The organism is Gilliamella sp. B3172 (genome assembly GCF_026536465.1).
GTDB lineage: Bacteria > Pseudomonadota > Gammaproteobacteria > Enterobacterales > Orbaceae > Gilliamella.
The window spans coordinates 57,672-115,342 of sequence record NZ_JAFNOA010000005.1 but is presented as its reverse complement, the minus strand read 5'-3'; the positions used below and the strand labels follow the sequence as shown (position 1 = coordinate 115,342).

The following is a 57,671-nucleotide window of genomic DNA, read 5'->3' as shown; positions in this document are numbered from 1 at the left end:
TCTAAAGAGAGTTCCTCCAATGCTTTTTGCTTAGCTATTGCACCAACAACAGCCTCGCCAACAATGTGGTGTGCTTCTCTAAATGGAATCCCTTTAGCCACAAGATAATCAGCTAATTCAGTTGCATTCGAGTAGCCCTGTTTTGCAGCTTCTAAATAGGCTTCATAGTTTATTTTGATATCTTCAAGAACTAAACAAGCCATATCTAAGCATTCATGCCAGGTATCAATTGCATCAAAGAGGTGTTCTTTGTCTTCTTGCATATCTTTATTATAAGCAAGTGGCAATCCCTTTAAAGTGACCATTAAACCGGTTAACGCGCCAACTACTCGACCGACTTTTCCACGAATTAATTCTAATGCATCGGGATTCTTTTTTTGTGGCATTAATGAAGAGCCGGATGTAACGCGATCTGATAGTTCAACAAAATTGGCTTCGCCACTATTGAAAATAATTAAATCTTCGGCAAAACGAGATAAGTGGATCATGCTAATTGAAGCCGTGTTTAATAATTCAAGCACATGGTCACGATCTGAAACCGAGTCCAAACTATTATTCGTTGCTTTAGCAAACCCTAACCATTGCGCTAGCTCTTCACGATCCATAGGATATGCTGTTCCGGCTAAAGCACCTGAACCTAACGGGCTTATATCTAAGCGTTTAAGTGTATCTTGCAGACGATCTTTATCACGAGTCAGCATTTCATAGTAAGCTAAACACCAATGTGCAAAAGTAATGGGCTGAGCTCGTTGTAAATGAGTGTAACCCGGCATAATAGCTTGCTGATGTTGTTCAGCTGTAATGACTAAAGACTTTCTTAAATGATCTACAGATTCAATCAAATGATTAATCTCTTTTTTACACCATAGTTTTAGATCAGTTGTTGATTGATCATTTCGGCTACGACCAGTATGTAATTTTTTACCTAAATCACCGACTTTCTCAATTAATTGTTGTTCGACCCAACTATGAATATCTTCAGCATCACTTCGTAAAATCTGTTCAGGGTCTTGATTAACCGATATGCGTAATTCGTTTAAAGCTTTTTCCAATTTCTTTTGTTCATCATAAGATAGAACGTTAACGGTAACCAATGCTTTAGACCAAGCTATGGATCCTATAATATCTTGCTCTGCAAGACGATAGTCAAAGCGCAACGAATCATTAAAATGTTTAAATCTTTGATCTGCTGCTTGGCTAAAACGCCCACCCCATAATGCCATAAATACCTCAAATATAATCTTTAAAATAATGCAAAACGATTGTAATTATCGACTTTTATTCATTTTGATTTTGATGCTAAATTGTTTCGATACGTTAAAAGAAATATATACAGGACTATTCCTGTATATATCATTTAAAGTTGCATACTAAAAAGTTCTAATATTACTTTTTAGTTTTACTTACAGACTTAGATTTAGCAGACGTTTTTGTCGTTGTCTTCGTTTTAGAATCGGTTTTCACGCTTTTGCTTACCGCTTTTTTTGCCGGTTGTTTTTTCTTTTCTTCATTTAAGGCACGAATTCGTGATGATAAAGAGAATAGACGAATAAAACCACCTGCGTGACTATGATCATAAACCTCATCTTCACCAAAAGTCGCAAATTCTTCATTATATAAACTATTTGGCGATTTTTTCTGAACAGCAGTTGCATTACCTTTATAAAGTTTGATGACGACTTCACCGGTCATATCTTCTGCAAGAACGTCGGCTGCAGCTTGAATTGAACGGCGATATGGCGCAAACCAACGACCATCATAAACCACATAAGCCATTTCAATACCTAATTGTTCACGCCATTTAAAGCTGTCACGATCTAAAATTAACTGCTCTAAACCACGTAATGCGTTCATCATAATAGTACCACCCGGAGTTTCATAACAACCACGAGATTTAATACCGACTAAACGATTTTCAATGATATCAACCCGACCTACACCATGTTTTGCACCAATTTTGTTGAGTGTTGCAACACAGTTATATGGCGAAAGTTTTTTACCATTAACTGAAACAACTTCCCCTTTTTCGATTCCAATAGTGACAAACTCCGGTTTATTTGGTGCATCTTCCGGCGATACAGTCCACGCCCAGCAATCAGCATTAGCTTGATTCCATGTACTTTCAAGCACTCCACCTTCAGTTGAGATATGCCATGCATTTTCATCACGACTATAGATTTTTTCAACGGTTGCAGTAGTTGGAATTTTACGGACTTTTAGATAATCAATTAAAGCCTCTCGTGAACGCAAATCCCATTCACGCCAAGGGGCAATAACTTTAAGTTGTGGAGCAAGTGCCGTATAAGTTGTTTCAAAACGAACTTGATCATTACCTTTTCCGGTTGCGCCATGGCAAAGTGTGTCAGCCCCAACCTCTAAAGCATATTCAACTTGAGCCTTAGCAATAATTGGGCGAGCCATTGATGTTCCGAGATAATAAGTTCCTTCGTATAAAGCGCCGGTTTTTAATACAGGGTAAACATAATCTTTAACAAACTCTTCTCGTAGATCAACAACTTTACAAGCAACCGCGCCCGATGCTTTAGCTTTCTTTTCTACATCTTTGAGCTCTTTGGGATCTTGCCCAACATTTGCCACTAAAGCATACACTTCACAACCACCGTAATTTTCTTTCAACCAAGGAATGATTGCTGATGTATCCAAACCACCTGAATAGGCTAATACAACCTTTTTAGTTCCACTTTTTTTCATGATATACCCTTTCTTAATTAACTTTCGATAGTTAAATGCGTTAAAGATTTTTTGTGTCAATTTATAAATATAAATTATCAGTTTAATATACTGGTTGATTTATATTTAAGCAATAATTCTTGTACCGGTTATTCCTGATTTACCATTAAATAATTCTTCAAGCTTATCAGCTTCTTTCCAACTTGCTATATCAATTGATCTTCCTAATGATTTAGCGGCTTCAAATGCAGAATTTACCTTAACTATCATGCCGTCTGTAATCACGCCGCTAGCGATTAACTGATCCGCTTGTGACTGGGTTAATGATTCGATAAGTTTTTTATTCTGATCTAATACACCTACAACATCTGACAGAAGAATCAAATCTGCATCTAATGTTTTTGCTAAAGCAACAGCTGCATGGTCGGCATTAACATTCATCATTTTTCCTTCTTCGGTAATGCCGATAGAACTCATAATTGGTAAATAGCCATGATCAATAAGCAGATTGACTAAAGTCGCATCCCCCGCATCAGCTTGACCAACATAACCTAACTCTTCTGAAATCTGTTTAACTTTCACGCTATTACCGTCAGCTAAACAGAGTCCAACACTTGGAATTTGTTGTTTTTTAGCTTCTGAAAGAAGCTTTGTATTGGCACTTCCTGCAAGGCTTCCAACTATCACATCGATTTGATCTGCTGGTGTCACACGCAACCCATTTCGCCGAACAACTGGCATCGATAAACGATCCATTAAAGAATCAACCAGGCTACCACCACCATGAACAATAATCAGTGGGCGTGCAAAACTCTTTTTATATTCACCAATAACAACAAATAACTTACTTAAAGCATCTTGATTATCGAGCAACACGCCACCAAGTTTGATAATTAATGGTTTCATTTCAATTTCCTATTAGTTTGGGTTATCGTTAATCACATTTTGTTTGAATTTAACATTTACTATCAGCTACCTTTATAACAGCGATGTTGTTTCATCAAACCCGAATCGAATATTCATACATTGCACTGCCTGTGCAGCAGCCCCTTTTAACAAATTATCCTCAACAGAAATTAAAATTAAATGGCGCCCTTTTAAAACAAATCCAATATCGCAATATGGCAAATCGACAACGGCTTTTAAAGCTGGCCAATCTTTTTGATAAACCCGAATAAGGGGTTTATTGTCATAATATTTATTTAATGCCCCAAGAACATCGTCAGATGTCACCCCTTCATTTACTTTACAATTGATTGTTGCATGGATACCTTGTTTAAAACTACCAAGATGCGGGGTAAAGATAACGTCTTGCCCTAAATGGGTAGCAATTTCAGGTTGATGACGATGAGTAAATAATCCATAAGCATGCAAACTCACTTCGCAAAACAAATTATTATGTGAAGGTTTGCGCCCGGCACCACTTACCCCACTTATGGCATTAATGATTGGCCATTGCGTTTTATCGAGTAAATCTTCTTCAAGTAAAGGCTTTAAAGGTAATTGTGAGGCGGTAGGATAACAGCCCGGAACGGCTATCAATTGCGCTTGTTTAATTGCTTCGAAATTCCACTCCGCTAATCCATATACTGCTTTTTCTAACCACTCTTGATGTTTATGTGTAAAGCCATAAAATTCAGTATAAAAAGAGGAAGAATTGACCCGAAAAGCGCCCGACAAGTCAAAAACAGTGCAACCATGCGATAAGAAAAAAGGCGCGATATCATGACTAACTGAATGTTCAGTTGCTAAAAAAACAATATCGATATCTTTAATGAGCGAAGTGTAGTCTTTAGTGGCAATTAAAGGTAAATCAACGACACCTTTTAATTGTGGGTATAAGTCATAATTAGAAAGTAGCTTACCGCCATCTTGACTATTTTCTGATACCGTCAATGCGACCAGTTCGACATTTGGGTGCTTATTTAAATAATAAGCTAATTTAGCACCTGCATAACCACTCGCTCCAACAATTATTGCTTTTAACATACTATTCCTTATCTTTCTTTAATAATTATTAAGATATAGTAGGTCATTTAGAAAATAAATACAAGCACAAATTGAATTTTTATTCACTTTTAATGAATTTATTTTCACTTTGGTGTGTTATGGCTGATAAACGATTTTTATCATAAGCAACATTATTATGAGCAACTCAGATAACGTTGATATTAATTATGGGAATCTTTTTATGAGTTTAAAAAGATATCAACCTGCTGAAAATTCAGCAGGTTGGAAGTACAAGGTTATTTTCTCAAAAGACTGGCTGATTTTAATATCGCAATAAGTAGCTCCCAATAACGATAAACACTTTGAATATTCACTTTCTCATCCGGAGAATGAGGCGATACAATTGTTGGTCCAATCGAAATCATATCCATATCCGGATAAGATTTTTTAAATAAACCACACTCTAAACCTGCATGAATAACCATTATTTTCGCTTTTTGAGAGAAAATTTCTTGATATTTATCTTTAGCCAATTGTAAAAGGCTCGAATTCAAATTTGGTTCCCAACCGGAATAACCACCACTAATTTCATAATTAGCATTGACCAATTGACTAAGCGAAACCAATGTAGAAACAACGGCATCTTTACTACTATCAACCTGAGATCGAATCAAGAAATGAACATTAAGTTGATTATCTAAAATATTTAAAATACCTAAATTCAATGAAGTTTCAACAACACCATGAATTTGATTACTCATGCGAATCACGCCATTAGGCGCTGCATTCAACCAATTAATGATTTTATTTTGATGTTCAGTAGTTAAAATACGTTTAATTTTGTCCGATTCAACATCAGATAACGTAATTGATAATGATGGTTCTACCTGCCCAAACTCATTTTGTAACACTTGCTGATACTGTTCAATGATTGACTTAAGTTTAGGTAAATCTTCTTTACTTAGTGTGATTTCGACAAATGCTTCTCTTGGAATCGCATTGCGTAATGAGCCACCTTGAATATCAGCTAACCTAAACGAAATATCTTGAGCATATTCAGCTAAAAATCTTGCCATTAATTTAATTGCATTTCCGCGTCCTAGATGAATATCACAGCCTGAGTGACCACCTTTAAGGCCTTTAAGAGAAATGCGCATATAACAATCATGTTTTTCCGGCATTACGGCATAAGTCACAGCAAAAGTGGTCGTAAAATCAACACCACCAGCACAACCGGTAAATATTTCGCCTTCATCTTCAGAATCAGTATTAATTAAAAACTGACTTTTTAACCAATTAGGTTGCAAACCAAATGCACCATGCATACCTGTCTCTTCTGATGTGGTGACTAACACTTCAATTGGCCCATGTTCAACAGCAGGATCGATTAATACAGCCAATGCAGAGGCTAGCCCGACACCATTATCTGCGCCTAACGTTGTACCTTTTGCTTTAACCCATTCACCGTCAACGTAAGCATTAATAGGATCGGTAAAAAAGTCATGGTTAGTTCCTTCATTTTTTTGCGGTACCATATCCATATGAGCTTGTAAGGCAATTGAAGGACAATTTTCCATACCTTTGGTGGCAGATTTAGTTAATAAAATATTACCTGCTTTATCGATCTTATGTTCAATATGATGAGAAATGGCAAAATCAACAATATATTTAGTTATCATTTGCTCATAATGAGAAGGGTGTGGAATTTTACAAATATCGTTAAAGATCTGCCAAACAAATTTTGGATTTAAGTGTGAAAGCATATTTTATCCTCAATATTAGATAGCTAATAAATTAATGAGTGGTTTTTTTTGTCTAATCACTCTATAATAAGGTGCAATTTTACATCTATTTCTAGTCCATTAATATTAATTTATTAAAATCGTAAATTCGATTAAAATTGCAGGTTACTCATGTCAATAGAACAAACATTAACAGAAGACGAAATTCAAGCAAAAAAACAGCACAAAGCAGAGCTTATTGCTGAAAAAGAAAAATTCACTGTCACTTGGGAAATGCTACAAGCCTACGGTCGCCAACTCTCTAAACGTCTATTACCCGCTAATCAATGGAAAGGCATTATTGCCGTTAGCCGCGGTGGTTTAGTTCCAGCAGCAATTTTAGCTCGTGAATTAAGTATCCGTTATGTTGATACTGTGTGTATTTCAAGTTATGACCATGATCATCAACGTGAAAAATTAATTCTTAAACAAGCTAATGGCGACGGTGAAGGCTTTATTGTTGTTGATGATTTAGTCGACACAGGTAGCACCGCACATACAATTCGTGATATGTACCCTAAAGCACGTTTTGTTACAATTTTTGCCAAACCAGCCGGCAAACCATTAGTCGATGATTATATTGTTGATATTGATCAAGATACATGGATTGAACAACCTTGGGACACAGGTGTTATGTTTGTAAAACCAATTAGCGATCATAAATAGTCAACAAGGAATCAATCATTATTATGGCTACTACCGAAAACTTATCTGAAAAAATATTTAAACCACAGTATGATTATCCTGAAACATCATCACTGATCAATCGGTTAGATAGTAGTAACGGTAGTAGCATAAGTCCGCTTGATGGGGATGTTGATTCCAGATGGTACCGAATCATCAACCCTATTTTATGGTTCTGGCGTGGTTTACCCAAATTAGAAATTGAAGCCGTGTTATCAAAGATCGCTGCTTCAACCAAACGTCACACCAATGATAAATGGCTTGATTCAGTCATTGGGTATCAACCCGGTAATTGGATTTATGAATTTTTAAACCAAGCAGCCGAATGGCAAGCTAAAGCAGATGGTTTCGATCTGGCAACGCTGACTGATGAAGATAGAAAAAAATTACATGATTATTTTTTAATAGCCAGTGAATATTCAAGTATTGCGAGCTATCCGCATTTTAAAAATGACGAACTGGCCATGTATGCCCAAACTTGTGCATATCAATCTTATCTAAAGGCACTTGAGTTTTCGCCTTACACAACAAAACAGATTGAATTTAAAGTTGAAAATCGCAGTGTTAAAACATTTTTACATTTACCCGAAAACTGTGATGGCGTATGCCCTGTCGTGTTAGTCTGTAATGCATTAGGTAATTTACAAATCGACTATTATCGCTACTTTAGTGAATACTTAGCTCCACAAGGTTTTGCAATGCTAACAGTAGATTTGCCAACAGTAGGCTTTAGTCGAAATTTTGTATTAACTCAAAATAGTAGCCAAATTCATCAAGCTATAATTGAACAACTAGCGACAGTACCTTGGGTCGATAGCAATCGTGTAATTGTTGCAGGATTCCGTTTTGGTTCACACATTGCAACACGTCTTGCTTATTTGATACCAAATAAAATAAAGGGACTTTTCAACTTCACACCTTTTGTGCATCAAATATTTGTTGATAAAGCCTTACAACAAAATCTACCAAATTGTTACAAAGATATGTTAGCTTGTCGTTTAGGTTTAACATCAGTATCAAATCAGCAGTTAGCAGCTGAATTAAATTACTTTTCTTTAAAAAATCAGGGATTATTAACTCATTCTTGTCCTGTGCCAATCATGAATGTCATCTTTGAAGAGGACAAGTTGAGTAATTTAACTGAAGCAAAACTAATCCAATCTTCAAAGCAAAGCAAAATTGTGACTATTCCTAAAACACCGTTACAAAAAGGCTTACAAAACGCTTTAACTCAATCAGTTAAATGGATGGAATCTATTTTGTAATAGATGATTTAAATAAGATTATTGCTATGACTAATAAAAAAAAGCAAACTGTCGTTATTAAGTTAGGTACCAGTGTTTTAACTGGTGGAACTAAACAGTTAGATCGCGCTCGAATAGTTGAACTGATTCGGCAATGCTCTTATTTACATCAAATTGGTCACAAAATTATTATAGTTACATCGGGAGCAATTGCTGCTGGTCGAGAGTATCTAAACTTCCCTAGCCTTCCAAATACTGTAGCATCAAAACAATTACTTGCTTCTGTTGGGCAAAGTAAACTTATCCAGCTTTGGGAACAGTTGTTTTCAATATATAAAATTTTTATTGGACAAATGTTACTGACACGAGCTGACTTAGAAGATCGTGAACGCTTTTTAAATGCACAAGATGTACTAAAAGCGATGCTAGATAATCATATTGTACCTGTTATCAATGAAAATGACGCTGTAGCTACAGCCGAAATTAAAGTGGGTGATAATGATAACCTATCAGCACTAGCGGCAATTTTAGCGGAAGCCGATAAACTCATATTACTGACAGATATTGAAGGATTATATACTGCCGATCCAAGATCAAATAGCAATGCTCAATTAATAAAAGAAGTTTCTCATATTGATGAGAGTTTACGAAACATAGCTGGTGATAGTGTTTCAGGGCTGGGAACCGGCGGTATGAGCACAAAAATTCAAGCAGCTGAAGTAGCAGGTAGTGCAGGAATAGAAGTAATTATTGCAGCTGGGAATAAAGAAAATGTGATTATTGATGCAGTCAATAATCAATCGGTGGGCACGCGTTTTTTACCACAGAAAACCCCATTAGAGCATCGAAAACATTGGCTATATGGTGCACCTAATGTAGGGAAGGTGTTGCTTGATGACGGTGCTATAAATGCTATTTTGAATAATGGTAGTTCGCTATTACCAAAAGGAATTATAGCGGTTGAAAAAGATTTTTCGCGGGGAGAAGTAATAAACATCTGTGATAAATCAGGAAAACAAATCGCACGAGGTGTAAGCCGTTATAATAGTGATGCGCTAAAACAAATAGCAGGACATCACTCACAAGAAATTAGTCAAATTATTGGCTATGAATATGGCTCTGTAGCCGTACATCGGAATGATATGATTATCAAATAATAAGGAGGTTAAAATGGGACTAGCTATAGGTGGTATAATAGCCAACTGGTTTGGTGTATTAATTGTTTACTTGAATTCACTAAATGAATTAGGTTATCAAATATTATTACCGTACACAATAATATCTGCATTAATAAGTACTCTAGGTATTTTATTTGCAGGAAATAATAAAAAATTAGCAGGTATTTTAATTATTATTGGCAGTATACTCTTTGTCCCTTTAGGTTTAGTAGGGATTTTTGGTGGAAGAAAAATAATTAACAAAGCTAATGAAAAATCATTAGAAGAAAGACGTGATTTTTAGAAAAATAGGATATTAATTTTAAGGTTATGAATGGACTCCAAAACATAAAATGTTTTCATGCTCGACGACATGTCATACCGTTTATTCTATTAAGTATAATTATTTTGTTCGTTTCTTTGTCTTTACCAAATAACCTAAATATAAGTTCAGGTCAGAAAAACAAATCTAACGAGGTGTAAGCCGTTATAATAGTGATGTTCTAAACAAATATCAGGACATCACTCACAAGAAATTAGTCAAATTATTAGCTATGAATATGGCTCTGTAGCCGTACATTGGAATGATATGATTATCAAATAATAAGGAGGTTAAAATGGAACTGGCTATAGGTGGCGTAATAGCCAACTGGTTTGGTGTATTAATTATTTACTCGAATTCACTATACAACTCAAGTTATCGAATAATATTACCGTATGTAATAATATCTGCGTTAATTAGTACATTAGGTATTTTATTTGCAAGATATCATCAAAAAATAGCGAGTATTTTTATTATTATTGGCAGTATACCCTTTATCCCTTTAGGTTTAATAGGGGTTTTTGGTGGAAGAAAAATAATTAACAAAGTTGATGAAAAAATATGAGAAGAAAAACGTAATTTATAGAAAATTGGATATTAATTTTAAGGACATGAATGGACTCTCAAAATAGAAAATGTTTTCATGCCAGACGACACGTCATACTGTTAATTATATTAAGTATTGTTACTTTGTTTGTTGCTTTGTCTTTACCTGATGAGCTAAAGATAAGTTTAGGATTGCCCATAATCCTAGTTATTCGTGCTTTTTGGCAATACAAATTGGTTTATATTTCAATTGGGGAAGATTTTATTACTTATCGACCTGCTGCTCCAATAAGAAGTAGTATAAGTATACTTTTTAAGGAAATCACATCAGTTAGTTATAAAAATAATAAAGTGATAATCAATTACATAAATAAAATTAGTAACAAGCAATACACTGTAAAGATACCTTTATCAGTTATGGAACTCGCGGAAAAAGAGAAGCTTTTAAGCACTTTACATATCATCTTGAAAGATAAAGAAAAATAAACTATAAAATTATAATTTTATGCAAAAAAGGGATCTTTGCCATACCTTTTTTATTAATTTAAAAGTTTATTTTATAAATTTATAATATATTGCCAATGCTGTAATTGAAATTAATTATTATTGAATGATATAGATCATGAATTTAAATACTTAACTAATGGTTGCAGCTTATCAATAAAACATAATTAAAAAGTTACCTAATGAGTATTGAGAACTATTGTGTAAATTGGCGATAGATGATCAAATTTGAGTACTTTATTAACATATATCACAGCCTTTATAACAGATAAATTTTTTTACTTGCTATATTGGCTTTTTTTTTACATCAAATACCTTCTTCTCTCAGCTTGCTTTTAAGCTTCATAATTGACAATCACCTTTAAAATACATTATTGTTGGAATAAATTGATTCCTATTAGCAAAATTTGTTTAAAGTGACAGCGCTTACCTTTTTAAATCTATTAATTATTATATACGTTTTATAAATAAAGATTAGAGTGGGATAACCTGTATAATATCATTAGATAAATTATTTGTTAGAGAATCTGTATTCTGTCAAACACAGTTGAGAGTAAAATCTATTAAGGTTAAGTAATGATAAACCAAATTGGAAAGTTAGCAAAACAAGCCTCATATCAATTAGCACAGTGCCCAACTAAAATCAAAAATCAGGCTTTAATTAGTATTGCTGATTTATTGGAGCAAAGCTTTCAAAGTATTTTAGAGGCTAATCAAAAAGATATTGCTATAGCAAAAAATCAAGGATTAAGTGAGGCAATACTTGATCGTTTATTATTAACTCCAGAGCGACTATCCTCTATTGCCAATGATGTTCGCAAAGTTGTCGCCTTAACCGATCCTATTGGGCAAATTATTGATGGCTCAACGTTAGAAAGCGGTTTAAAGTTACAACGCCACAGAGTGCCGCTAGGGGTGATTGGTGTAATTTATGAAGCTCGCCCTAATGTTACTATAGATATTGCGGCTCTCTGTTTAAAAACAGGTAATGCAGCGATACTTCGTGGTGGAAAAGAAACGGTTAATACTAATGCGGCTATCATATCGATTATTCAACAAGCATTAAATCAAGCAGGCTTACCTGAATCTGCCATTCAATCAATCGATAATCCTGATCGTAAATATATCACTGAGTTACTCAAACTAGATAAATATGTCGATATGATTATTCCAAGAGGTGGAGCAGCATTACATCAATTATGTCGAGAGCAATCCACAATTCCGGTGATCACCGGTGGGATTGGTGTCTGCCATATTTTTGTTGATGAAAGTGCCGATATAGAAAAAGCACTACCGATAATTGTCAATGCTAAAACTCAGCGCCCAAGTACTTGTAATACCGTTGAAACACTGTTAGTTCATCAAAACATTGCGCCGGAATTTTTAGTTAAATTAAGTCAAACAATGGCTGATAATCAGGTAAATTTACATGCTGATAAAAAAGCTTATGAACAATTAAAATCGGGTGAAGCGACAGTCGAACTGGTCAGTGACGAACAATTACGCCAAGAATGGCTCTCAAAAGATCTCAATGTGGTGTTGGTAAACTCAATTGACTGTGCAATAAAACATATCAGAGAATATGGTAGTGGCCATTCAGAATCTATTTTGACCCGTAACTTAGCCAAAGTTGAGCAATTTGTTAACCAAGTTGATGCCGCAGCCGTCTATGTCAATGCCTCTACACGTTTTACTGACGGTGGACAATTTGGGTTAGGAGCCGAAGTTGCGGTTAGTACTCAAAAATTGCATGCCAGAGGTCCAATGGGACTTGAAGCATTAACAACCTATAAATGGATAGGTTTTGGTGATGATTTAATACGAGAATGAATCTAGCACACTGTTCGGCAAAGCCGAACAGCTATTTGGCTTGATCTAGTCAAAATTACGCATCAACAATGCATAATTTAAATCGATATCTTCAGGAATTGGGATGTAAACAATATGACCGTCACCTAATCCGGCAGGCACCGGTTGACCTTTTTTGTTCTCCATTCGTTCAATAACAAAGGTTATATTGCCTTTTGGCGTCATCATTTCAACACTATCACCCACTGAAAACTTATTTTTAACAATAATTTCAGCTAACCCATTTAAACGCTCACCGCTAAACTCACCAACAAACTGTTGTCGTTCTGAAACCGAATGGCTATGCACATAATTTTGCATATCTTCATGCTTATGACGACGCAAAAAGCCTTCGGTATATCCTCGATGAGCCAATGAATCAAGTTCAGCTAACAAATGCGGATCAAAAGGTTTGCCTTCGCTTGCCGCATCAATTGCTTGTCGATAAACTTGTGCTGTTCTGGCACAATAATAGTAAGATTTAGTCCTACCTTCAATTTTCAAAGAATGAACACCGATTTTTGTTAAATCTTCCACTAATTCAACAGCTCTTAAATCTTTAGAATTCATGATATAAGTACCATGCTCATCTTCAAAAGCTTGCATATATTCACCCGGTCGACCAGATTCTTCGAGCATAAATACTTTATCAGTTGTTGGACCAATGCCTAAAGTGGGTTCAACTTGTTGTACCGGTATAGGTTCACATTTATGGACAATCTGCCCTACTTCATCTTCTTTACCTTCAGCAACTTTATACTCCCAGCGACAAGCGTTAGTACATGTACCTTGGTTTGAATCACGTTTGTTAATATAACCCGATAATAAACAACGGCCAGAATAAGCCATGCAAAGCGCACCATGAATAAACACTTCTAATTCCATTTCCGGAACTTTTTCTCGTATCTCAGCAATCTCATCAAGCGATAACTCACGGGATAACACCACTCGGGTTAAACCCATTTTGTGCCAAAATTTAACTGTCGCCCAATTTACTGCATTGGATTGTACCGATAAATGAATTTCCATTTCAGGAAAATGTTCCCGAACTAGCATAATTAAACCAGGATCTGACATAATAAAAGCGTCCGGTTTCATATTGACAATCGGTTCTAAATCACGGATAAACGTTTTAAGCTTTGAGTTATGCGGCGCAATGTTTACTACAACATAAAACTTTTTACCTTGAGCATGCGCCTCATTAATCCCGATAGCGAGATTTTCATGATTAAATTCGTTATTGCGAACACGTAGACTATAACGTGGTTGCCCTGCATAAACAGCATCAGCGCCATATGCAAAAGCATAACGCATATTTTTAAGAGAACCAGCAGGAGAAAGTAACTCTGGTTTTGTATACAAGTTTGTCATTAAAAAATGCCTCTGATTTCAAGTCAGTATTACTTATTCGTAATAGGTTAAGCAAAATAAGTTGGGCATTTTACGCTTTAGCATTGTGCTTGGCAAATATATTTAAAAATGCCAAAAACATCACAAATGTTGGATGTAAAGAAAATGATTTTTACATTAAAGTATGACAATACTCACATCAATTCACAATATTCAGTTGTATCAAAAATTTTTTATGTATTTTAACTAAACGCATAAAGTTAATAACAAATCCAAGCATCAACTATTTTATACACAAAATTTATTGTAATTATATTGTTGAGGAGAAAACAAATGTCAGAACTGATTAACTGGTATGGTGCGCTGATTGGATTATTCCTGGCTATATTGTTAATTTTAAGGGGCATAAATCCAGTCTACTCATTATTCTTTGGCGCTATCATTGGAGCATTTATTGGCGGGGCGAATTTAATTCAAACTGTTGCAATTTTAACTAACGGAACACAAAGCATCATGGGCACAGTGATACGGGTACTAGCTGCCGGCATCCTTGCTGGCGTGATGATGGAATCCGGTGCCGCTGAAACAATAGCACAAGCTGTTGTAAAAAAATTAGGTGAAAAAAAAGCTCTGCTAGCTTTAGCCTTAGCCACTGGCATTATTACAGCTTCAGGGGTGTTTATACCGGTTGCCGTTTTAATTGTTGCACCAATTGCGCTATCTGTTGGCAATAAAATGAAGATATCTCGTTTAGCGCTGTTATTAGCCTTATCCGGTGGCGGAAAAGCAGGAAACATTATTTCACCCAATCCCAATACCATTGCTGTTGCTAATGGATTTAATTTAAGCTTAAGCGATGTCATGATTGCAGGCTTTTTACCGGCACTATTTGGACTATTAGCAACAGTACTGATCGCTTCTTTGATTAAAAATAAAAGTGACACAATTACAAATCAAGAAGTCATGGCATTAAAAAATCAAGAGCAAGATAAATTAGATACCCCATCATTAGCGAAAGCGATTGTGGCACCGGCCACGGCAATTTTATTATTAATGCTTAACCCTATCGGTAATATTTTACATATTCAATTCCTTGCCAATTTAAAAATAGACGCATTATTTATATTGCCACTCGCTGGAATGATTGGCATGCTAGCAATGGGACAACAGAGCAAAATTATTTTATTTACCAAATCTGGAATTGAAAAAATGACACCAACCGTACTAATTTTAATTGGTGCAGGTGCAATCGCTGGATTAATCGCATCATCAAATTTAGCCAGTCAAGTTATAGCAATGATCGAATCAATGGGTATTTCAGGTTACTATTTATCCCCCATTTCGGGAATTTTAATGGCAGCCGCAACAGCTTCGACATCAACAGGCGTCATTATTGCAACCGGCGCTTTTGGCACAACCATTATGGATATGGGCGTTCCAACAATTAGTGCTGCCGTGATGATGCACACAGGCGCTACAGTTATTGACTCCTTACCACAGGGCAACTATTTCCATGTCACAGCCAATAGCATGAACATGTCAATAAAACAACGGATGAAGCTGATTCCCTATGAGGCGCTTGTTGGTGGAACAATGACATTAGTTGCAACAATTTTCTACGCATTTATTTATTAATATCAGGAATAATATTATGAAACACAAAACATTTGTACTTGCACCCGATTCTTTTAAAGAGTGTTTGACCGCTAAAGCGGTTTGCCAGGCAATGGAGTCCGGATTAAAAAAAGTGTTCCCTGATGCAAAATTTATCCATGTTCCCATGGCTGATGGTGGTGAAGGAACCACTCAATCTTTAGTTGATGCCACAAATGGAACATTACACGCTTGCCAAGTCACCAGTCCCCTAGGTGATAAAATCACAGCTCATTATGGAATTTTAGGAGATAAAACTACCGCCGTCATTGAAATGGCAAGCGCTAGTGGGATTCATCTTGTACCAAAAACAAAACGCAATCCACTCATTACTACAACCTTCGGCACCGGAGAATTAATCATTGAATGCCTAAAACATGGTATTAAAAAAATTATACTGGGTATCGGTGGAAGTGCGACTAATGACGGTGGAGCAGGAATGGCTCAAGCATTGGGTATAAAATTTTATGATAATGAAGGTAAAGAACTGCCTAAAGGTGGTGGTGCATTGGGTAAATTAGCCAAAATAGACATAATGGAAGTTAACCCACTTTTACGCAATATCGAAATCATTGTTGCCAGCGATGTAAGCAACCCATTATGTGGCGAAAAAGGCGCATCTTGCGTATTTGGTCCACAAAAAGGGGCGACGGCTGAAATGGTTAAACAATTAGATCAGAATTTACAACATTATGCTTCAATCATTAAATCACAGCTAGGTAAAGATGTAGCAACCATTCCCGGTGCAGGTGCTGCCGGCGGGCTTGGTGCAGGTTTAATGGCATTTACAAACAGTAAAATGCAAAAAGGAATCGACATTGTTATCCATTACAGTGAACTACGCCAAAAATTAAAAGGTGCTGATTTTTGTTTTACAGGAGAAGGCGGCATTGATTATCAAACTAAATTTGGTAAAACACCTTATGGTGTTGCGCAAGTTGCTAAAGCGCAAAATGTGCCGGTAATTGCACTAGCGGGGACTATCGGGAAAAATATTGAAGAGCTCTATCCAAATGGAATTGATGCAATTTTCGGTATTATTCCTTCCGCATCACCAATTGAAGAACTCTTATTAAACGGCTTTAAAAATATTGAGCAAACAAGTGAAAATATTGCTCGTTTAATCAAAATTAGCCAAACATAAAACTAAAGCGATTAGTCTTCATGGGTAATAATACGCAACATCGTACTATTACCCATTAGATAAGGACAAACGAAAGATTTTTTATTTTTAAAATAATTAATAAAACTAAAAACATTATTTAATTGATGACAAATGATAGATTAAGCAAAAAAAGCAATAATCAATTAAAACACGTTTGATTATTAAACGCTATAACGAATCATCCTTATAAATTAATGGTAGATATTCATTCCAACGGTATTCTCGAATTGGCATAGGTTTAGCATTTTCGAAATACAACACTAAAGCTGGTTTAATACCATTCCAATTATCAACAAATTCATAGCGCACCAAAAAGCCTTCATTGATTAATTTTTTTGCTTTTGCATGATAGTTAAAATAGCTCATATTCGGGTTATATAATTAGTTTAAGTTAGCATTAGAATAATAGATTAATATTTGTACCACGCCTGAATTTGTTGATCAATGACATCTAGGAAATTAATTCTAACGATATATTCTAAATTAATTCTCTGTATTAATTGTGTTAAAAATTAATACTGTCTTTCTGCTCCCCAATAGCATTTGGGGTTTTTGGTGTTGGTGTTAATACATATGCAACAACAGCGGCGACTACAGCAACAATTATGCTAACAACGACCGACGCTTGCTGACGATTAACAATGACAACTTTATCAAAAATACTCGCATTTCTTGATAAATCATATTCTAGAGGATTTATTTTCTCATTATTGACATATATGTCTGTTACAGTGTTGTCAAAACCGTTTGGAAATTTATTACGAATATTTTGAGAAGTGAAAGAGAGGTGTCGAGTTGATATATTTCTTTTTCGGTCAGTCCGTTAGGGTCTTTATGATATATCAGCATATTGGTAGTACTCCACTTTTGTATAGGCTTTTTCTATTGCTTCCAGCTTGTTATATTGAACTTGTCCGCCTTGAATTTCATTTCCTTTAGCGTGCAACATATGGTTATCTATCACAACACCCACATGAGACGGAAGATCACCAACATAAACAAGAAACACTGCATTGTTACTCTTTTCACATGGTTTCCAGTTTCTAAGTGATTCTGGGATGGCTTAATTTTGAATTGTCGTTTTCTATGATTGATAACCTGTAATTGTTTTTAGTTGGATTCTTAAAACATGTCGATAATAAAGAACCACCAGCCCCCCAACAATCCATTTCATTAAAAGTACATGCTCTATCTACCCATTTTGTACCAATCACCTTGTTAATAAATTCATTAACTGCCGTGTTTTTATGCATAAGCCAGTCCTCTGTATTCTTCAAGCGTATAAATTGGTTTGCTCTCTGTATGCGTAGGTTTTGCCAGCACCATTGAATTATCATCCGTTGCTGTAATTTCACCGGCGGTGCGGTTAAATCTTATGCCCTCTTCCGATATATAAAGTGAGTAGCGTTGTGTTGGCTTATTCATTGATAGCTCGTTATATTGTTCATAAATCATAGATATAGGCTCTTGCCAGCCAAAGGGGGATATCGAATTCACAATTTTTTTGATTTCATCACCAATATGAATGCGTGAAAAATGTAAATTTAATTTTGGAGTTAACTCAGAACCCTGATCTGGCAAATTGATTTTTGCTGCGACAAGTATAAATTCATTACCGGCAAACGTTAAAGGCTTAAATTGATTCAAGATCAATCTCAATGGTGCTTTAAACTCCGGGTGATGAAAAGTTATAGTGTCGTATTCTTCAGCAGGGTTCTTCTGTGTGAAAAATTCACGTTGTTCTTGTGATATAGTCATGTCTAACCTATATTTTTCATATTGACATTAATAATCTGATCAAACTGACTACGTGCTTTATTTGAGTAATAAGCTTGATGATTGATAATATCGAGAGGTATATAATCTGGTGGTGCGTAATTATTAATTAATATCTTTGCACTGTAGCTCCATTGAAGATGATTATTTCTTGTTGTGTTCAATAGTGAATCGGGTAAAAAACGACAATTTAATGTTTGTGACGAATCCCATTCCGTCGCCAATTTTATATCAAATGGTAAAAACCCTTTTTTTAAAACGTTATTAAACCAATGTAAAAAAATTTGTGCTTCATAATCCAATAAAACAAAACTAATATCTCTTAAAATCGGCTGTTCTTGCGCTATACGTTTAAAATAGAGTTTACCGCTTCGTGTTTCTATTGTTGAAAACTGAGCCTTTTGTTGTCTTGAATAAGTGCTTAGCTGCACTGTTTTTTGCTCTAATGGATAATCATTCATTATCACTCCTGTTTTTTAGATAATAAAAAACCCGCCGAAGCGGGTTGATATAAATTGTAATTAACTAATTATTTCTAATAACTTTTCTAACCCACCTACTCGGCGGTAAACTTTTTTTGGGCAGTCAATTATTCTATTCTATTGCAAGTTGCTACTGCATTTATCTTGTAATTTTTTTTATTATCTTGGTTCAATTCATTATCTTTATGGGTTGCTATATGTTCTTCTGTTTTAGTAAATTTATTTTGTGATTCTTTTTTGATTGTGTGTGTAAAGCTGTGATTAACATCTTCTTGTTCATGTGATTTAAGTTTCCCTGAATATTCATCAATTACATCACTTTCTATCCAGTTATTATTTTCCTCATCAAATATATATAATTTCTCATTTTCAATTTTATATTCTTCAGTAAGTGAAACATTAAGGCCGTCTTTTACATAGTCGACAAATTTTTCATTCTGAAATTTTATCCTATAACTTGTAAGATCACACTTCCATTTACCAACAAGATACTCTTTAGTAACCTTATCATCTCCACAGCCAGTTAAAACAAACCCGATTAATCCAAGCAATGAAATTTTTTTCATATCATCTCCTTAAATTTTAGGTAATGGTATGAAATTTATTATTTAATATCAATTATAATTTAGATTGGACATTTGTTGTGCTCGATATGGCTTGCCAAACTACGCCTGTATGCTCTTTAATATCATTAACGATCTCTCGTTTTGCTTGTGTTACTGCGGTTCTGATAATTTAATTTTCATAATCAATTGATGGCTTACTAACTTCAACACCACTTACATGATTTTCTACAATAAAATTCCATTGTATGTTTTGACCTTGATTGGAAATGATTTGTCGATTGCTTAATACTCGTCCGTTTTCGCCTGGTATTAAATACTGTTTGCCACCTTCACCAACTCGGTACATTGAATTTACATCTACTGGACCGCCGTTTTTACGCGCTCCAGCAATGGACATTGCACAGACATTATACCTAATGCTGTACCGTATACTGTTGCGCCTGTCGTTGCTGCCGAGCCATATGATGCAATTGACGCAAGCATGACTGCAGATTTGTACGCTGCTACTAATGCAATTGCCTCTGCTGTTTGTGTAGCTGTAGTTGCTGCTGATATTGTTTTAGCTACAATAGCGTTTTTAACGTATTGCATACCCATTTGAACAAGTGACCCGATAGCTTCGTTTAAAACCACGTTAGCAAATTTTTGCATTGCCTGTGTAGCGTTCATCGTGCCAGACATAAGACCAGATATCGTACTTGTTACACTGCTTGCCTGTCCTTCGAGTGAAAAAGCAAGAAACTCGTTAGCGTCACTTTGATTGCGCCATATTTCCCATTGGGCGTCAATACGATTTTGCTCGAACTGATGATTAGCTGCTTCACGTAATGCAATAGCATTTTCTTCAGTCAACAACTTCTGATTTTCAAACTCTTGAACAAGCGCCATTTTTAAGCGGTTTGTTTTTATTATTTACAGTTAATTGTCAATTAATAATTTATTTAATTCTCTTGTGATTAATTTTTTATATAATGGGATCATAACTGGAGAATCATTTACCGCTCGCAGAACATCTCTGATACAATTTATTGACAAATCACCTCTATAAAACTGATCAAAGTTGTTATCAAATTCACAATTAAAAAAAGATATGTCATATGCATTATGCGCATCTATACAATTTAAATATGAATCCCAATTTAAAAATGGATGACTTTTCTTATCTAATTCTACTTGGCATTTATTTAACTCTTCTTTCGAACGTATGAAATCAGGGATATTTGAATTTATCAATAAAACTAAAAGAGGTTCACAGCAACAGATAACATGATATTTGTTTTTAGGTGGCGTGGTAAAATGGCAATGAGTAAAAATCACAGCTCCTGCTTTAAATTGTTTTTTCCTAAACTCTTTGGGGAAATTGCTACCTAATAAAACCATTCTTATCCAGCCAAATACTCTCGTAATGTATCAGAATGAGTAGAATGATTAATTATCTCATCAATTGAAATCTCATTATTTTGATCGGCAGTATAATATAAATCATCATGACTAAAGCTTTCTAATTCATTAAAGCTCATCCCTTTGATTTTTTCTATTGCCTCATTTAAGCACTCAATATCACTCTCACTGAGGTAGTCCATATTAGCTGCTCTTTTTGGGACTAGCTTATGCAAGCTCTTTTTATTTGAAAAATAAGTCAGATGTTTCTTAACTTCAGGATAATTACGGTTATCACCTCTAGCACTCTTAATCATGTCATATATATTAGATAAAACTGGACCGTTTTTCATGGCAATAACACGATCATCAATAACAAAGCGACCATACTTTTCGAGATGATATCTGTTCGCAAAATAAATAATTTTACCTGTATGATACATATACTCAACCTTAGAAGACACATACAACAATACTTCTAACGCTTTAGAATAATTAAATCTATCAGTAATCATATAATTTCACCTCAGAATATGATTAATAACTCAAGTTATTAACCTAACAAAATTATATTCAACTTAAAGAATCAATACAACAATTTGTTTACCTTTTAGTAAACAAAGCGCAATAAACTAAATTAGCTTAATCTATTTTTCAGACTGCATAGTAACGAATTTATTATTATCCTGAATTTTTTCTATCAGTTTGTTGCGCTCACATTCCCAATTACTCGGCGGATACTTTTTATTCCATGCGGTCATCAGTTTGTGTTCTGAAACAAAGAAATTGATATTGTATTTTATCTGACATGTAGAAATATGTGCGAGCTATAACACCACAAATTTCGTCATGAGGCTGAAATTTTCGGGTTTGAAAATCTACGGCGCTTTTGCATTGTCCGCACTGCGTGAACTCACTAGTAAACTGTGAATATCTGAAATTAGAACGGACGCCATTCACTTTACCGATTGACGGTTGTAAGTTGTGCAAGTCGCCTTCCATTTCATTGAAGGTCACATCTTTTTTACAGTCGTTTTGCCAGCATCGTAGATGCCAGCCAGAATTTTCTGGCCGGCATTATGTGCTTCCCCTCGATACGAGATGCTCTATTGAAATTCTTCCTTGGCTCATATTCGCATTTAGTGAAATCGACGATACCTTTCTTGCCTGTCCATGAAAGCTCACAGCCGCAAAAAAAGTTGGTTGTTCTGGGTTTGATTTATATAACTGAATTAGTTTTGTTTTTGCTCTATTGAAATTTTGCGCAGAGTGAGAAAATAGAGGGATAAATAGCTGAGCAACAAGAAACTTTTTCATAAATCCATTTAAAGCAACAAAAAATAAAGCCCGCGTTAGCGAGCTTCACATACTAAAATACCATTCTGAAAACTTTATACCACTTCATTCAGCAGAAATCAAGTGTTTTTTATTCTTTTGATAATTTTTTATTATTGTTATCAAAAAGTGGGGGATTTTAGGTGTTAATATTTAATACGGCGTCTCCTAACTGATTGTATTCTTTTGGTAGAACCTAATTTTTATCAAAAGGTTTCAAGTTTTTAGCTAAAAGTTCAGCTTGAACAGATTCAATTAATCGAGAATAGAGTAAATTATTATTTTTTGCGCTTTCATATGTTCCTTTGTTTTGCATCATAGCCAATATCTCTTGACGATCTTCTTTAAGAAGATTTATCATTTCAATTACATCTTCAGGAATACTTCTTGTTCCCTGTTCCCACCTTTGCCAAGTACGAATATGGCAGTCTCCAATAAATTGAGCAGCCTCCGCCACATCTAAGAAAAAAAAACGCCGAAGCGCCTTTAACTCGGTATTAGTCATAAACTCTCTCCATTTCATTACTTAGAGAATCGGCATCCATCCCTTTGTAATCTTCGACTAAATAATTTTGTTTAATGTAGTCATCTTTCCAGAGATTGATTCGAACCAGTCCTAATCTAGGTATACACCATAGGTCGTAAATGCGACCGTGTCAACTATTATTTTCTCATTTTCCGCTATAAAATAATTCTATCTTTAACTATTTCTAGCTCAGTCCCAGAATTTATTTTTAGTGACGCAAAATAGCCTCTTAAAAAGTCTTCACCGCTTTTTATGCACTGATTTGCAAAATCCCAAGTTATTTCTAACTTTTTTGCAATCGCTGTTAGAGATAAAGGTTTTACAATATAAATATTATCAACTCTAATCCCTCTTGATACTCTTTTTATTGGCGCTCCGTGAGCACATTGTGCAAACCGCGCCATTTCCTTGCGCATGCTTCTATCAGTTACAACATAGTCTGTGATAATTTGTTTTTCACCGAAATAAAATAAAATTAAAACTTCATAAAAATCTTTTGAATAAGATATGTTTAATCATAATATTTCAAGTTTTGTCCATAACAGATACCTTAATTATTGTTATGAGCATAAGTATTACATTATGTAATTTATTATTTCAGTGATAATTACATTTTGTTGGTTGTTAATTTAATACATTCCGTAATAATTAAAGCTGGAGGAGCTTATGAATACTTGTAAAAATATAATTAAAAAAAGAATGCAAGATATTGGCGAAACACAAGAAAGCCTTGCCGAAAAATTGAGTGTATCTCAAGGAAGTATTGCGCATTGGCTATCCGGAACCTGAGGAAGAAAGCCGGACACTGATATTATCGCCTCAATGCTTAATGCAGTTGGAATCAGGGAATTAATCATAAATGCTGATGGCTCAGCATCAGAAAATAATATGCAAAACAAACTCAATAAAAATAATTTTCAAATTGAGGGTTTAGATATTAAAGCTAGCGTAGGAGCGGCCTACCTAAATTCGGATATAAAGGAAGTGATTAAATTAATATAATATGATTCAGAGCAAGCAAAAGACCTATTTAATGGAGTGAATACTGAAAATTTAAAAGTTATAAATATATCGGGCGATTCAATGCAAGGCACGTTTTAAGTGGCGACTCGATCTATATAGATGTTCCAAAAAAAGAATTTAACGAAGATGGAATATATGTATCTACATTTTGTAAAATTTTGTATGTTAAGCGATTACAAATAATAAAAAATACAAAGAATGGGATATAAGCGAAGATGAATTGACCAACTTTATATAAATGGTAAAGTAATGCTAAGTCAATCAATATTATTGAGAAAACACGGCTAACCACTTCGATTGTTTTTGTTTAACAAAACTATAATCATGATTAGATATATATTAAATAATAATTTAAGGAGAAAACAGTGAGTTATATTTATGAAACAGTTCAAATCCCACCAAATATTAATGTAGGAAAAAAGGATAAAGGCAATGAAGCTGGAGCTTATTTGCGTGAAATAATAAATAACAAAGCCAACGATAATTGGGAATTTGTAAGCGTTGAGAGCGTTGGAGTAAGAACATCTCCAGGGTGTCTTGCTGCTCTTTTAGGAAAGAAAGAAGAATATTCTATTTATTATGTGATTATCTTTAGACGTGAAGTGGCTTAGTTTTAAATTAATATATCTATATAGAGCGATAGCCCCCAATCGCATTCGCTCAGCATGTAGATTCGAACCGTCTTGCTCAGAATATGCCTTATTAGCAATTGAAAAATATGGCGTATTAAAAGGGTGGAAAATGACATTAGGTAGATTAATGAGATGTAAACCACCAAATGGCGGCAAAGATTATCCGTAACAACCGCTTCGGCGGTTTTTTTAAATAAAAAGAGCAGAAGGAATAGTTTAAAGGAAAAAAGAAATATAATCCATGAACGTGAAATTGTTTTGGGTGAAACAATAATACCATGTTATGTTTTAACGAATGGAACTAGGGTTTTGTCTGGTAACGCGATGCAAAATGTATTGAAGTTGCAAGAAGAGCATGAAACGAAATCAGGGACAAGGTTGGCCAGATATTTGAATCAAAAAACGCTCGAAACCTTTATTTATAAGGACAAAAGCCTTGACCACTACAACCCAATTGAGTGTTATAAAGGGAATCAAAAAATTAATGGTTATGAGGCAACAATACTCGCTGATATTTGTGAGGCATTTCTCGAGGCTAGAAATAATATCAATTTATCCACGAGACAGAAAATCATTGCTGATCAATGTGAAATATTGATTAGAGGTTTTGCTAGAGTTGGGATTGTAGCCTTAATAGACGAGGCTACCGGCTATCAATATGAAAGTGAAAGATTTGAATTACAAAAAATTCTAACTGCTTATGTCTCAGAAGAAATATTGAAATGGCAACTGACATTTAGGGATGATTTCTATAAAGAAATTTTTAGATTGTGGGATTTACCATTTATACCTAAATATATTAAAAATAAACCTTCATTTATCGGCAAATTGACCATTAAATACATATATGACCAAATGCCTAGAGGTGTAATTGAAAAAGTAAAAGAGAATATTGGAAAAACAAAAAATGGGAACTGGAAATATAGATGACATCAATCTTTAACTTCTGATGTTGGACGGGAGCACTTGAGAAAACAAATCGTTGAAGTTACACCGACGCTAAACTCACCCTAAAAAGAAGATTTTTTCTAACTTCATATTCTAAGTATATTCCAAGTGTTTTAATTTTCTGGTCGGTTACTTTTTTAATTTGTTGATTTATTTGATATTTTAATGGAGGCGCGTCCCGGAGTCGAACCGAGGTAGACGGATTTGCAATCCGCAGCATGGCCACTCTGCCAACGCGCCGTTAAGGTCTATCTGAATAGGTGGCAAATATTAGCATCGCCTTGTTTAGACGTCAAGTTTAAATAGCTTATAATTACAGCAGTCATCGTTTTTCGCAATAAATTTTACAATATAGGCTTTTTTGTCAAGAAGTTTCAGATTTTATATACGTTTTAGTATAAAAACACACATCGCATGGCATGCATATCATTTAAATTCATCTAAATAAATAATTTGCCCTGATTGTTTTAAGTGTTATTTTACTCCAACACAACTGTTAACTTAAGCATTGCCATATTGAGCAAAAGGGACTTAATTTAAATTTAGATATTACAGACAACTTTTTTATCTTATAATTTTTTACAATTTACTCGCTAATTTTGTATACTCCACATAGCCATATTTAAATTTGAGGTAAGCCATGATTGATTTAAAACTTAGAGAGGTGAAAAAAGATCTTTCAGAAAAAGAGCTTGCCGTCGCTCAATATATTCAAGCGAATACACAAGCGCTTAAAAATATGAGCATACAGTCATTAGCCAAATTAAATCATGTCAGCACCACAACAATTCTACGCCTTTGCAATAAATTGGGTTATAACGGGTTTAGTGATTTTAAAGTTGATCTGATCTCTTCAATTCCTCGAAAAATCAATGCTGAAATACTTCAAGACGACATCAATCTTAATGACTCCTTACAAGACGTTAATAGCAAAGTACAAGCTATGGAAAAATCCTCAATTGATGAAACCTACTCTATGGTGAATATCGAATCGCTAAATAAAGCAATCGATCTTATTATTAAAAGTAATAAGATTATTATTTATGGCACCAGTAGCAGTGGATTGGTTGGAAAAGAACTGGAATATCAATTAATTAAAATTAAAAAAGATGTTAGCTGTCATTTCGATTCGCATATTCAAAAAAGTATCGCGAATACATTAGACAAAAATGATCTGGTTATCATTATTTCACATTCGGGCGAAACACCGGAATGTATCGATTTATTGAAATTGGCCAGAAAAAATAGTGTTCCTTCGATTGCAATTACCAAAATGGGACAAAGTCAGGTCTCTTTATTAGCGGAAGTGATTTTACATACTACATCAACGGAACATGCTTCCCGTTTAATTCCGATTCGTTCAAAAATTTCTCAACTTTCAGTCATCAATATGCTGGTTACCAATCTATTTATCCGAAAATATGATGAACGCTTGTTGTTACAAACCCAAAATCGTGAAGAGCGTAAATATCCTCATCGCTAAATTTAAACGTGATAAGTGCCCTTCTGTCTTTGCTATAGAAATCACATTAACTCATCTTCTGCTTGCTCATCAAATTAGCTAATTTTTAGCGCTGATAAAATCGATTAAAAAATTTCAATAAACATGATCAACTTCACAAATTTCTAAAAATCTCACAAAAAAGAGATGACTTATATTTTGCTTAGATGTAATTTTATTACTAAATAAAATAATATTTAAAGTAACATTGTTACAACCATTTCAAATGTAGTTAAAAAAAGGAAATAAAAATGCAAACACAAATTCCCATTATTTTAGCTAGCCATGGACCATTTGCTCAAGGAGCGCTTGAATGTGCGCAGATGCTAATGGGGGAACAGCAAAATATCGACGTTATATCGGTTTTGATCGATAGTAATGTTGACAATTTAAGGCAACAAATGCATGACAGTTATCATCAGCTTAATAGCGGTAAAGGTGTAATTATCTTGGTCGACATCTTAGGAGGAACGCCGTGTAATTTGGCTGGCGAACTGTTGTTAAATCATGATGATGTCCTGTTATTTTGTGGTTTTAATATTCCGGTTTTGCTTGAAGTTTTAAATAATCGAGAAGGTACGCTTGATGATGTTAAATCAGCCATTGAAGAAGTCTTTCCACAAAGCTGTATTGACGTACGACAAGTACTAGATTCTCAGCGTGAAACATCTATAGATTTGTAAGGAGAACACCATGCCAATTAATGTAGCAAGAATTGATGATCGTTTGATTCATGGACAAGTTATCACAACTTGGGTAAAAAATTTTGATATTGAACAAGTATTGATTATTAATGATAAAGTTGCCGCTGATAAAGTTCAGCAATCGGTACTTACCATGTCTGCCCCACCAGATTTAAAAGTATTAGTCTTTGGCGTTTCACAATTTATCGACATATTGAAAAAAACCGAAATTAAAAAACGTACGATGTTACTTTTTACAAATAGTATTGATGTCAACAAATTGATCGAAGGTGGTCTGAAAATTGACAAGCTCAATGTCGGCGGCATGCGAATGCAAGATGGTCGACATCAATTATCAAGGGCGGTATCGGTGACAGCTGAGGAAGAACAAGCATTTAAAAATATTATAGCCAATAATGTCGAAGTTGAAGTTCAGATGGTACCCAAAGATCCTGTTGTCGATCTGAAAACCCTACTTAACTAATCTAATTATTTAAAGTTTTATCTAAAAATTTGGAGGTTAACTTATGTTAACACAGGCTATTCTTGTCGCCATTTGGGCGGGAATCTGTTCGATGGATGACGTCGGACCACAAATGTTACGTAGGCCATTGTTAACCGGTACCATAGCAGGCATCATAATGGGTGATATGGTTCAAGGCTTGGCAATTAGTGCAACGTTGGAATTGATGTGGATGGGTATCGGAAACGTAGGCGCCTACTCAGCACCCGATATTGTTGCTGGTGCAATCATTGGCGTGTCACTCGGTATCACCACCGGTGGAGGCATTGCAACCGGTATTGCGCTTGGCGTTCCTGTATCTTTATTATGTCAACAATTGTTAATTATATGGCGTTCTTTCGCTTGCTTTCTTAATCCTTGGGCTGAACGCTCTATTTTAAACGGTGACTATAAAGGATTAGCACGAGTTCACTTCTTTTCAACACCTCTTTGGTTTTTAATTCGAGCAGTACCTTGTTTTATTGCTATCTATTTCGGTAGCGATCTGGTTAAAACCATTCTTGATGCTATCCCACAAAGCATCATTGATGGCATGGGGGTAGCCTCGAAATTAATTCCTGCGGTAGGTATTTGTATTTTACTGTTAATGTTATTAAAAGGACGTATGTGGTTTTTCTTCCTGCTCGGTTTTATGTTAACCACTTATCTAAAACTGCCAATTATTCCAATTACCTTTATCGCTTTGGCGTTTGCCGTGCTTTATGACATGGCATCAAGTGGTAGTAAAAATCATCAAGAACAATCAGATAATAATCAAACATCAAATAATACCGAAGAGGAATATGATCTATGACCAATCAAAACAAAATCACCAAAAAAGATCTTAATCGCATCTTTTGGAATTTACAAACTATGTCTTTTTCTTACAACTATGAAAAAATGCAGATGATTGGCTTTGCGCATTGTATGACGCCTGTCTTAGAACGTCTTTATAAAGATGCAGACAAGCAAACCCGTGTTACTGCCATGCAACGCCATTTAGAATTTTTTAATACGCAAGTAAATGCAGGTGCACTAATTTTAGGTGTCACTGCCGCCATGGAAGAGAAAACGACCGAAGCTGAAAAAGAAGCCGTAGTCTCAGTAAAAGCGGGATTAATGGGACCATTTGCCGGACTTGGCGATAGCTTGCTCAAATTTACCTGGATGCCGATATGCGGCAGTATTGGCGCTGCCTTTGCGCTACAAGGAAATATCATAGGTCCAATTTTAATGTTTTTGATCTACAATCTGGTTAATGTGCTTTCTAAATACTTTTTTATTCATTATGGCTATAACAAAGGTGTCGATCTGATTGAACAGTCAAAAAATTCCAACATCATTCAAAGAATTAGTAATCTGGCTAATGTTGTTGGGGTAATGGTACTTGGATCACTCATTGCCACTACGGTAAAAGTGGTCACCCCGCTACAGATAAATGTTGGCGATCAATCGATTCAAGTTCAAGAGATGTTTGATAAAGTCATGCCAAATTTTCTGACCTTAATTTTTGCTCTAGGCACATTCTTTTTGGTTAAGAAGTTTCAAGGTAAATATACCGTTGCGTTAATACTGGCGGTAATGGTAATCGGTGTGATCTTTTCAATGTTAGGTATTTTAAAGTAGGAATGAAACATGACAACGACAATTCAAACAGCTTCAGTAATGCGTAATAAAGCCGGCCAATTAGAGGTCACTTTTGATAACATTGAAGGCAAAGCAGCTAGCTTATACTGGACAAGCTATGCTAATGCCAATACCAATGACAAAACACTTATAGGTAAGCAAATTCAAAGCCCTTTTATTTTTGATGATCCTTTAAATGGTAAACAACGAATTTATCTTATTTTAGAGATTGAAGGACAACCCAATTTTTTATTTGCCGAACGTACTTTACCGATCACCGGATTAAATAATTTTCGTGATTTCGGCGGCTATCTGGGGCATGAAGGTAAACGGGTCAAATGGGGACAGTTGTATCGTTCTAATCATCTGTATGGTTTAAAACCGGATGCACAAGAGTATATCAAAGCGTTAGGAATAAAAACAATTATCGATTACCGCAGTACTAATGAAATCAAAACCAGTCCCAATACGTTTGTCGGCGAAAAGCAAACTTTTCATTTAGATGCATCAGCCCAAACCGCAGAGTTAGCAGCACAATTTGCCGCTGATCCTAGTGATGAAGATCGTGCTTTGATTGAAAGTGTGCTACGTGATATACCGAAAGAGTTAGTTAATGGTGATGGCATTCAAGTGCTTGAGCAATATCGTAATTTTGTCTTAAGCGAAAAATCGAAAAATGCTTATCGACAAATGCTTAAAGTCTTATTAGATGCCAACAATAGCCCGAGTTTACAACACTGTCGAGGCGGAAAAGACAGAACGGGTTATGGCGTATTATTAATTATGATTATGCTCGGTGTATCTGAAAAAGATATTATTGCCGATTACATGCTAACTCACGATAATCGCTTAGAGCGCAATAAAATCAAAATGGCCGCTTATCGTAAGATTACGGATAACGAAGATGTATTAGGCTATTTACTTAGCTTAATCGATACCCGTGAAAGTTTTGTTGTTGAAATCCTCAATACCATGAAAGAAGTTTCCGGTACACCAAGTAATTATATTAAACAGGCTTTAGGATTTACTGATGAAGATTTCCGATTAATGCAATCTATCTATTTAGAATCTGATTAACCTACCATTATATTAAAGCGCAATGATATTGCGCTTTAAATTTTCGTTATATTTGATTTAGATTTTTATTCTGTCTTAAAACATTCAAACTGGCGATTGCTTTTTTTTATCTAAAAAACCAATCCTCGATTTTTAAAGTACTATTAATTTGCTAAATAGCGTCATTTCGATATTCTTAAGCCTTGACCGCCAAAACAGTGATAAGTAGTAGTCATATAATAATAAGCAGTGAAAAGCGCTGATACTGGCAGTTTAAAAGGTAATATGGCATATAAAAAAGGGCAAATATAATTTGCCCTATTACTCATTGATAGAATCAATTTTAAACTTAACCAATCGACTCTACTATTTCATCGAGATAAGCCATTTACCATTATCTTTGATTAACGTTAGCTTTTGATCAAGCTTAGTATTATCTTTGAAAACAACGGTAATATCTACGATGCCCTTAGTTTTGTCATCATTGGTATATTGGATAGGTGCACATTCCACTTTATCCAGTCCACCATGACTTTGAGTCTTTTCATAAGAAGTTTCCATTGATTTTGCTAATTTACTCTTAATCATAGCTTTCACGTCGACTCCTTCAGGTGCATCTTCTTTCGGAAGATAAATAAGATCAACCACCGTATCGACATCCTTATTGTAACCAGCTGTTATGAAGGTTTCGGCTACTTTTTCAGGGGAATCGCCTGATGAACAAGCACTGAGGAAAAACGCAAGTAGAAAGATACTGCAAAATTTCATTATTAATTTCATTTTTATTTCCATTTCCAGTTAATTTATATAAACGTTATTTAAACACATTCCTCAAAACAACCGCAAAAGGTCAAATGAGGAAAGGTATAAAAATAATACTATGCAATCGCTAAATTGCAAAGCAACTTTGATTTTTTTACCTTATCGATTACATTGTGCCAGGTGAAATGTCCTACCTTGTGCAAGTTTAAGAGCAATGCCGGGAGTCGATCACAATGCTTCTATAAGCGTTTCAAGCAATGACTTATTTGTATGAATGAATTTTATTACCACTTAGTAAAGACTAAGTTAATTCATTTTGTTCAGATAATCCAAAACCAATCTTTATCACAAAAATAATGATCAAATTTACCTTGATGAATCAGGATTATTGATACCTCTACTAATTCGGATATTTATAGATCCAGATCAAATCTTTATATTTAGCAAATGCGTTGGGATAAAGGTAATTCCCATAAAAAAGCGCAAAATCAGAGTGTTGCCACTCAACATTAAAATCAGGCATGACTTGAATAATGGCATCATAAAGCAACGTTGTACAATATAGATGAGGCTTTTCACGGGATGCTAATACAAATTTTTCACTTAATTTTGTCTGTAATATATCAGCTACTTGTTGCTTTTGTTCATCCGTCAAAAAAATAGGTCTTGCAATAGCATAGGTTTGGGCGAGATCTGGCGATATAAATTCATCTAATGTTGATATCAACACTTGGCTAGGCCGATTTTCAAAATCATCGGTTGTAGCATGGATAATTTTAACTTCAGGCGCTACTGATATTACCATGCCAATATGTGAAAATTCACCACCACCTAATTGTTTAACTAATAAACTATCGATGGCTGTCCCTTGTCTAAAAATCCAATCCCCAATTTTTAAAGTACTGCTAATTTGAGAAATCGAGTCATTTCTAGATTCTTGGGCATTGACCACCGAAACATTGACAAATAGTAGCCATATAATTAAAAAATAGCGAAAAGATCTCATAATAGTATTTTCAAAAGGTGAAATGTTACATAAATGAGGGTAAATATAATTTACCCTTTTACTCATTAATAAATTCAATATTAAATTTAATTAATCTAATATTAATCCATTTCGATAAACCATTTGCCATTATCTTTGATTAATATTAACTTTTTATTAAGCTTAGTTTTATCTTTGAAAACAACGGTAACATCTACGGTGCCCTTAGTTTTGTCATCATTGGTATATTGAATAGGCGCGGTTTCAATTTTATCAAGCCCACCATTGCGTTCTGCTGATTCTAATGAGGCTTCGAGTGCTGCACCCAATTTAGACTTAAGCATGGCCTTCATGTCGATTCCTTCAGGAACATCTTCTTTTGGAATATACATAAGATCGATGACTGTATCGATATCTTTATTGTAACCAGCTTTCATGAAGGTTTCGGCTACTTTTTCAGGGGAGTCGTCTGATGAACAAGCACTTAGGAAAACAGCAATTAGAAAAATACTACAAAATTTCATTATTAATTTCATTTTCATTTCCATTTCGATTAATTTATATAAACGTTATTTAAACACTTTCCTCAAAAAAACTCCGCAACGAGGAAAGGTACAAAAATAATACTATGCAATTGCTAAATTGCAAAGCAACATTGATTTTTATCTTTATATTTTTCCTTGTTATTCATTTAATTATCATAAGCAGTTATATTTAGGGCTTGTAGAGCTTGGAATTGAAACAGTGAATGGTAATAACAAAATTTTTACATACGGCGGTCATGTACGCTTAATGAGTTAGCTATTATTGAAAATAGCAACCCTAATCATTGGACTGAAAATGAGATAAGATTTCTAGCCAATGCTGATCTAATTTTGCTTCAATTTTAATTGGTTTCAAACTGGTTGGATGAACAATATTTAAGGTAGAGGCATGTAACATTAGTCGTTTAATACCAAAATACTGACTAAAAGCACGATTTTGATGAAGATCCCCATGTTTACTGTCACCTAAAATGGGATGAAAAATATGCTTCATATGCCTACGTAGTTGATGTTTGCGTCCTGTCTGCGGTTTTAATTCAACCAAACTATATCTGGCTGTTTCATGCTTGCCTACTTTGATCGGCACTTCGATATGACTTAAACCGCGATAAAAAGTGACTGCCTGTTGCGCTGGTTTATTTTTATCGGCAAATTTGTCAGCTATTTTATCAAGTTGTTCAATTAGCGGATAATCAATTATCGCTTCATCAAATAGATAGCCACGAACAATAGCATGATAAATTTTTTCAATCTGTTTTGTGGTAAATTGCTGTGACATCAAACGGGCAATTTCACTTGAAAGCGCAAACAATAATACGCCAGATGTTGGGCGATCGAGTCGATGCACCGGATACACATGCTGCCCGATCTGATCACGCAGTGTTTGCATCACAACGACAGTTTCATTTTTATCTAACCAGCTACGATGAACAAGCCAACCGGATGGCTTGTTTATCGCAATTAATTCATTATCTTGATAAAGGATTTCAAACACAGCTATTTTTTAAATCCATTATAAAAACAGTTTTTTAAGTTCAGTGGCAATGCTAGTGCTATTATTATCACCAATAGCATAACTCGCTTTCGCTTTCACCTCATCATCAGCATTGCCCATAGCAATACCCAAACCGGCAATGGTTAACATGCTAATATCATTATAACTGTCACCAAAAGCAACAATTTCACTTAGGTCAATGTTTTCATGTTCAGCCCAATGGGTTAAACCATTACCTTTAGTATTACCTTTAATTGCGATATCAGCACGATTCGACCAAGACCATTCACATGAAAATTCCCCCAACGCATCAACTGCATCTGAAAATTGCTGTAAAGCCGGAATGTTATGGCTACTGGTAGCAAATTTATAGATCGCTCCGGCTTGCTCAATAACTTTCTCAAAACTATCCACTTTTTTAATTTCGGGTTGTAAAAATTCCGGTAGTGAATCAACCCATTTAAAAAAGCCGGCTAAATGGTCGTCTAACACTTCGTAAGTCATCATTTTATCAGTATAAATTAAAGTATGAATACCAAACTGATTAACTAAGTCTAATAGCGTTTTGGCCTGCTGTTTGCTCATCGGTTTAGCGGCAAATGCTTGTTGTTTTTCAAAATCGTATAAATAAGATCCGTTACAACAAATAGCGGGAGTTGAGAGTTTAAGTTGATAATAATAAGGGTAAATTACTGAATGATGTCGACCGGATACCAAAATAACTTTTACGCCTTTAGCGCTGATCTTTTCAAGAATATTCACGGTTTCGGGCAAAATTAAACGATTACTATTAAGTAAAGTACCATCCATATCAAAGGCAACTGCTTTATATTTCATACCAATCCTCTTCCTTTTACTTTCATAAATTTTGCTAGCAACACAAAAGTTAATTGACTTAATTTTGCCGTTGCCAACATTAAAATCTCTAAAAATCTATTTTTTGCCGCCCAACAAATGAATGCGACAATGTTGTGCCGTCAACCATTTCAAGCTCTCCACCGACAGGTACACCATGCGCTATGCGAGTTGCGATAACATCAAACTCAGCACACATTTGAGCAATATAATTAGCGGTTGCATCGCCCTCAACGGTTGGATTGGTGGCTAAAATCACTTCGTTAATCGATTCGGTTGCCAATCTTGATTTCAATAAATCCAGACCAATATCACTCGGGCCTATTCCGTCAAGCGGTGATAAATGCCCAAGCAACACAAAGTAACGACCACTATACTGGCCGGTTTGTTCGATAGCAACAATATCAGCGGGTGTTTCAACAACACATAATTGTCCACTTTGTTGACGATGCCTATTGGCACAGATAGTGCAGATTTCTTGTTCAGTAAAGGTTCGGCACTCTTTGCAATGATCGATATTGATCATCGCTTCATGTAAAACATGAGCTAGCTTAATGCCACCTTGTCGATTGCGCTGTAATAGGTGAAAAGCCATACGTTGTGCAGATTTGGGACCAACACCGGGAAGACATCGCAATGCTTCCATAAGAGTTTCAAGTAATGGGCTTATTTGCATGAATTAATTTTGTTACCACATATTAAAGATTATGTTATTTATAATACCTTGTTTCAAAAATCGATAAAACAAGAATTACACGATTAAGTCAATACGATTAATTTTTGACAAAAACTTTCAGAAAGTATATACGTTTCAGTATAATTTATGTCGTTTTCGTATAAAACTCTTAGGCTCTTTCCCCTTAAATAAACGCATAATATTACTATTATAACGAATTACGATTAATTTTTGACAAGAACTTTCAGAAAATATATACGTTTCAGTATAATTTATGTCGTTTTCGTATAAAACTCTTAGGCTCTTCCCCCTTAAATAGACGCATAATATTACTATTATGACGAATAATGACAAGGCACGAAAGCATAGTTACCGGCAAGGTCAACTCAGGTTTAAATAGCCATACATAAAATGGCGCTAATAAAAAACCCACAATAGCCGCCACCGAAGAGTAGCCGGTAAGCAGTAGCGTGGTTAACCAAGTTAGGACAAAACAGCCGGTAAAGTCTAGACCGATTGGCATCATCATACCTAATGCAGTGGCGACACCTTTTCCGCCTCGAAAATGAAAAAAGCAGGGAAAGATGTGACCAAGGCACGCTGATATGCCAATAATGCCTAAAAAGAAAGGTGAAATACCCAGTCGATAAGCAATATAGACCGGTATTGCACCTTTTAACATATCGAAAAGTAATACCAGTAAAGCAGGTAATTTGCCGCTAATGCGTAGTACATTTGTGGCTCCGGGATTGTGAGAGCCATGTTGTACCGGGTCTTGTAATTTCATTAGCTGGCAAATAATGATTGCTCCGGAAAGCGAACCACAAAGATAAGCAATAATGATCATCAATATAATTTCAAATGCCAAATTGCTTCTCCTTTGGTTAACTTAAATTATCCGTACTAACTTATATTACTTCGCCTTGTCTTTTTCAAGTAACGGTTTTAAATATTGTCCGGTGTAAGAAATTTTTGATTTAGCTACATCTTCAGGTGTTCCTTCGGCAATGATTTCACCACCACCATTCCCCCCTTCCGGTCCTAAATCGACAATCCAATCTGCTGTTTTAACCACATCTAAATTATGCTCAATAACAACAATGGTATTGCCTTTGTCTCTTAATGAGTGTAGCTGCGCAAGCAACTGTTTTACATCAGCAAAGTGTAAACCCGTTGTTGGCTCATCTAAAATATACAATGTGCTACCAGTATCACGCTTTGATAACTCTTTTGCAAGTTTTACTCGTTGCGCTTCACCACCGGATAAGGTCGTTGCCGACTGCCCAATTGTAATATAAGAAAGCCCGACATCGATCAATGTTTGTAATTTACGAGCAATCATCGGGACAGCATCAAAAAATTCACGCCCCTCTTCAACCGTCATATTTAAGATTTCATTGATTGATTTGCCTTTATATTTAATTTCTAACGTTTCACGATTATAACGTGCCCCATGACACTGGTCGCATGGGACATAAATATCTGGTAAAAAGTGCATCTCGACTTTGATCAGTCCATCACCTTGACAAGCTTCACAGCGTCCACCTTTTACATTAAAACTAAATCGACCCGGAGTGTAGCCTCGCGCACGAGACTCTGGCACGCCAGCATATAGCTCACGAATTGAGGTGAAAAATCCGGTATACGTTGCCGGGTTTGAGCGTGGTGTTCGCCCGATAGGACTTTGATCTATCGCAATGACTTTATCAAAAAAGTTAAGTCCTTTAATTGATTTATAAGGCGCAATATCACTTTTTTCAGCACCATTTAACTCGTTTTGCGCTAAAGGATATAAAGTATCATTAATTAACGTTGATTTTCCTGATCCAGATACCCCTGTAATACAGGTAAATAGTCCAACCGGAATATTAAGAGTCACATCTTTTAAATTATTACCGGTGGCGCCAATTAACGATAACATCTTTTTCTTATCAACTTTCGTTCGTGTGGCTGGTATCGCTATTTTTTCTTTACCGGATAGATATTTTCCGGTTAACGATGAAGGATTTGCCATGATCTGTTTCGGCGTTCCTTGAGCAACCACTTCACCACCATGCACGCCTGCTCCCGGCCCAATATCAATCACATAATCAGCAGCCATAATGGCCTCTTCATCATGTTCTACCACAATAACGGTGTTACCCAAATCACGTAAATGCGTTAAGGTATCGATCAATCGAGTATTATCACGTTGATGTAAACCAATTGAAGGCTCATCAAGTACATACATCACCCCAACTAATCCGGCACCGATTTGACTGGCTAGTCGTATACGCTGTGCCTCCCCTCCCGATAGCGTTTCCGCTGATCGTGAAAGTGTTAAATAATTTAATCCAACATTAATCAAAAATTGTAAACGGTCGTTGATCTCTTTTAGAATTTTTTCAGCAATTTGCGCTCGTTGTCCGGTTAGGGATAACTTATCAAAGAATGCTTTTGCTTGCTGAGTGCTTAAATTACTGATCGTTGGTAAATTGGTATCGTTAATAAAGACATGTCTTGCCGTTCTACATAAACGAGATCCTTCACAGCACGGGCAAGGACGATGACTTATATATTTAGCCAACTCTTCACGAATTGTTGGTGAATCGGTTTCTTTATATCGTCGAGTTAAATTATTAATAATTCCCTCAAAGCTATGTTTACGTTTAACCACATCACCACGATCATTTGTATAAACGAAAGTAATTTCAGTATTACCAGAACCATTTAATAAGATATCTTTTACTTTTTCGGGTAATTTTTCATAAGGCGTATCAATATCGAATTTATAATGTTCAGCTAACGATTTGAGCATCTGAAAATAGTAAAAATTGCGACGATCCCAACCCTTTATTGCACCAGCAGCTAAAGAGACTTCAGGCATTTGTACTATGCGTTTTGGATCGAAATACTGTTGCACACCTAAACCATCACACTCAGGGCAAGCCCCGGCAGGGTTGTTAAATGAAAATAGTCTTGGTTCAAGTTCAGATATACTATAGCCACATATCGGGCAGGCAAAATTAGCCGAAAACAACTGCTCCGGCGCTTTGGGATCATCTAAGTTGGCAACTTTAACAATTCCGTTAGTAATTGACAGAACGGTTTCAATGGATTCAGCCAATCGCAATTTTAGATCATCACGAATACGAAAACGATCAACCACTACTTCAATGGTATGTTTCTTTTGAAGCTCAAGCTCAGGTGGATCAGAAAGATCGTAAACATCACCATCAACCCTTACCCGAATATATCCACTTGCAGCCAGTTGCTCAAAAAGTTTAACAAACTCACCTTTACGCTCAGTGACTACCGGTGCCAGTAACATATAGCGATTTTCAGCCGGTAACGCCATAATGCTGTCAACCATTTGCGAAACAGTTTGAGCAGCTAAAGGTAAATTATGATTAGGACAACGCGGCTCACCAATACGGGCAAACAATAGACGTAAATAATCGTAGATTTCAGTAATTGTTCCAACCGTTGAGCGCGGATTGTGCGAAGTCGACTTTTGTTCAATCGAAATAGCTGGCGACAGACCTTCGATATGATCCACATCCGGTTTTTCCATTAAAGATAAGAATTGACGAGCATAAGCCGATAACGACTCAACATAACGTCGTTGCCCTTCGGCATAAAGGGTATCAAATGCTAGCGAAGACTTCCCTGATCCGGATAGACCAGTAATGACAACAAGCTTATCTCGAGGTATTACAACATTAATATTTTTTAGATTGTGCGTTCTCGCACCACGAATATCGATATCTTTAATTGACATATATCTCTTCTTTTGTGTGTTTTTTAAGCAGATTAGATAAAAAATTAACTGTATATTATACCAGTGTTTTTGAAGTAAATATACTATTATATAACTGAATATGGTCGGTTAGGACAATTTCAATGATGCACGGATAATTTCCCATGAATATAGCACAATTTACTATTTTATACTAAAACGTATATAAAATCTGAAAGATTTTGACAAAAAATATCAATTATAATGAAGTTTTACCACTAATAGACAAGTACTCATTGTTACAAAATTCAATAAAAAAACGGTCAACAATGACCGTTTTTATAAGCTAATTAATCTTCAATTAATTTTGGTGTCACCTCTAAAGGAATAATAGCTCCACGGTATTGAATAATCGTACCTGCAACTAAATGTCCTTGTGCGGCAGATTGTGCCGGACTTCTTCCCGTTAAACGAGCACCGAGATACCCGGCACTGAATGAATCGCCAGCAGCAGTGGTATCGATAACTTTATCTTTGGCAATCTTGTTAGCAGGGACATCAAAACGTCCTTCGGCTGATTGAATAATGCAGCTATCACTACCCCGCTTGATGACAATTTCACTCACGCCAAAGTTTTGCGTTCTTTCGATGACCTTCTCATAAGGAAGCGCTCCCCATAACAAATCTTCATCATCCAGTGTTAAAAATGCGATATCAGTATAAGATAAGATATCTGCATACACGCTTCGGGCTAAATCTAAACTGCTCCATAAGCGCGGGCGGAAGTTATTATCAAAAATGACTTTTCCACCATTTGCTTTCACCTGTTTTAACAGGTCTAACAATTTAAGAATACTTTCAGCATCTAAAATTGCAATACTAATACCACTTAAATACACATAATCAAACTGGGCAATTTTTTTAATAATCTCTTCACTTTGCGAAGTTTTTAGCCAAAACTTAGCAGCGGCATCATTACGCCAATAATAGAAAGAACGTTCACCATGCTCATCGGTAACTATAGAGTAAAGCCCGGGCATTTTATCTGCCATTTTTTGCACTAAATCAGTCTGTATATGCTCTTTTTGCCAGCTTTCTAACATTTCTTGGCTAAAGGGATCAGTACCGAGCCCTGTAACATAATGAATGGAAAAATCTTTATCTTTTAAAAGGCGGGATAAATAAACTGAAGTGTTTAAAGTGTCTCCACCAAAACTGCGGGTCGTCGAATCTTGTTTAATCGACAATTCAATCATACATTCGCCAATAACAGCAATTTTTGTCGTCATAGTGTTACCTATTGTCCTTACTCTAATTATAAATAGTCCAAAGCAATTTTTATCACAATTTTGCGAACTGTCGTAATTTTATTGTCAATCGCACAAAGCGGCTTATGCACTTCGTTTGGGAAAAATACGATAAAATCGTTGGGTTGCAAAACCAGCATGGTTTCTTCTTTAGGGGTTTGAATAAACGCAATATCATTATCGGCTAATTTATCTTCCAGCATCTTGGTATGCGGTGGCAAAGTGCAAATCGCCATGCCCTCTTGTCCTTCTAACACGATTTGAACATCCATATACTTATGATGATATTCAGGATTAGCCTCATTAATTAAGCGTAAAGTATTATCAGACAGCATAAAAAAAAGATTATCTCCGTCGATATCATAACGCCCAACAGGTGTATTTTGATTAACATTGTCTTTAATATACTCAATCGATTGCTTTATTTTGGCGGGCAAATAAGGGACTAAATCCAAATGATGAATGTTACCTAAAATCATACTCAATGATCCTTAATTTCTTAAATGAGGCAATAACTTAAATTAGCTTTATCCGCTATCACTAAATAGCGAAGAAACCTTTGCTTAAAAAAGAAGTATATACTTAAGTCAGTCATTTTTGTAGATCAATTAATAATAAGTTTTTAAAGGTTTTTATGTTTTAAACAATATGCAAACATTGCTAAAAGGTTTGAAAATGAAAGAAAAATTGACAACTGGCTTTCTACTAAACTTGTCTCACAAACGGTCAAAATACCGTCGATAACGTATGATTACCAATATAATCAGCTAGCCTTACAACTTTTGGCACTACACTCCCTAATGTTACTTAACCACCAAACTAGTGTTCTTTAGCTTTAATTAAACATTGAACGACTACATTTAGCGCCCTATCCGTTCTTTCCCCTGTTGTCATACTGATTTTTTCTATTTTAATTCAATGAAATAAAAGCATCACACCATTGCTTTTAACTACGTAAATTCTTTTTCCTTCTATGCGTTTAAATGCATCGTTAATATCATTTGATACGTTTTAGCAAACAGGCTATTTATTGTCCCAGTTTACTATTATTAAAAAAGCTTCCTTAGGGTAATGTGTGATAAAATAGTGATCTAATATTTTTAAAGGTGATGCTATGAAAAAAATAATGCTTATTGTGTTTATGATTTGTCTTTCATTTGTATCGCTTGCCAAAGTTGATGTGTCTAAAATTTATGGAAGAATTAAGATTGTTAATTCCTTCCCTGATTATAAAGTTAAAGTCGTGAATTCTTTTCCTGATTTAAAAGTTCAGAAAGTCGATGCGTTTGCAAATAGCGTGGGTAAATGGCAAATAGTCGATAGTTTTCCTGACTACAAAATACAAATCGTCGACTCATTCCCTGATTTTACTATCCAATATGTATCTAGTTTTCCAGGCGTTAATCACTAATAGCTAATCCCAATTACTTTAATGCAATTTTTTGCTTGAAGCGATGTTTTGTTAATTTCGAGTGGATTAAAAATAATCCTATATTATTTGAATCGATAATTTTAGTGAAAAGTTCCAGATTAAATTCATAATACCGCCAAAGCTACCGTTAAAAAAAGGTACTTTAAGGATATTGCTTGAGACTAAAAAGCCTTGAAAAACAAGGCTTAAAATAAGAATAAATGATATGAGATTATATGATATTGATTGCGGTTACTCCCACTCAATCGTCGCTGGCGGTTTGCCGCTGATATCGTAGACAACTCGTGAGATGCCATTGACTTCGTTGATAATACGATTTGATACTCGCCCTAAGAAGTCGTAAGGCAAATGCGCCCAGTGTGCAGTCATAAAGTCGATAGTTTCTACCGCACGCAATGAGACAACCCAATCATATTTGCGTCCGTCACCCATTACCCCAACAGAGCGTACCGGTAAGAATACGGTAAAGGCCTGACTGACTTTGTGGTATAGGTCGGCATTGTAGAGTTCTTCAATAAAAATGGCATCGGCTTTGCGCAGTAAGTCGCAATACTCTTTTTTCACTTCGCCAAGAATCCTTACCCCTAAACCGGGACCCGGGAATGGGTGGCGGTATAACATATCGTAAGGTAATCCAAGTTCTAAGCCCACTTTACGTACTTCATCTTTAAATAGTTCACGAAGTGGCTCTACTAATCCCATTTTCATATCTTCGGGTAAACCACCAACATTATGATGCGATTTAATCACATGCGCTTTGCCGGTATCAGCTGCTGCCGATTCGATTACATCGGGGTAGATCGTACCTTGAGCTAACCATTTAACATCTTTGAGTTTTGCAGCCTCTTCATCAAATACGGCAACAAATTCACGACCAATAATTTTGCGCTTCGCTTCGGGATCGGTTTCGCCTTTTAAGGCGGCTAAAAAACGATCTTCGGCATTAACCGCTATAATATTTAAACCAAATTTATTGCCAAACATGTCCATAACTTGTTTTGCTTCGTTCAAGCGTAATAGTCCATGATCAACAAAAACACAGGTTAACTGATCGCCAATAGCTTGATGTAACAATAGTGCAGTTACCGAGGAATCCACCCCACCGGATAAACCTAATAAAACTTTGTCATTTCCCACTTTTTCTTTTATTCGGGCAACGGCATCTGTGATGATTGAAGAAGGTGTCCATAGTTTTTGACAATGGCAAATATCAATGACAAATCGTTGAAGTAATTCATAACCTTTAACCGTATGGGTAACTTCAGGATGAAACTGAACGCCATAAAATTGTTTTTCATCATTTGCCATGATTGCAAAAGGACATGTTTCAGTGCGACCAATAACGGTAAAACTTTCAGGTAAAGCTGTTACTTTATCCCCATGACTCATCCAGACATCGAGCTGCTCTAAGCCTGCTTCGTTTTTGCTATCGAAGATGCCGTCTGTCAATTTTGAGCGACCAACAATATCGACTTTGGCGTATCCAAATTCACGCTGATTGGAACCAGTAACTTGTCCGCCATTACCAATTTGAACAGCCATTGTTTGCATTCCATAGCAGATACCTAAGACAGGCACGCCTGCATTAAAAACGTATTGAGGAGCTCTTGGGCTATTTTGTTCTGTCGTACTTTCAGGGCTACCAGATAAAATGATACCTTTAGGATTAAATTGTTTGATTTTTTCTTCCGATACGTCCCATGGCCAAAGTTCACAATAAACACCAATTTCGCGGACACGACGAGCAATTAACTGGGTAACTTGAGAACCAAAATCAAGGATTAAAATACGTTGCTGGTGGATATCATTTTTCATCAAATTTATTCCTAAACTATGAACTATTACAAAATTGGGATGCTATTGTATCATTTACTGATTCAATTGAATTGATTAAATGAAAAAACAATTGTAAAAAATTTAATTTGTTAAATTTTAAACCTATCGAATATATCATTCAATATCAGCGTTAATACGATTGACTTTATTGGTAATGATTCACTTAAACTTTATTCACAACTAAATTTAACTGTTTGATTGATTACGTTTTTAATGGTATCTATATCGCTTTACTTAATTAATAAGTATACTTATAATAAAAACACTTATTAAAAAGGAGCAAACAATGAACGCTATCTCAATCTCTTTCATCTTACCTACTCAGTCCAATCCAGCACAAATTTGGCAGTACTTTATCGAACTTAATTTAAGAAAATTATGGGAAACCGACCTTGAAGACTTTCGTATAATCGGTGAACTAAAAACTGGGGCTAAAGGTATTTTTAAATTACAAAACATGCCCGAAATGGAAGTGACTTTATCAAAGGTGATTAACGAACAGGAATTTACTGAGCAATTTGATATGCCGGGTATCGGATTACTTTTTTTCTCACATCAAATAATTCAAATAGCTGAAAATCAATATGCACTTAAAGCTGAAATTTCGCTAAAACCCGACCCTCAATTGGATACTAAGGCCTCGTATGATTTTATTAAACAGATTTCAGATGATATTATTGATAAAACTTACAAACTAAACAGTTTAGTAGAAAGGTAAATTATGACGAAGGACAATAAGTTTTTAACGCAATTCCAAAATGACGCTGAATCAATTGGTTTTATTTTTATGAAAACTTATTCTTCCTGGCACACGAATATAAAAAAATGTTTAAAAAAACAGCTTATTACGCATCCTCAATTTATTGTGCTTGCCACTCTTGCTTATCTGTCTCAATATCCTGATGAAATTACGCAAGTTATTTTGTCTAATAAAACAAATATCGATGTGATGACCATTTCTCAAATATTAGAGAATTTAGAAAAAAAGGATTATATAAAACGCTCTTGCTCAATCAAAGATAGTCGAGCAAAATCGATACAATTAACTCAAAAAGGCCTTGATAAGGCTAATGAAACAGTCCCTTTAGTTGAAAAAATTGATAATGAATTTTTTGCCGCGTTAAAAGATGAGAAACAAAAATTTATGGAAATGCTTTCAACATTATTAAAAAATCATGATGAAGAAAGTGCATAATTAATCATTATATGCTTATCCAGATATTTGCCATTTTATGGTGAGATTAAAAATAAAACGTAACGTCGTTGTTTATGACAAAAATATTCTAAAGATAAGGTTTAAAATAGTAACAATTGCTGTTTTAAGAGCGTTTTATGTCTAATACGATTAAAGCATTATGCGACCAACAAACCTGATTGGTAAATCTTATTAAGCATTGTTGATTTTCAAATTTCATTTGTCTTTTTATCAAAAAATATACGCAATGCATAACAAGCCATTGCGTATATTGAGATAATCAGATTGAATAAATTGGCAACGATCAATTCGATCTAAATTGAATTATCCAATTTACCATTTATGCTCTATACCTATATTTCCTCGATACCCCTGACGCTTTGTGTTACCCAGATCGTGTTCATAACGAGCATCACCATATACATGGAGGTTTTGCGCAATTGGGGTTTTAGCACCTAAGCCCAATTCGCCCCATGTACGAGCATATTTCTCTTTAATACTATCTTTACCTATTGTGACATGGCTTGGTTTAACAAAATCGTACCAAATATTACCAATAGCGTATATTGATGTAATTTGTTGTTCTGCGGTTTGATTATTATCTCCCATTCGAACGCCAATTCGTCCACGTAGTAAATCTTGATTATTTTGATCTACCCGACGATATTTATCAGTAAAACTATCTAAATCGACATGTTGATAAACAAGTTGCGCTTGAGGCTCAATGATCCAATAATTTAAATCATTATCGTTTTGAGAAAATTTGAATAAATGCCCTGTTTCAGCAGAAAGCGCAACTCCCCAACCATTTTGAGCATGCGGATTGTTACCGTTACGAGCTTCATATTTATTGCGCAAATAGGAAAACTGCCCGACCAAATCCAAATAATTATTATTTATTGAGAAATAAGTATTGGTTAATCCCAAACTTACAGACTCTGATTTCCCTTTACCGGTTCGTTTATTGTGTGCAATTAAACCATGCTCAGCTCGATATTTATCTGAAAAATCGGTATGCCCTTTACTGTAAGTTATATATATACCAGTATAGTTATGGCTACCGTCATCACTGATATTATTTAATAAATCATGCCCAAATTGAAATCCATAAATATCAGAATCGACATTTAACCGATTTTTACCATCTTGTTTTAAATGTTTACCGATTAACCTGCCCCATGTTTCGCTTAAGATGCCGTCACAAGTGTTACAATTCGACAAGTCAAAATTCGTGTATTCTCCCCGACGTTCATGTAAAGAACTGATACTTAAAAGCCCTTGTTCCTGATTTACTCTCGCCATAGCAACATAACCTGCTATTGGACTTGCATAAATAGGTATAGGCTTAGCTGGCGTCGGCGGCGTTGGTGGTGTCGGCGGCGTTGGCGGTGTTGGAGGCGTCGGCGGTGTCGGCGGTGTCGGTGGTGTTGGCGGCGTTGGCGGTGTCGGTGGTGTTGGCGGTGTTGGCGGTGTTGGCGGTGTTGGTGGTGTTGGCGGTGTTGGCGGTGTTGGCGGTGTTGGCGGTGTTGGCGGTGTAGCGGCTTGCATTGTCCAGAAATATTCATCGCCATTAGCTGTTTGTCGTTTAGCTAACTGAACTTCAGTGGCGCCTTTTGTATGCGCTTCACCAATAAAGTTATTTCCACTACCAGCTGTTCCAACAAAAATGAAGGCTGCACTGCTAATTACTTCAGCAACCTCCTTTATATTACCATCAATAATATTTTCCACACCTTGGGAATTTATCGGTATAACTTTTGTCAAACCACTAGCGCTACCGGTGATTTTTAAAACATCAGATTGCGAATCATTTGCAGACCTTGTTGTGGTTTCATTCCAAAGTGTATTTACTTTTAATTTAGCATCATTTGAAGCACTATAGTTGCCGTCAATAGTTAATACATCATTATATTGATGATGTGATGTGTTATCTAAATCAATCAGACCGGAATCACTAACAACATTACCTTGTAAAATAAAATCATTTGAACCTGCATCTTCAAAAGCGCCATTAATTGTTGCCCCATTTGTTAGCATAACAGTATTAAATTTAGCGATGTTCTCGTTGTCCTTCTTTTTCAAATTCCAGCTAAAACCGTCAGCTAAATTAACATTGAGTGTTTGGGTAAGGTTATTATTAATGACTTCCCCCTCTTCAACTTTCACCGCACCTTTAGAGATCAACCCAGTCATACTCCCTTTTCCTGAAGCGTTAAACGTTACAGAAGATCCTTGATAAGCATCTAGCCCTTGTTCAACCCCACTAGAATCATAAGTATTAGAGTAGAATACATAATTAGGTGCAGAATAATTACCACTGACATTAATAATATAGCCACTATCGTTAGCAGTCAGATTGGTTTTATCACCAGTAAAAGTCAAGAGCGTATCAATTTGCCCCTGATCGACAAAAATCAGATCTTTACGTCCAACAGAGTTGCTGATAACCGGATCGTTACTTGTTCCGGTAGTAGTAAATATGGCATCTTTAAAACTGGCATTTAATCCATGCGATGCGGCTTGTTCAAGCACCCCACTTGGCGTTGCATCATCATGCGTACCAATTTCTAACGCATAGCCATTGGTTTTAACAATGGTTGAACTTTTATTATAATCGGCTTTAAATTGAGAATTACGAACCATTTTTATACCACTACCCTCTGTAGCATTAGTCGTATCTATGGTTAATTCTCCATAAGATTCAATAATTCCTGGACCTTCACCAGTATTACGTGTCTTCCCCAATTTAACACCAATGCTATCCCATTTAAGCATTGAATTATCGCTACCTTTATTAATAGTGATTGTGTTTTTTTCGCCTTTTAAGATCACTTTAGGTGTCAATTGACCTTGGCTACCGACACTATCAGCAGCATCATGGTTGGTTTGATTGCCTGAAACATAGATACCGATTGAGCGGTTTCCGGTTAGTGTCATATCCAAATTATTATTAACGATAACTTGACCGGCTGAACCTTCGCCAGAATTATTATAAGCGCCTTGAATAGCACGAATACCGTTATTTAAAATTGGTTGAGTTTTACCGCCTTGAGTGGTCTGATTGATTTTCAAATTATCAACGGTAATTGTACTGTATTTTCCATTATAATTACCATTTTCACCGGAATTTGCAGCAGAACCAACTAATATACCATATGCAGCAACACCTCCGCTTGAATTACGGCCTCGTGTATAATTGTCGTTTATATTCATCTCGACATTTTTGGCCGTTATGTCAACATTGTGATAAGTAGCAAGACCGAAGATATTACCGTTGTTGCTGAGAGTGAAATTCAAATTACCGGCCTCAATTCGTCCGCCAGATACGCCATAAGTATATTGATTTCCAAGCGCGGTATAATCACCTAAAACATTGGCGGTCAGGGTTGTATCTCCCACATAAAGGGGTTCATGTAATTTACTTCTGGTAAGGATGTAAAAACCTGCATTGCCTGACTGGGTGGCTGTAGCGGCATTGATGTTATTACAGCTAGGGCTATTTTGCCCTACTAAATAAGATCCATCGGCACTCGCCGTACAATCTAGAGCAAAAGCTGAAGCAGAACTAACTAAAACGCATACAGTTATCATCGCTTTACTAGCACGTCGCGCTAATTCAGAACAAACTACAGTAGTGCCGGTGATAACATTAAATTTTGTTAGATAAATTTGGTTCATATCAATTTCCTTCAAATTAATGATAAAAATAAGTACGACCACTTAGTAACAATCGACAATGACAATGATTTATTTTAGATAGATCTTAAATTCAAGATTAAAAATAGATATCGACAGCAGCTAAAATGTAAAATGCTAACATTGAACTTTTTTAACGGCTGTTTGAGCTTTTGACTTGTGATAACCAAAGAAACAAAGATTGTTTTTCAACACTTTTTTACAGATAGATTTCGTTAACAATACATCCCTGAGTCCAAATGGACAAAAGAAGGATAAAATCCATAGGCGTTTAGTCGCCGCCGGATGATGATATTTTACAAAATCGATGTAAGGCTTTTCTTTATTAAGATATTGTTCTTCTTCTTCGCTATTAAAATAAGCCCAATTAATATAACCTAATGGCTGATTATTTTTAATAACTAAAACATAATTCTTAGATTGGATGATAGGTAATAATATGCTTAAAGCCGAATCTAAAGCGACATTTTTATATTTAGGATTTTGATTCCATAACCAAATCATAGCCCCTAACACCTCGGCTTCATTACTTAAGGTATCTGGATATAAACTAGGTGCTATAACTCTAATAACGTCTTTTGCAACACTATTCATATAGCTTTACCATTGTTAACTTTTATTTACAATTGTATTACAGAATGATCAAAACTTCATTAAATAAATAATAATGATCATAATCAATAAGTTAAGTGGGTTCTTTCCATATTACTTTGGCTATAAGTAGTTAAAGTATTTAAAAAGCCAGTATTATGATCAAACATAACAGCTTCTCTTCTTTCAAATATTTTATTTATGAATAAAAATTCATTTTGTGCAACATTAGGCACAATTCGCTGGAAAACTCGCTTTGTTTATAATTATGAGTGAGCTATAAAATGCCAATTTAATTGGTGAAGAAAATCTTTATACAAAATGTAGGAATCAAAAATAAATGTTATAAGTTCCATTAGATTGATATAAAAAGAGGTGAAAATATTCACCTCTTATGGTTATCAACATTTGACTCGTTAAGATTATTTATTAACGTTTTGTTCTTGTGCTGATTGAATTGCAGTTAAGGCAATTGTATAGACGATATCATCAACTAACGCACCACGTGATAAATCATTCACAGGTTTACGCATGCCTTGTAACATTGGTCCAATAGACACAAGATCGGCAGAACGTTGTACCGCTTTATAAGTGGTATTACCAGTATTAAGATCAGGGAAAATAAACACTGTCGCTTTACCGGCAACTTGAGAGTTAGGCGCTTTAGATTTAGCCACATCAGGCATTACCGCTGCATCGTATTGTAAAGGTCCGTCGATCATTAAATCAGGACGTTTTTCTTGAGCAATTTTGGTCGCTTCTTTCACTTTTTCAACATCAGCACCTTGTCCGGAGCTACCTGTAGAATAAGAGATCATCGCAACACGTGGTTCGATGCCAAAGGCAATTGCAGTATCGGCTGATTGAATCGCAATTTCAGCAAGTTCTTGCGCATTTGGATCAGGATTAATCGCACAGTCACCATAAATATAAACTTGATCAGGCATTAACATAAAGAACACAGATGATACCAATGAACTACCCGGCGCTGTCTTGATTAATTGTAATGGCGGACGAATGGTATTAGCAGTAGTATGCACTGCACCAGAGACTAAACCATCAACTTCGTTAGCTTCCAGCATCATAGTACCAAGTACCACATTATCAGCGAGTTGCTCACGTGCGATAACTTCAGTCATACCTTTGTTTTTACGCAGTTCAACTAAACGTGGAACATATTTTTCACGAATAGTTTCCGGATCAACAATTTCAACACCTTCACCTAAAGTCACACCCTGTTGAGCGGCGACTTTACGAACTTCATCAGGATTACCAAGCAATACACATTTAGCAATATGACGCTCAGCACAAATTGCCGCTGCTTTAACAGTTCGTGGCTCATCACCTTCCGGTAAAACCACCACTTTTTTCGCATTACGTGCCAGTTCAGTTAATTGATAACGGAAAGCCGGAGGCGATAAACGACGTGCAGAATTTACCACTTCATTAAGTGATTTAATCCAATTTGTATCAATATGATCAGCAACAAAGTTTTGGGTATTTTCCATACGCTCTTTGTCATCAACCGGAATTTCTAAATTAAATTGTTGTAAATTGATTGATGTTTGGAAAGTATTGGTTTGGACAGTAAATACCGGCAATCCTGTATCAAATGCTGGTTGGCATAGCTTGTAGATTGTATCATCGATTTCATAGCCACCCGTTAATAATACACCACCAATAGCAACGCCATTCATTGCGGCTAAACAGATAGTCACCAATACATCTGAGCGGTCAGCAGAGGTAACTAACAGCGCATTTGGTTGTAAATGACTGATGATGTTAGGCACGCTACGTGAACAGAATGAAACATGTTTAATACGGCGGCTTTTAATGCCCCCTTCATTAATGATTTTAGCATCAAAGTGGTTAGCAATATCAATAGCACGGCAAGCGCTAAGATCGATATTCCACGGAATACAACCTAACACTGGCAGTGGGCTGTGTTCACTTAAATCTTTAATGGTAATTTTTTTATCATCAAATTTAGGGGTATGATAGATTTCGGCTACATCCGGACGAGCAAGGCTTTGCTCTTCAACCGGTGCATTGACTTTATTAACAATAACACCCACAATTTTTTCGTTTTTAATGCCACCAAAATTTGAACGAGCAATTTCAATGCGCTCTTTAAGTTGTTCAGGCGTATCTTTACCCATGTTAACAACAAAAATAATTTCAGCACCAAGGGTTTTAGCAATATTATTATTGAGTTCATTTGCGAAAGGATAATCGCTGGTTGGTACAATACCTTCAACTAAAACGACATCAGCGCCTTTCGTATTTTCAGCATATAAAGCGACAATTTCTTCCATAAGCACATCTTGTTGATTTAAACCTAACAAGTTTTCAACATGGCTCATTTTAAGCGGTTTTAATGCCGGAATTGATGTATTGTGGCTAACTAAAGTGGTGGTATTATCTGGCGCATCGCCACCTGCTCGTGGTTGAGCAACCGGTTTAAATACATTTAGGTTAATTCCTTGACGCTCCATAGCTCGAATAACACCCAGGCTCACACCTGTCAACCCAACGTTGGTTCCGGTCGGAATGAGCATAATAGTACGAGACATAATCGATTTCCTCTTAATTCTTTATTAAATATAAAAACAAACCGCCATGAAGGCGGTTTTATTTGTCTTTTAAGCAGTTAGACGCGCTGCATCTTGCGCAATGACTAATTCTTCATTAGTTGGAATTACCATTGCAATTGCTGAACCATCTTTAGTGATTGTACCACCTTTACCAAAACGTGCAGCTAAGTTGCGCTCTTGATCTAATTCAAATCCAAGAATAGATAATTTTTGAAGTGCCATACGACGAACTTCTTCAGCATTCTCACCGATACCACCGGTAAAGATAATTGCATCTAAACGACCGTCTAATAACATGGCATATCCACCAATGTATTTCACTAAGCGATGAACGAAAACATCTAAAGCATTTTTAGCATTTTCATCTGTGTCATAGTTATCAGTCACGTAGCGGCAATCACTGCTCACACCAGTTAAACCTAATAAACCTGATTTTTTGTTTAAAAGATTATTAATATCTGCAACAGACATATTTAAATTGTCATGTAAGAAGAACATGATAGCGGGATCGATATCACCACTACGAGTCCCCATAACTAACCCTTCTAATGGCGTTAGACCCATAGACGTTTCAACACATTTACCATTTTTAACCGCAGTAATAGATGCACCATTACCTAAGTGACAAGTAATCACATTAGTTTCATCAACAGGTTTATTTAATAATCTAGCAGCTTCACGGCTAACATAATAGTGGCTAGTACCATGTGCACCGTAACGACGTACACCGTGTTTAGTGTAAAGCTCGTTTGGAATCGCATATAAGTATGCTTCTTTCGGCATGGTTGTGTGGAATGCAGTATCAAACACAGCAACATTTTTATCTTTTAAATGAGGGAAAGCAGCAAACGCTTCACGGATACCAATTAAGTGCGCAGGGTTATGTAGTGGTGCAAAGGCAGAGGCTTCTTCAATACCTTTTAAAACAGAATCGTCAATCACAACAGATTGAGTGTATTTTTCACCACCATGTACAATTCGGTGACCAATAGATTTAATACTATCTAATAATTCTGGTTTTTGTGGGAAGATGCTATTAACAATAAACTTAATTGCTTCACTGTGTGCAGCACCTGCACCTAAAGAAGCTTCGTTCTTAACACCATCAAGTTTCCACTTAATACGAGCATCAGGAAGATTAAAACATTCAGCTAACCCAGATAAAAACTCATCACCATTTTCAGGGTTAATAATGGCAAATTTTAATGATGAACTTCCACAGTTAAGAACAAGAGCGTTATTACTTGATGACATAGTAATTCCTATATATTGAATAAAAAGATATATACCAATCAAAATTGGTAACTCAACACATGATTTAACAATCGATGCGATTTTATAAGGTGACTTCTGATATCTTGTGTTTTGAGATAGAATAAAGAGAGTCCCCAATTTGAATGGCACTATTTTAAGACAATAAAATACGAATGTCGAGGAATCCCCAACAGATGAATTTAATTAAAAATTTTAAGGCAGGTCAAAGATATATGGCGCTTTGTCCAATGGATAAAGCGCTTTCTTATTCTTTTCCTGAATTAAAAATCATAAACCACATAAAAACCGCAAAAAAATATTTACCGCCTATCATTGTTTTTATTGCTGTTTGGCAATATTTTATGCCGGCACAATTAGCCGTAACAGTGATAACTATTCTTTTTGCACTGAGTTTACCTATTCAAGGTATCTGTTGGTTGGGTAAACGATCGCAATCCCCGTTACCGCTCAATTTGGTGGACTGTTATAATCACATCAAAGCTCAGCTTATTGAAAAAAAAGTAATCGAAGAAAATAAAAACAACCGTGAAAAATTAACATTTGAATCTTTCATGAAGCTAATTAAACTATCAAAAACCCATTTTGGCAGCTATTTTGGTCAAGATGATGACAATAAGCTTGATATTTAAGATTAAAAAACAATGCAAAAATTTCTAGCCCAATTAGATGCGCAAATTACGGCTCTTGAACAACAGATCAAACTATCAGATCAACAACCTTTTCAAGAGCACTATTTTGATGAACAACTGTTTAATCAGCCTAAAATCGCCACTAACTGTGATTATTACTTAGAAAAAATTAAGCTAACCTATCAGGCATTGTGCGATAGTGTACATTCCAATAAGCTTGAACAGATGACCTTTTTATCTGACAAGCTGATCAATCAAATGACTGCGCTAACCCGAGAGTTAGCCACCCACCAATTACGCCAAAACAAGAGCGATACGGTGTTTCATGAAACACTTTATGAAAAACACTCAAGGCATCTTGATTACCTACGCCGATTACAAGAGATGAAGTATGAACTGGAACTATCAGCCGAATCTATTGACCATGTAAAAATCGCAACACTGGATAATCGTATTTATCGTTGCGAAAAAGCCATTGAGGCGATTGAGTTAGAAATGGAAAGCGCGGGTAATACCAAGTAATTACCACTTTATACTAATCAATTTATTTATCGAATTGCTAGCGTTTATATTCTGCTTATTACCAAAATGCATATTGATATAATTATTAATTAGTATCATCTTTTTGAGTTATATTTATAATACTAACGATAATTTGTGGTAATACTTTGGTGTTGTTCCGTTTAATGTTTTTTAATAAGGATTCTGATATGAGTAAAATATTTGATGATAATTCACAAACTATTGGCCACACGCCTTTGGTGCGATTAAAGCATTTTGGTCATGGTAACATTTTAGCCAAAGTGGAATCACGTAACCCGAGTTTCAGTGTTAAATGTCGAATTGCATCAAACATGATTTGGGATGCTGAAAAACGTGGCTTATTAACCCCCGATGTTGAATTAGTTGAACCAACCAGCGGTAATACCGGTATCGCTCTTGCAGCAGTAGCCGCTGCTCGTGGTTATAAATTAACCTTAACAATGCCAGAAAGTATGAGCATTGAACGCCGAAAATTGTTAAAAGCGTTAGGTGCTAATCTGGTATTAACCGAAGCTGCGAAAGGCATGAAAGGGGCAATTGAAAAAGCCGAAGAGATCGTTGCCAGCAATCCGCAACGCAATATTATGCTACAACAATTTAGCAATCCAGCTAATCCCGAAATCCACGAAAAAACCACCGGACCTGAAATTTGGTTAGACACTGACGGCCAAATAGATATTTTTATTGCCGGTGTAGGCACTGGCGGTACATTTACCGGGGTAAGCCGTTTTATTAAAAAAACTCAAGGAAAAAATATTACAGCCGTGGCTGTCGAGCCAACTAACTCCCCAGTTATTTCGCAAGCATTAGCGGGCGAGCCTATAAAACCGGGTCCACATAAAATCCAAGGTATTGGTGCCGGATTTATTCCGTCGAATCTCGATTTAAGCTTAGTTGATTTAGTCGAAAAAGTATCTAATGAAGAAGCCATTGATACAGCTCGTATCTTAATGGAAAAAGAAGGTATTTTAGCCGGCATCTCATCAGGGGCAGCCGTATTTGCCGCTGATAGACTAGCGAAGTTACCTGAAAATGCCAATAAAACCATTGTTGTGATTTTGCCTTCTTCCGGTGAACGCTATTTAAGTACTGACTTATTTAGTGGCATTTTTACTGAAAAAGAGCTAGGTTAATTATTATTCACCAAAAAAGCGCAATAAATCTATTATTGCGCTTTTTCGGTTTAATTAGTCTTTATAATGATTTGCTAACCTAATTTAAAAAATAATCAATTAGCTTTCATAAATAATGCCAAAATGCCGATAAGCGTGTGGTGTAGCAATTCGACCTCGTGGTGTTCTTTGAATATAGCCTTGTTGAATTAAAAACGGTTCAAGCACATCTTCGATCGTTTCCCGCTCTTCACCAATTGCCGCAGCAATATTATCCAAACCTACCGGGCCTCCCATGAATTTTTCAATAATGGCAAGTAAAAGTTTACGATCCATATAGTCAAATCCTTCATTATCAACATCAAGCATATCCAATGCTAAGGTTGCTATCTTTTCATCGATAATACCTTTTGATTTAACATCAGCGTAATCACGAACACGGCGTAATAAACGATTGGCAATACGAGGCGTACCTCGAGAGCGTTTAGCAATTAAGTGGGCACCTTCACTCGATAAGTCCATACCTAAAAATTTAGCACTGCGACCAACGATATACTCTAAATCTTCAACACGATAAAATTCAAGGCGCTGAACAATGCCAAAACGATCACGTAAAGGCGAAGTTAGCGATCCGGCTCGAGTCGTGGCACCAATTAACGTGAAAGGTGGCAGATCAATTTTAATCGAACGAGCCGCCGGCCCTTCACCTATCATGATATCTAGCTGGTAATCTTCCATTGCCGGATACAAAATCTCTTCAACAACAGGCGAAAGGCGGTGAATTTCATCAATAAAAAGGACATCATTCGGCTCTAAATTGGTCAGCATTGCCGCTAAATCACCGGCTTTTTCTAAGACAGGTCCGGAAGTGGTACGTAAATTAACCTTCATTTCATTGGCAACAATATTGGCTAACGTTGTTTTGCCCAGCCCCGGCGGGCCGAAGATCAGAACATGATCAAGCGCATCACAACGCTGCTTAGCCGCTTGTATAAAGATTTTCATTTGCTCACGAACTTGCGGTTGTCCGATATACTCGTCTAAATATTTTGGACGAATAGCACGATCTAACGATTCTTCTTCTTTCTGAGCTTGTGGAGCAATTAAACGATCTGCTTCGATCATAATTATTTCCTATCTATAATGCTGATTTTAAAGCTTCACGTATGAGCATTTCACAATCCATTTCCGGTTTGATCACTTTGCTAATAATACGGCTTGCTTCTTGAGGCTTATAACCGAGAGCGATAAGCGCGGAAATAGCCTCGCTTTCAATTTGATTTGCCGATTTTTTAACATCACCTTGCTCAATCACAGTTTTTAATGATGATAACCCTTCGCCAATATTTTTTACACGATCTTTCATTTCGACAATTAAGCGTTCTGCTGTTTTCGTCCCAACGCCAGGTAATTTGACTAAGGTTTTAATTTCACCTTGTTCGACCGCTGCAATAAATTGTGCTGCTGACATGCCGGATAAAATTGCTAAAGCTAATTTGGGACCAATACCATTGACTTTAATCAGTTCACGAAATAGCTCTCGTTCTTGTTCATGATTAAATCCATATAACAATTGCGCATCTTCTCGCACAACAAAATGGGTTAAAACAATCACTTCTTGCCCATTATCTGGTAACTCATAAAAACAGGTCATCGGCATAAAAACATTGTAACCGACACCACCAACATCGATTAACACTTTGGGTGGCTGTTTTTCAATTATGATCCCACGTAAACGACCTATCACAATTTATCCTTAATAATTTAGGGTTGAATAATATAAGCGATGTGACATTCGTTGCTAAATATGCTAAATGTTTTACGCATTTGCACTGCATATTTTTAAATGTTAATCACTTAATTTTAACCGTTGATGATTATCGATTAGTTTACCTGATAGAAAAAAATTAATAAAGATAAACTGTATAAATAGACAGGAAAACCCAAAACAATTTTGCCGACATAAGTCGGCAAAATAATATGGGATTAATAGGT

At 35.7% G+C, this 57,671-nt stretch carries 61 protein-coding genes, 1 tRNA gene and 2 pseudogenes (1 of these 64 only partly in view); 26 read left to right on the top strand and 38 right to left on the bottom strand.

Features of this window, described 5'->3' with window-relative positions; translation table 11 throughout:
* The 5 genes and pseudogenes from argH to J3U37_RS07475 all read right to left on the bottom strand — a co-directional run.
* Positions 1 to 1,223, bottom strand: partial view of an argininosuccinate lyase gene (argH, locus tag J3U37_RS07495; protein WP_267374096.1) — the 5' portion only. 154 nt of this gene lie to the left of the window's left edge; the window shows 1,223 of its 1,377 coding nt (coding positions 1-1,223); its start codon is at positions 1,221 to 1,223; its stop codon lies beyond the left edge, outside the window.
* Between the two features lie 271 nt (positions 1,224 to 1,494).
* Positions 1,495 to 2,712 (bottom strand): annotated as a pseudogene (locus J3U37_RS07490) (argininosuccinate synthase); the annotation flags it as partial.
* Between the two features lie 105 nt (positions 2,713 to 2,817).
* Entirely contained in the window at positions 2,818 to 3,597 is a 780-nt protein-coding gene (gene argB, locus J3U37_RS07485; RefSeq protein WP_267374092.1) for an acetylglutamate kinase, read from the bottom strand.
* 72 nt (positions 3,598 to 3,669) lie between these two features.
* Positions 3,670 to 4,680, bottom strand: coding sequence for an N-acetyl-gamma-glutamyl-phosphate reductase (gene argC, locus J3U37_RS07480; protein ID WP_267374090.1), 1,011 nt, complete (start codon positions 4,678 to 4,680; stop codon positions 3,670 to 3,672).
* A gap of 257 nt (positions 4,681 to 4,937) precedes the next feature.
* On the bottom strand, positions 4,938 to 6,404 hold the full coding sequence (locus tag J3U37_RS07475; protein ID WP_267374088.1) for an aminoacyl-histidine dipeptidase: 1,467 nt from the start codon (positions 6,402 to 6,404) through the stop codon (positions 4,938 to 4,940).
* A gap of 150 nt (positions 6,405 to 6,554) precedes the next feature.
* On the opposite strand from J3U37_RS07475, the gene gpt reads away from it, so the two are divergent.
* From gpt to proA, 8 genes and pseudogenes are all read left to right on the top strand, one after another.
* Positions 6,555 to 7,088: a xanthine phosphoribosyltransferase gene (gpt, locus tag J3U37_RS07470; protein ID WP_220217409.1), complete on the top strand. Its 534-nt coding sequence runs from the start codon at positions 6,555 to 6,557 to the stop codon at positions 7,086 to 7,088.
* A gap of 23 nt (positions 7,089 to 7,111) precedes the next feature.
* The gene (frsA, locus tag J3U37_RS07465) at positions 7,112 to 8,371 is read left to right on the top strand and encodes an esterase FrsA (RefSeq protein WP_267374086.1); all 1,260 of its coding nucleotides are present in this window, start codon (positions 7,112 to 7,114) and stop codon (positions 8,369 to 8,371) included.
* Between the two features lie 26 nt (positions 8,372 to 8,397).
* Complete coding sequence (gene proB / locus J3U37_RS07460; protein WP_267336074.1) at positions 8,398 to 9,507, top strand: glutamate 5-kinase; 1,110 nt, start codon at positions 8,398 to 8,400, stop codon at positions 9,505 to 9,507.
* A gap of 13 nt (positions 9,508 to 9,520) precedes the next feature.
* Positions 9,521 to 9,811, top strand: a complete 291-nt coding sequence (locus J3U37_RS07455; protein ID WP_267374084.1) for a hypothetical protein — start codon at positions 9,521 to 9,523, stop codon at positions 9,809 to 9,811.
* Between the two features lie 172 nt (positions 9,812 to 9,983).
* Positions 9,984 to 10,111 (top strand): annotated as a pseudogene (locus J3U37_RS12165) (glutamate 5-kinase); the annotation flags it as partial.
* A 13-nt stretch (positions 10,112 to 10,124) separates the two neighbouring features.
* Positions 10,125 to 10,394, top strand: a complete 270-nt coding sequence (locus J3U37_RS07450; protein WP_220217413.1) for a hypothetical protein — start codon at positions 10,125 to 10,127, stop codon at positions 10,392 to 10,394.
* Positions 10,395 to 10,444: 50 nt separating this feature from the next.
* On the top strand, positions 10,445 to 10,861 hold the full coding sequence (locus tag J3U37_RS07445; RefSeq protein WP_267374082.1) for a hypothetical protein: 417 nt from the start codon (positions 10,445 to 10,447) through the stop codon (positions 10,859 to 10,861).
* 594 nt (positions 10,862 to 11,455) lie between these two features.
* Entirely contained in the window at positions 11,456 to 12,709 is a 1,254-nt protein-coding gene (gene proA / locus J3U37_RS07440; RefSeq protein ID WP_267374080.1) for a glutamate-5-semialdehyde dehydrogenase, read from the top strand.
* Between the two features lie 45 nt (positions 12,710 to 12,754).
* On the opposite strand, the gene yegQ is transcribed toward proA, so the two are convergent.
* Entirely contained in the window at positions 12,755 to 14,098 is a 1,344-nt protein-coding gene (gene yegQ / locus J3U37_RS07435; protein ID WP_220217416.1) for a tRNA 5-hydroxyuridine modification protein YegQ, read from the bottom strand.
* Between the two features lie 312 nt (positions 14,099 to 14,410).
* Between yegQ and J3U37_RS07430 the strand changes: the two genes are divergently transcribed.
* The gene (locus tag J3U37_RS07430; RefSeq protein ID WP_267374078.1) at positions 14,411 to 15,712 is read left to right on the top strand and encodes a GntP family permease; all 1,302 of its coding nucleotides are present in this window, start codon (positions 14,411 to 14,413) and stop codon (positions 15,710 to 15,712) included.
* 16 nt (positions 15,713 to 15,728) lie between these two features.
* Complete coding sequence (locus tag J3U37_RS07425) at positions 15,729 to 16,874, top strand: glycerate kinase (RefSeq protein WP_267374076.1); 1,146 nt, start codon at positions 15,729 to 15,731, stop codon at positions 16,872 to 16,874.
* A 189-nt stretch (positions 16,875 to 17,063) separates the two neighbouring features.
* Here the strand turns inward: J3U37_RS07425 and J3U37_RS07420 are convergent, their stop codons facing one another.
* From J3U37_RS07420 to J3U37_RS07365, 14 genes are all read right to left on the bottom strand, one after another.
* Positions 17,064 to 17,261, bottom strand: a complete 198-nt coding sequence (locus J3U37_RS07420) for a hypothetical protein (RefSeq protein ID WP_220217419.1) — start codon at positions 17,259 to 17,261, stop codon at positions 17,064 to 17,066.
* 466 nt (positions 17,262 to 17,727) lie between these two features.
* Complete coding sequence (locus J3U37_RS07415) at positions 17,728 to 17,904, bottom strand: hypothetical protein (protein ID WP_267374074.1); 177 nt, start codon at positions 17,902 to 17,904, stop codon at positions 17,728 to 17,730.
* Between the two features lie 34 nt (positions 17,905 to 17,938).
* Entirely contained in the window at positions 17,939 to 18,148 is a 210-nt protein-coding gene (locus J3U37_RS07410) for a hypothetical protein (protein ID WP_267328855.1), read from the bottom strand.
* Positions 18,141 to 18,653, bottom strand: a complete 513-nt coding sequence (locus J3U37_RS07405; RefSeq protein ID WP_267374072.1) for a hypothetical protein — start codon at positions 18,651 to 18,653, stop codon at positions 18,141 to 18,143. Before J3U37_RS07405 ends, J3U37_RS07410 begins: the two co-directional genes overlap by 8 nt.
* A 2-nt stretch (positions 18,654 to 18,655) precedes the next feature.
* On the bottom strand, positions 18,656 to 19,132 hold the full coding sequence (locus J3U37_RS07400; protein WP_267328849.1) for a hypothetical protein: 477 nt from the start codon (positions 19,130 to 19,132) through the stop codon (positions 18,656 to 18,658).
* A gap of 128 nt (positions 19,133 to 19,260) precedes the next feature.
* Positions 19,261 to 19,719, bottom strand: coding sequence for a hypothetical protein (locus J3U37_RS07395; protein WP_267329197.1), 459 nt, complete (start codon positions 19,717 to 19,719; stop codon positions 19,261 to 19,263).
* Between the two features lie 169 nt (positions 19,720 to 19,888).
* Complete coding sequence (locus J3U37_RS07390) at positions 19,889 to 20,065, bottom strand: hypothetical protein (RefSeq protein WP_267329198.1); 177 nt, start codon at positions 20,063 to 20,065, stop codon at positions 19,889 to 19,891.
* A gap of 11 nt (positions 20,066 to 20,076) precedes the next feature.
* Positions 20,077 to 20,607 (bottom strand): hypothetical protein, encoded by a 531-nt coding sequence (locus J3U37_RS07385; RefSeq protein WP_267374070.1) that lies wholly within the window; start codon positions 20,605 to 20,607, stop codon positions 20,077 to 20,079.
* A 30-nt stretch (positions 20,608 to 20,637) separates the two neighbouring features.
* A complete protein-coding gene (locus J3U37_RS07380) occupies positions 20,638 to 21,099 on the bottom strand; it encodes a hypothetical protein (RefSeq protein WP_267336090.1) in 462 nt (153 codons plus the stop codon).
* A 2-nt stretch (positions 21,100 to 21,101) separates the two neighbouring features.
* The gene (locus tag J3U37_RS07375) at positions 21,102 to 21,614 is read right to left on the bottom strand and encodes a Panacea domain-containing protein (protein WP_267336091.1); all 513 of its coding nucleotides are present in this window, start codon (positions 21,612 to 21,614) and stop codon (positions 21,102 to 21,104) included.
* Between the two features lie 132 nt (positions 21,615 to 21,746).
* Positions 21,747 to 21,890: an endonuclease gene (locus tag J3U37_RS12160; RefSeq protein ID WP_416379996.1), complete on the bottom strand. Its 144-nt coding sequence runs from the start codon at positions 21,888 to 21,890 to the stop codon at positions 21,747 to 21,749.
* Positions 21,844 to 22,101, bottom strand: a complete 258-nt coding sequence (locus tag J3U37_RS12155; RefSeq protein ID WP_416379995.1) for an endonuclease — start codon at positions 22,099 to 22,101, stop codon at positions 21,844 to 21,846. The genes J3U37_RS12160 and J3U37_RS12155 overlap by 47 nt, the downstream gene beginning before the upstream one ends.
* A 529-nt stretch (positions 22,102 to 22,630) precedes the next feature.
* Entirely contained in the window at positions 22,631 to 22,939 is a 309-nt protein-coding gene (locus J3U37_RS07370) for a DUF1870 family protein (RefSeq protein WP_267374068.1), read from the bottom strand.
* Positions 22,940 to 23,115: 176 nt separating this feature from the next.
* Positions 23,116 to 23,376 carry a hypothetical protein gene (locus J3U37_RS07365; RefSeq protein WP_267336093.1) on the bottom strand — a complete coding sequence of 87 codons (261 nt, stop codon included), beginning with the start codon at positions 23,374 to 23,376 and terminating at the stop codon, positions 23,116 to 23,118.
* A gap of 250 nt (positions 23,377 to 23,626) precedes the next feature.
* Between J3U37_RS07365 and J3U37_RS07360 the strand changes: the two genes are divergently transcribed.
* The 4 genes from J3U37_RS07360 to J3U37_RS07350 all read left to right on the top strand — a co-directional run bounded on the left by J3U37_RS07360 (position 23,627) and on the right by J3U37_RS07350 (position 25,545).
* Complete coding sequence (locus tag J3U37_RS07360; protein WP_267374066.1) at positions 23,627 to 23,749, top strand: helix-turn-helix domain-containing protein; 123 nt, start codon at positions 23,627 to 23,629, stop codon at positions 23,747 to 23,749.
* 599 nt (positions 23,750 to 24,348) lie between these two features.
* Positions 24,349 to 24,594, top strand: a complete 246-nt coding sequence (locus J3U37_RS07355) for a DUF4177 domain-containing protein (protein WP_220217427.1) — start codon at positions 24,349 to 24,351, stop codon at positions 24,592 to 24,594.
* Entirely contained in the window at positions 24,581 to 24,784 is a 204-nt protein-coding gene (gene yidD / locus J3U37_RS12080) for a membrane protein insertion efficiency factor YidD (protein WP_220217428.1), read from the top strand. The genes J3U37_RS07355 and yidD overlap by 14 nt, the downstream gene beginning before the upstream one ends.
* 155 nt (positions 24,785 to 24,939) lie before the next feature.
* Positions 24,940 to 25,545 carry a P63C domain-containing protein gene (locus J3U37_RS07350; RefSeq protein WP_267374063.1) on the top strand — a complete coding sequence of 202 codons (606 nt, stop codon included), beginning with the start codon at positions 24,940 to 24,942 and terminating at the stop codon, positions 25,543 to 25,545.
* Between the two features lie 184 nt (positions 25,546 to 25,729).
* Here the strand turns inward: J3U37_RS07350 and J3U37_RS07345 are convergent.
* A tRNA-Cys gene (locus J3U37_RS07345) sits at positions 25,730 to 25,803 on the bottom strand.
* 400 nt (positions 25,804 to 26,203) lie between these two features.
* Between J3U37_RS07345 and J3U37_RS07340 the strand changes: the two genes are divergently transcribed.
* The 6 genes from J3U37_RS07340 to J3U37_RS07315 all read left to right on the top strand — a co-directional run bounded on the left by J3U37_RS07340 (position 26,204) and on the right by J3U37_RS07315 (position 30,952).
* Complete coding sequence (locus J3U37_RS07340; protein WP_220217433.1) at positions 26,204 to 27,046, top strand: MurR/RpiR family transcriptional regulator; 843 nt, start codon at positions 26,204 to 26,206, stop codon at positions 27,044 to 27,046.
* 269 nt (positions 27,047 to 27,315) lie between these two features.
* Positions 27,316 to 27,747: a PTS sugar transporter subunit IIA gene (locus J3U37_RS07335; protein WP_220217434.1), complete on the top strand. Its 432-nt coding sequence runs from the start codon at positions 27,316 to 27,318 to the stop codon at positions 27,745 to 27,747.
* A 10-nt stretch (positions 27,748 to 27,757) separates the two neighbouring features.
* A complete protein-coding gene (locus tag J3U37_RS07330; protein ID WP_220217435.1) occupies positions 27,758 to 28,231 on the top strand; it encodes a PTS system mannose/fructose/N-acetylgalactosamine-transporter subunit IIB in 474 nt (157 codons plus the stop codon).
* A gap of 43 nt (positions 28,232 to 28,274) precedes the next feature.
* Entirely contained in the window at positions 28,275 to 29,063 is a 789-nt protein-coding gene (locus J3U37_RS07325) for a PTS mannose/fructose/sorbose/N-acetylgalactosamine transporter subunit IIC (RefSeq protein ID WP_220217436.1), read from the top strand.
* Positions 29,060 to 29,875 (top strand): PTS system mannose/fructose/sorbose family transporter subunit IID, encoded by an 816-nt coding sequence (locus J3U37_RS07320; RefSeq protein ID WP_220217437.1) that lies wholly within the window; start codon positions 29,060 to 29,062, stop codon positions 29,873 to 29,875. Before J3U37_RS07325 ends, J3U37_RS07320 begins: the two co-directional genes overlap by 4 nt.
* A 9-nt stretch (positions 29,876 to 29,884) precedes the next feature.
* On the top strand, positions 29,885 to 30,952 hold the full coding sequence (locus J3U37_RS07315; protein WP_220217438.1) for a tyrosine-protein phosphatase: 1,068 nt from the start codon (positions 29,885 to 29,887) through the stop codon (positions 30,950 to 30,952).
* Positions 30,953 to 31,297: 345 nt separating this feature from the next.
* On the opposite strand, the gene J3U37_RS07310 is transcribed toward J3U37_RS07315, so the two are convergent.
* The 10 genes from J3U37_RS07310 to J3U37_RS07265 form a co-directional block, all read right to left on the bottom strand.
* Positions 31,298 to 31,711, bottom strand: coding sequence for a DUF4878 domain-containing protein (locus tag J3U37_RS07310; RefSeq protein WP_220217439.1), 414 nt, complete (start codon positions 31,709 to 31,711; stop codon positions 31,298 to 31,300).
* Between the two features lie 382 nt (positions 31,712 to 32,093).
* Entirely contained in the window at positions 32,094 to 32,699 is a 606-nt protein-coding gene (locus tag J3U37_RS07305; RefSeq protein ID WP_267374061.1) for a hypothetical protein, read from the bottom strand.
* A gap of 101 nt (positions 32,700 to 32,800) precedes the next feature.
* The gene (locus J3U37_RS07300; protein ID WP_267374058.1) at positions 32,801 to 33,214 is read right to left on the bottom strand and encodes a DUF4878 domain-containing protein; all 414 of its coding nucleotides are present in this window, start codon (positions 33,212 to 33,214) and stop codon (positions 32,801 to 32,803) included.
* A gap of 286 nt (positions 33,215 to 33,500) precedes the next feature.
* On the bottom strand, positions 33,501 to 34,217 hold the full coding sequence (gene truC / locus J3U37_RS07295; RefSeq protein ID WP_220217442.1) for a tRNA pseudouridine(65) synthase TruC: 717 nt from the start codon (positions 34,215 to 34,217) through the stop codon (positions 33,501 to 33,503).
* An 18-nt stretch (positions 34,218 to 34,235) separates the two neighbouring features.
* Complete coding sequence (locus J3U37_RS07290; RefSeq protein ID WP_267374056.1) at positions 34,236 to 35,054, bottom strand: pyridoxal phosphatase; 819 nt, start codon at positions 35,052 to 35,054, stop codon at positions 34,236 to 34,238.
* A gap of 88 nt (positions 35,055 to 35,142) precedes the next feature.
* Positions 35,143 to 35,748, bottom strand: coding sequence for a recombination mediator RecR (gene recR, locus J3U37_RS07285; RefSeq protein ID WP_255556099.1), 606 nt, complete (start codon positions 35,746 to 35,748; stop codon positions 35,143 to 35,145).
* A 262-nt stretch (positions 35,749 to 36,010) separates the two neighbouring features.
* Positions 36,011 to 36,616, bottom strand: coding sequence for a glycerol-3-phosphate 1-O-acyltransferase PlsY (plsY, locus tag J3U37_RS07280; RefSeq protein WP_267374053.1), 606 nt, complete (start codon positions 36,614 to 36,616; stop codon positions 36,011 to 36,013).
* 45 nt (positions 36,617 to 36,661) lie between these two features.
* Complete coding sequence (gene uvrA / locus J3U37_RS07275; protein WP_366939814.1) at positions 36,662 to 39,502, bottom strand: excinuclease ABC subunit UvrA; 2,841 nt, start codon at positions 39,500 to 39,502, stop codon at positions 36,662 to 36,664.
* Positions 39,503 to 39,816: 314 nt separating this feature from the next.
* Positions 39,817 to 40,755, bottom strand: coding sequence for a sugar kinase (locus tag J3U37_RS07270; protein WP_267374050.1), 939 nt, complete (start codon positions 40,753 to 40,755; stop codon positions 39,817 to 39,819).
* A 26-nt stretch (positions 40,756 to 40,781) separates the two neighbouring features.
* Positions 40,782 to 41,252: a YhcH/YjgK/YiaL family protein gene (locus tag J3U37_RS07265; RefSeq protein ID WP_267374048.1), complete on the bottom strand. Its 471-nt coding sequence runs from the start codon at positions 41,250 to 41,252 to the stop codon at positions 40,782 to 40,784.
* Between the two features lie 635 nt (positions 41,253 to 41,887).
* Between J3U37_RS07265 and J3U37_RS07260 the strand changes: the two genes are divergently transcribed.
* Positions 41,888 to 42,184: a hypothetical protein gene (locus tag J3U37_RS07260; RefSeq protein ID WP_267336103.1), complete on the top strand. Its 297-nt coding sequence runs from the start codon at positions 41,888 to 41,890 to the stop codon at positions 42,182 to 42,184.
* Positions 42,185 to 42,436: 252 nt separating this feature from the next.
* Here J3U37_RS07260 and guaA read toward each other — a convergent pair whose 3' ends face one another.
* A complete protein-coding gene (gene guaA / locus J3U37_RS07255; RefSeq protein WP_267329214.1) occupies positions 42,437 to 44,020 on the bottom strand; it encodes a glutamine-hydrolyzing GMP synthase in 1,584 nt (527 codons plus the stop codon).
* Positions 44,021 to 44,327: 307 nt separating this feature from the next.
* Between guaA and J3U37_RS07250 the strand changes: the two genes are divergently transcribed.
* Positions 44,328 to 44,759 (top strand): hypothetical protein, encoded by a 432-nt coding sequence (locus J3U37_RS07250; RefSeq protein ID WP_267374046.1) that lies wholly within the window; start codon positions 44,328 to 44,330, stop codon positions 44,757 to 44,759.
* 3 nt (positions 44,760 to 44,762) lie between these two features.
* Positions 44,763 to 45,236: a MarR family winged helix-turn-helix transcriptional regulator gene (locus J3U37_RS07245; protein WP_267374044.1), complete on the top strand. Its 474-nt coding sequence runs from the start codon at positions 44,763 to 44,765 to the stop codon at positions 45,234 to 45,236.
* A 333-nt stretch (positions 45,237 to 45,569) separates the two neighbouring features.
* Here J3U37_RS07245 and J3U37_RS07240 read toward each other — a convergent pair whose 3' ends face one another.
* From J3U37_RS07240 to J3U37_RS07225, 4 genes are all read right to left on the bottom strand, one after another.
* A complete protein-coding gene (locus J3U37_RS07240) occupies positions 45,570 to 48,914 on the bottom strand; it encodes an autotransporter outer membrane beta-barrel domain-containing protein (RefSeq protein ID WP_267374042.1) in 3,345 nt (1,114 codons plus the stop codon).
* Between the two features lie 135 nt (positions 48,915 to 49,049).
* Positions 49,050 to 49,526, bottom strand: a complete 477-nt coding sequence (locus tag J3U37_RS07235; RefSeq protein ID WP_267374040.1) for a toxin-activating lysine-acyltransferase — start codon at positions 49,524 to 49,526, stop codon at positions 49,050 to 49,052.
* Positions 49,527 to 49,945: 419 nt separating this feature from the next.
* Positions 49,946 to 52,096 carry a phosphate acetyltransferase gene (gene pta / locus J3U37_RS07230; RefSeq protein WP_220217456.1) on the bottom strand — a complete coding sequence of 717 codons (2,151 nt, stop codon included), beginning with the start codon at positions 52,094 to 52,096 and terminating at the stop codon, positions 49,946 to 49,948.
* A gap of 69 nt (positions 52,097 to 52,165) precedes the next feature.
* Positions 52,166 to 53,371: an acetate kinase gene (locus tag J3U37_RS07225; protein ID WP_220217457.1), complete on the bottom strand. Its 1,206-nt coding sequence runs from the start codon at positions 53,369 to 53,371 to the stop codon at positions 52,166 to 52,168.
* A 194-nt stretch (positions 53,372 to 53,565) separates the two neighbouring features.
* Here J3U37_RS07225 and yfbV point away from each other — a divergent pair, with 194 nt between their 5' ends.
* From yfbV to cysK, 3 genes are all read left to right on the top strand, one after another.
* A complete protein-coding gene (gene yfbV / locus J3U37_RS07220) occupies positions 53,566 to 54,021 on the top strand; it encodes a terminus macrodomain insulation protein YfbV (RefSeq protein ID WP_267374037.1) in 456 nt (151 codons plus the stop codon).
* 12 nt (positions 54,022 to 54,033) lie between these two features.
* Positions 54,034 to 54,543, top strand: a complete 510-nt coding sequence (gene priC, locus J3U37_RS07215) for a primosomal replication protein PriC (protein WP_267374035.1) — start codon at positions 54,034 to 54,036, stop codon at positions 54,541 to 54,543.
* Positions 54,544 to 54,731: 188 nt separating this feature from the next.
* Positions 54,732 to 55,697 carry a cysteine synthase A gene (gene cysK / locus J3U37_RS07210; RefSeq protein ID WP_220217460.1) on the top strand — a complete coding sequence of 322 codons (966 nt, stop codon included), beginning with the start codon at positions 54,732 to 54,734 and terminating at the stop codon, positions 55,695 to 55,697.
* Between the two features lie 99 nt (positions 55,698 to 55,796).
* On the opposite strand, the gene ruvB is transcribed toward cysK, so the two are convergent.
* The gene (gene ruvB, locus J3U37_RS07205) at positions 55,797 to 56,801 is read right to left on the bottom strand and encodes a Holliday junction branch migration DNA helicase RuvB (protein ID WP_267374032.1); all 1,005 of its coding nucleotides are present in this window, start codon (positions 56,799 to 56,801) and stop codon (positions 55,797 to 55,799) included.
* A gap of 13 nt (positions 56,802 to 56,814) precedes the next feature.
* Positions 56,815 to 57,423, bottom strand: coding sequence for a Holliday junction branch migration protein RuvA (gene ruvA / locus J3U37_RS07200; RefSeq protein ID WP_220217462.1), 609 nt, complete (start codon positions 57,421 to 57,423; stop codon positions 56,815 to 56,817).
* Positions 57,424 to 57,671: the final 248 nt, after the last annotated feature.

What these genes read in the sequence shown, in the direction of transcription:
- argB (WP_267374092.1), bottom strand. Translation starts at nt 3,597, where the DNA reads ATGAAACCATTAATTATCAAACTTGGTGGCGTGTTGCTCGATAATCAA.
- argC (WP_267374090.1), bottom strand. Translation starts at nt 4,680, where the DNA reads ATGTTAAAAGCAATAATTGTTGGAGCGAGTGGTTATGCAGGTGCTAAA.
- J3U37_RS07475 (WP_267374088.1), bottom strand. Translation starts at nt 6,404, where the DNA reads ATGCTTTCACACTTAAATCCAAAATTTGTTTGGCAGATCTTTAACGAT.
- gpt (WP_220217409.1), top strand. Translation starts at nt 6,555, where the DNA reads ATGTCAATAGAACAAACATTAACAGAAGACGAAATTCAAGCAAAAAAA.
- frsA (WP_267374086.1), top strand. Translation starts at nt 7,112, where the DNA reads ATGGCTACTACCGAAAACTTATCTGAAAAAATATTTAAACCACAGTAT.
- proB (WP_267336074.1), top strand. Translation starts at nt 8,398, where the DNA reads ATGACTAATAAAAAAAAGCAAACTGTCGTTATTAAGTTAGGTACCAGT.
- J3U37_RS07455 (WP_267374084.1), top strand. Translation starts at nt 9,521, where the DNA reads ATGGGACTAGCTATAGGTGGTATAATAGCCAACTGGTTTGGTGTATTA.
- J3U37_RS07450 (WP_220217413.1), top strand. Translation starts at nt 10,125, where the DNA reads ATGGAACTGGCTATAGGTGGCGTAATAGCCAACTGGTTTGGTGTATTA.
- J3U37_RS07445 (WP_267374082.1), top strand. Translation starts at nt 10,445, where the DNA reads ATGGACTCTCAAAATAGAAAATGTTTTCATGCCAGACGACACGTCATA.
- proA (WP_267374080.1), top strand. Translation starts at nt 11,456, where the DNA reads ATGATAAACCAAATTGGAAAGTTAGCAAAACAAGCCTCATATCAATTA.
- yegQ (WP_220217416.1), bottom strand. Translation starts at nt 14,098, where the DNA reads ATGACAAACTTGTATACAAAACCAGAGTTACTTTCTCCTGCTGGTTCT.
- J3U37_RS07430 (WP_267374078.1), top strand. Translation starts at nt 14,411, where the DNA reads ATGTCAGAACTGATTAACTGGTATGGTGCGCTGATTGGATTATTCCTG.
- J3U37_RS07425 (WP_267374076.1), top strand. Translation starts at nt 15,729, where the DNA reads ATGAAACACAAAACATTTGTACTTGCACCCGATTCTTTTAAAGAGTGT.
- J3U37_RS07420 (WP_220217419.1), bottom strand. Translation starts at nt 17,261, where the DNA reads ATGAGCTATTTTAACTATCATGCAAAAGCAAAAAAATTAATCAATGAA.
- J3U37_RS07410 (WP_267328855.1), bottom strand. Translation starts at nt 18,148, where the DNA reads ATGCATAAAAACACGGCAGTTAATGAATTTATTAACAAGGTGATTGGT.
- J3U37_RS07405 (WP_267374072.1), bottom strand. Translation starts at nt 18,653, where the DNA reads ATGACTATATCACAAGAACAACGTGAATTTTTCACACAGAAGAACCCT.
- J3U37_RS07400 (WP_267328849.1), bottom strand. Translation starts at nt 19,132, where the DNA reads ATGAATGATTATCCATTAGAGCAAAAAACAGTGCAGCTAAGCACTTAT.
- J3U37_RS07395 (WP_267329197.1), bottom strand. Translation starts at nt 19,719, where the DNA reads ATGAAAAAAATTTCATTGCTTGGATTAATCGGGTTTGTTTTAACTGGC.
- J3U37_RS07390 (WP_267329198.1), bottom strand. Translation starts at nt 20,065, where the DNA reads ATGTACCGAGTTGGTGAAGGTGGCAAACAGTATTTAATACCAGGCGAA.
- J3U37_RS07385 (WP_267374070.1), bottom strand. Translation starts at nt 20,607, where the DNA reads ATGGCGCTTGTTCAAGAGTTTGAAAATCAGAAGTTGTTGACTGAAGAA.
- J3U37_RS07380 (WP_267336090.1), bottom strand. Translation starts at nt 21,099, where the DNA reads ATGGTTTTATTAGGTAGCAATTTCCCCAAAGAGTTTAGGAAAAAACAA.
- J3U37_RS07375 (WP_267336091.1), bottom strand. Translation starts at nt 21,614, where the DNA reads ATGATTACTGATAGATTTAATTATTCTAAAGCGTTAGAAGTATTGTTG.
- J3U37_RS12155 (WP_416379995.1), bottom strand. Translation starts at nt 22,101, where the DNA reads ATGGAAGGCGACTTGCACAACTTACAACCGTCAATCGGTAAAGTGAAT.
- J3U37_RS07370 (WP_267374068.1), bottom strand. Translation starts at nt 22,939, where the DNA reads ATGACTAATACCGAGTTAAAGGCGCTTCGGCGTTTTTTTTTCTTAGAT.
- J3U37_RS07365 (WP_267336093.1), bottom strand. Translation starts at nt 23,376, where the DNA reads ATGCGCAAGGAAATGGCGCGGTTTGCACAATGTGCTCACGGAGCGCCA.
- J3U37_RS07360 (WP_267374066.1), top strand. Translation starts at nt 23,627, where the DNA reads ATGAATACTTGTAAAAATATAATTAAAAAAAGAATGCAAGATATTGGC.
- J3U37_RS07350 (WP_267374063.1), top strand. Translation starts at nt 24,940, where the DNA reads ATGCAAAATGTATTGAAGTTGCAAGAAGAGCATGAAACGAAATCAGGG.
- J3U37_RS07340 (WP_220217433.1), top strand. Translation starts at nt 26,204, where the DNA reads ATGATTGATTTAAAACTTAGAGAGGTGAAAAAAGATCTTTCAGAAAAA.
- J3U37_RS07335 (WP_220217434.1), top strand. Translation starts at nt 27,316, where the DNA reads ATGCAAACACAAATTCCCATTATTTTAGCTAGCCATGGACCATTTGCT.
- J3U37_RS07330 (WP_220217435.1), top strand. Translation starts at nt 27,758, where the DNA reads ATGCCAATTAATGTAGCAAGAATTGATGATCGTTTGATTCATGGACAA.
- J3U37_RS07325 (WP_220217436.1), top strand. Translation starts at nt 28,275, where the DNA reads ATGTTAACACAGGCTATTCTTGTCGCCATTTGGGCGGGAATCTGTTCG.
- J3U37_RS07320 (WP_220217437.1), top strand. Translation starts at nt 29,060, where the DNA reads ATGACCAATCAAAACAAAATCACCAAAAAAGATCTTAATCGCATCTTT.
- J3U37_RS07315 (WP_220217438.1), top strand. Translation starts at nt 29,885, where the DNA reads ATGACAACGACAATTCAAACAGCTTCAGTAATGCGTAATAAAGCCGGC.
- J3U37_RS07310 (WP_220217439.1), bottom strand. Translation starts at nt 31,711, where the DNA reads ATGAAATTAATAATGAAATTTTGCAGTATCTTTCTACTTGCGTTTTTC.
- J3U37_RS07305 (WP_267374061.1), bottom strand. Translation starts at nt 32,699, where the DNA reads ATGAGATCTTTTCGCTATTTTTTAATTATATGGCTACTATTTGTCAAT.
- J3U37_RS07300 (WP_267374058.1), bottom strand. Translation starts at nt 33,214, where the DNA reads ATGAAATTAATAATGAAATTTTGTAGTATTTTTCTAATTGCTGTTTTC.
- J3U37_RS07290 (WP_267374056.1), bottom strand. Translation starts at nt 35,054, where the DNA reads ATGAAATATAAAGCAGTTGCCTTTGATATGGATGGTACTTTACTTAAT.
- recR (WP_255556099.1), bottom strand. Translation starts at nt 35,748, where the DNA reads ATGCAAATAAGCCCATTACTTGAAACTCTTATGGAAGCATTGCGATGT.
- J3U37_RS07270 (WP_267374050.1), bottom strand. Translation starts at nt 40,755, where the DNA reads ATGACGACAAAAATTGCTGTTATTGGCGAATGTATGATTGAATTGTCG.
- J3U37_RS07265 (WP_267374048.1), bottom strand. Translation starts at nt 41,252, where the DNA reads ATGATTTTAGGTAACATTCATCATTTGGATTTAGTCCCTTATTTGCCC.
- J3U37_RS07260 (WP_267336103.1), top strand. Translation starts at nt 41,888, where the DNA reads ATGAAAAAAATAATGCTTATTGTGTTTATGATTTGTCTTTCATTTGTA.
- guaA (WP_267329214.1), bottom strand. Translation starts at nt 44,020, where the DNA reads ATGAAAAATGATATCCACCAGCAACGTATTTTAATCCTTGATTTTGGT.
- J3U37_RS07250 (WP_267374046.1), top strand. Translation starts at nt 44,328, where the DNA reads ATGAACGCTATCTCAATCTCTTTCATCTTACCTACTCAGTCCAATCCA.
- J3U37_RS07245 (WP_267374044.1), top strand. Translation starts at nt 44,763, where the DNA reads ATGACGAAGGACAATAAGTTTTTAACGCAATTCCAAAATGACGCTGAA.
- J3U37_RS07240 (WP_267374042.1), bottom strand. Translation starts at nt 48,914, where the DNA reads ATGAACCAAATTTATCTAACAAAATTTAATGTTATCACCGGCACTACT.
- J3U37_RS07235 (WP_267374040.1), bottom strand. Translation starts at nt 49,526, where the DNA reads ATGAATAGTGTTGCAAAAGACGTTATTAGAGTTATAGCACCTAGTTTA.
- pta (WP_220217456.1), bottom strand. Translation starts at nt 52,096, where the DNA reads ATGTCTCGTACTATTATGCTCATTCCGACCGGAACCAACGTTGGGTTG.
- J3U37_RS07225 (WP_220217457.1), bottom strand. Translation starts at nt 53,371, where the DNA reads ATGTCATCAAGTAATAACGCTCTTGTTCTTAACTGTGGAAGTTCATCA.
- yfbV (WP_267374037.1), top strand. Translation starts at nt 53,566, where the DNA reads ATGAATTTAATTAAAAATTTTAAGGCAGGTCAAAGATATATGGCGCTT.
- priC (WP_267374035.1), top strand. Translation starts at nt 54,034, where the DNA reads ATGCAAAAATTTCTAGCCCAATTAGATGCGCAAATTACGGCTCTTGAA.
- cysK (WP_220217460.1), top strand. Translation starts at nt 54,732, where the DNA reads ATGAGTAAAATATTTGATGATAATTCACAAACTATTGGCCACACGCCT.
- ruvB (WP_267374032.1), bottom strand. Translation starts at nt 56,801, where the DNA reads ATGATCGAAGCAGATCGTTTAATTGCTCCACAAGCTCAGAAAGAAGAA.